The sequence below is a fragment of the Streptomyces sp. NPDC093261 genome (assembly GCF_044753645.1).
In the GTDB taxonomy this organism is placed as follows: Bacteria; Actinomycetota; Actinomycetes; order Streptomycetales; family Streptomycetaceae; genus Streptomyces.
In genome coordinates this window covers 803278-859788 of sequence record NZ_JBIVNO010000001.1, presented here as the reverse complement: position 1 = coordinate 859788, position 56511 = coordinate 803278, and the positions used below count along the sequence as shown (strand labels likewise).

51 protein-coding genes (2 of these 51 cut by a window edge) are annotated in these 56511 nt (G+C 72.2%); 28 read left to right on the top strand and 23 right to left on the bottom strand.

The features are described from left to right. The 7 genes in view from ACIP94_RS03950 to fabG are tightly spaced (at most 35 nt apart) and all read right to left on the bottom strand, a layout consistent with a single transcriptional unit that may run on beyond the window. Nucleotides 1-513, bottom strand: partial view of an FAD-dependent monooxygenase gene (locus ACIP94_RS03950; RefSeq protein ID WP_402419103.1) — the beginning only. 759 nt of this gene lie to the left of the window's left edge; only the first 513 of its 1272 coding nucleotides appear in the window; its start codon is at nucleotides 511-513; the stop codon falls past the left edge of the window. Next, on the bottom strand, nucleotides 510-1319 hold the full coding sequence (locus tag ACIP94_RS03945) for an SRPBCC family protein (RefSeq protein WP_402419100.1): 810 nt from the start codon (nucleotides 1317-1319) through the stop codon (nucleotides 510-512). The genes ACIP94_RS03950 and ACIP94_RS03945 overlap by 4 nt, the downstream gene beginning before the upstream one ends. After that, entirely contained in the window at nucleotides 1309-2358 is a 1050-nt protein-coding gene (locus ACIP94_RS03940) for an aldo/keto reductase (RefSeq protein WP_402419097.1), read from the bottom strand. The genes ACIP94_RS03945 and ACIP94_RS03940 overlap by 11 nt, the downstream gene beginning before the upstream one ends. A gap of 17 nt (nucleotides 2359-2375) precedes the next feature. After that, nucleotides 2376-2951, bottom strand: a complete 576-nt coding sequence (locus ACIP94_RS03935) for an antibiotic biosynthesis monooxygenase family protein (RefSeq protein WP_402419094.1) — start codon at nucleotides 2949-2951, stop codon at nucleotides 2376-2378. 19 nt (nucleotides 2952-2970) lie between these two features. Beyond that, nucleotides 2971-4470 (bottom strand): class I adenylate-forming enzyme family protein, encoded by a 1500-nt coding sequence (locus ACIP94_RS03930; protein ID WP_402419091.1) that lies wholly within the window; start codon nucleotides 4468-4470, stop codon nucleotides 2971-2973. Continuing rightward, nucleotides 4463-5410, bottom strand: coding sequence for an aromatase/cyclase (locus ACIP94_RS03925; protein ID WP_402419088.1), 948 nt, complete (start codon nucleotides 5408-5410; stop codon nucleotides 4463-4465). Before ACIP94_RS03925 ends, ACIP94_RS03930 begins: the two co-directional genes overlap by 8 nt. 35 nt (nucleotides 5411-5445) lie before the next feature. After that, complete coding sequence (gene fabG / locus ACIP94_RS03920) at nucleotides 5446-6237, bottom strand: 3-oxoacyl-ACP reductase FabG (protein ID WP_402419085.1); 792 nt, start codon at nucleotides 6235-6237, stop codon at nucleotides 5446-5448. 191 nt (nucleotides 6238-6428) lie between these two features. Between fabG and ACIP94_RS03915 the strand changes: the two genes are divergently transcribed. After that, the gene (locus ACIP94_RS03915) at nucleotides 6429-6869 is read left to right on the top strand and encodes a nuclear transport factor 2 family protein (protein ID WP_402419082.1); all 441 of its coding nucleotides are present in this window, start codon (nucleotides 6429-6431) and stop codon (nucleotides 6867-6869) included. A 235-nt stretch (nucleotides 6870-7104) separates the two neighbouring features. Here ACIP94_RS03915 and ACIP94_RS03910 read toward each other — a convergent pair whose 3' ends face one another. The 7 genes from ACIP94_RS03910 to ACIP94_RS03880 all read right to left on the bottom strand — a co-directional run bounded on the left by ACIP94_RS03910 (nucleotide 7105) and on the right by ACIP94_RS03880 (nucleotide 13039). Then, nucleotides 7105-7368 carry an acyl carrier protein gene (locus ACIP94_RS03910; protein ID WP_402419077.1) on the bottom strand — a complete coding sequence of 88 codons (264 nt, stop codon included), beginning with the start codon at nucleotides 7366-7368 and terminating at the stop codon, nucleotides 7105-7107. 9 nt (nucleotides 7369-7377) lie between these two features. Further along, nucleotides 7378-7890, bottom strand: coding sequence for a transposase (locus tag ACIP94_RS03905; RefSeq protein ID WP_402419074.1), 513 nt, complete (start codon nucleotides 7888-7890; stop codon nucleotides 7378-7380). Nucleotides 7891-7931: 41 nt separating this feature from the next. After that, nucleotides 7932-9167 (bottom strand): ketosynthase chain-length factor, encoded by a 1236-nt coding sequence (locus ACIP94_RS03900; protein WP_402419071.1) that lies wholly within the window; start codon nucleotides 9165-9167, stop codon nucleotides 7932-7934. Beyond that, nucleotides 9164-10438 carry a beta-ketoacyl-[acyl-carrier-protein] synthase family protein gene (locus ACIP94_RS03895; protein WP_402419068.1) on the bottom strand — a complete coding sequence of 425 codons (1275 nt, stop codon included), beginning with the start codon at nucleotides 10436-10438 and terminating at the stop codon, nucleotides 9164-9166. Before ACIP94_RS03895 ends, ACIP94_RS03900 begins: the two co-directional genes overlap by 4 nt. A gap of 60 nt (nucleotides 10439-10498) precedes the next feature. Further along, entirely contained in the window at nucleotides 10499-11284 is a 786-nt protein-coding gene (locus tag ACIP94_RS03890) for a thioesterase II family protein (protein ID WP_402419066.1), read from the bottom strand. Between the two features lie 20 nt (nucleotides 11285-11304). Beyond that, nucleotides 11305-12075, bottom strand: a complete 771-nt coding sequence (locus ACIP94_RS03885) for a cyclase family protein (protein ID WP_402419064.1) — start codon at nucleotides 12073-12075, stop codon at nucleotides 11305-11307. Between the two features lie 145 nt (nucleotides 12076-12220). Further along, nucleotides 12221-13039, bottom strand: coding sequence for a BTAD domain-containing putative transcriptional regulator (locus tag ACIP94_RS03880; protein WP_402419061.1), 819 nt, complete (start codon nucleotides 13037-13039; stop codon nucleotides 12221-12223). A gap of 289 nt (nucleotides 13040-13328) precedes the next feature. Here ACIP94_RS03880 and ACIP94_RS03875 point away from each other — a divergent pair, with 289 nt between their 5' ends. The 5 genes from ACIP94_RS03875 to ACIP94_RS03855 all read left to right on the top strand — a co-directional run bounded on the left by ACIP94_RS03875 (nucleotide 13329) and on the right by ACIP94_RS03855 (nucleotide 19502). Beyond that, nucleotides 13329-13478, top strand: coding sequence for a hypothetical protein (locus ACIP94_RS03875; protein ID WP_402419058.1), 150 nt, complete (start codon nucleotides 13329-13331; stop codon nucleotides 13476-13478). Beyond that, nucleotides 13478-15778: a TOMM precursor leader peptide-binding protein gene (locus ACIP94_RS03870; protein ID WP_402419055.1), complete on the top strand. Its 2301-nt coding sequence runs from the start codon at nucleotides 13478-13480 to the stop codon at nucleotides 15776-15778. The genes ACIP94_RS03875 and ACIP94_RS03870 overlap by 1 nt, the downstream gene beginning before the upstream one ends. Nucleotides 15779-15825: 47 nt before the next feature. Continuing rightward, nucleotides 15826-16479: a hypothetical protein gene (locus ACIP94_RS03865; RefSeq protein WP_402419052.1), complete on the top strand. Its 654-nt coding sequence runs from the start codon at nucleotides 15826-15828 to the stop codon at nucleotides 16477-16479. Nucleotides 16480-16559: 80 nt separating this feature from the next. After that, a complete protein-coding gene (locus tag ACIP94_RS03860; protein WP_402420374.1) occupies nucleotides 16560-18929 on the top strand; it encodes a sensor histidine kinase in 2370 nt (789 codons plus the stop codon). 21 nt (nucleotides 18930-18950) lie between these two features. Next, nucleotides 18951-19502: a hypothetical protein gene (locus tag ACIP94_RS03855; protein ID WP_402419049.1), complete on the top strand. Its 552-nt coding sequence runs from the start codon at nucleotides 18951-18953 to the stop codon at nucleotides 19500-19502. A gap of 131 nt (nucleotides 19503-19633) precedes the next feature. Here ACIP94_RS03855 and ACIP94_RS03850 read toward each other — a convergent pair whose 3' ends face one another. Further along, nucleotides 19634-20239 (bottom strand): DNA-binding response regulator, encoded by a 606-nt coding sequence (locus ACIP94_RS03850; protein WP_402420372.1) that lies wholly within the window; start codon nucleotides 20237-20239, stop codon nucleotides 19634-19636. 247 nt (nucleotides 20240-20486) lie between these two features. Here ACIP94_RS03850 and ACIP94_RS03845 point away from each other — a divergent pair, with 247 nt between their 5' ends. From ACIP94_RS03845 to ACIP94_RS03830, 4 genes are all read left to right on the top strand, one after another. Further along, nucleotides 20487-20780, top strand: coding sequence for a DUF6059 family protein (locus ACIP94_RS03845; RefSeq protein WP_402419046.1), 294 nt, complete (start codon nucleotides 20487-20489; stop codon nucleotides 20778-20780). A gap of 116 nt (nucleotides 20781-20896) precedes the next feature. Next, nucleotides 20897-22633, top strand: coding sequence for a fatty acyl-AMP ligase (locus ACIP94_RS03840; RefSeq protein ID WP_402419043.1), 1737 nt, complete (start codon nucleotides 20897-20899; stop codon nucleotides 22631-22633). After that, complete coding sequence (locus ACIP94_RS03835; protein WP_402419040.1) at nucleotides 22630-24396, top strand: acyl-CoA dehydrogenase; 1767 nt, start codon at nucleotides 22630-22632, stop codon at nucleotides 24394-24396. Before ACIP94_RS03840 ends, ACIP94_RS03835 begins: the two co-directional genes overlap by 4 nt. Nucleotides 24397-24467: 71 nt before the next feature. Continuing rightward, complete coding sequence (locus ACIP94_RS03830) at nucleotides 24468-25220, top strand: 4'-phosphopantetheinyl transferase family protein (protein WP_402419037.1); 753 nt, start codon at nucleotides 24468-24470, stop codon at nucleotides 25218-25220. A 233-nt stretch (nucleotides 25221-25453) separates the two neighbouring features. Here ACIP94_RS03830 and rpsT read toward each other — a convergent pair whose 3' ends face one another. Further along, on the bottom strand, nucleotides 25454-25720 hold the full coding sequence (rpsT, locus tag ACIP94_RS03825; RefSeq protein WP_234512684.1) for a 30S ribosomal protein S20: 267 nt from the start codon (nucleotides 25718-25720) through the stop codon (nucleotides 25454-25456). A gap of 399 nt (nucleotides 25721-26119) precedes the next feature. On the opposite strand from rpsT, the gene lepA reads away from it, so the two are divergent. The 4 genes from lepA to hemW all read left to right on the top strand — a co-directional run bounded on the left by lepA (nucleotide 26120) and on the right by hemW (nucleotide 33829). After that, nucleotides 26120-27988 carry a translation elongation factor 4 gene (lepA, locus tag ACIP94_RS03820; RefSeq protein ID WP_402419034.1) on the top strand — a complete coding sequence of 623 codons (1869 nt, stop codon included), beginning with the start codon at nucleotides 26120-26122 and terminating at the stop codon, nucleotides 27986-27988. 234 nt (nucleotides 27989-28222) lie between these two features. Beyond that, complete coding sequence (locus tag ACIP94_RS03815) at nucleotides 28223-30097, top strand: AMP-dependent synthetase/ligase (protein ID WP_402419031.1); 1875 nt, start codon at nucleotides 28223-28225, stop codon at nucleotides 30095-30097. A 513-nt stretch (nucleotides 30098-30610) separates the two neighbouring features. Next, nucleotides 30611-32548: a SpoIIE family protein phosphatase gene (locus tag ACIP94_RS03810; protein ID WP_402419028.1), complete on the top strand. Its 1938-nt coding sequence runs from the start codon at nucleotides 30611-30613 to the stop codon at nucleotides 32546-32548. Nucleotides 32549-32596: 48 nt separating this feature from the next. Beyond that, the gene (hemW, locus tag ACIP94_RS03805; RefSeq protein ID WP_402419025.1) at nucleotides 32597-33829 is read left to right on the top strand and encodes a radical SAM family heme chaperone HemW; all 1233 of its coding nucleotides are present in this window, start codon (nucleotides 32597-32599) and stop codon (nucleotides 33827-33829) included. Between the two features lie 171 nt (nucleotides 33830-34000). On the opposite strand, the gene ACIP94_RS03800 is transcribed toward hemW, so the two are convergent. Both ACIP94_RS03800 and ACIP94_RS03795 read right to left on the bottom strand, forming a co-directional pair. Continuing rightward, nucleotides 34001-34810 carry a DUF3097 domain-containing protein gene (locus ACIP94_RS03800; protein WP_402419022.1) on the bottom strand — a complete coding sequence of 270 codons (810 nt, stop codon included), beginning with the start codon at nucleotides 34808-34810 and terminating at the stop codon, nucleotides 34001-34003. A gap of 46 nt (nucleotides 34811-34856) precedes the next feature. Next, entirely contained in the window at nucleotides 34857-35591 is a 735-nt protein-coding gene (locus ACIP94_RS03795) for an MBL fold metallo-hydrolase (protein WP_402419019.1), read from the bottom strand. Between the two features lie 195 nt (nucleotides 35592-35786). Here ACIP94_RS03795 and hrcA point away from each other — a divergent pair, with 195 nt between their 5' ends. From hrcA to ACIP94_RS03745, 10 genes are all read left to right on the top strand, one after another. After that, nucleotides 35787-36803, top strand: coding sequence for a heat-inducible transcriptional repressor HrcA (gene hrcA, locus ACIP94_RS03790; RefSeq protein ID WP_402419015.1), 1017 nt, complete (start codon nucleotides 35787-35789; stop codon nucleotides 36801-36803). Next, nucleotides 36804-37940: a molecular chaperone DnaJ gene (gene dnaJ, locus ACIP94_RS03785; RefSeq protein WP_402419012.1), complete on the top strand. Its 1137-nt coding sequence runs from the start codon at nucleotides 36804-36806 to the stop codon at nucleotides 37938-37940. A gap of 240 nt (nucleotides 37941-38180) precedes the next feature. Beyond that, nucleotides 38181-39257 carry a nitronate monooxygenase gene (locus tag ACIP94_RS03780; protein ID WP_402419009.1) on the top strand — a complete coding sequence of 359 codons (1077 nt, stop codon included), beginning with the start codon at nucleotides 38181-38183 and terminating at the stop codon, nucleotides 39255-39257. Continuing rightward, nucleotides 39254-39991 (top strand): 16S rRNA (uracil(1498)-N(3))-methyltransferase, encoded by a 738-nt coding sequence (locus ACIP94_RS03775; protein WP_402419006.1) that lies wholly within the window; start codon nucleotides 39254-39256, stop codon nucleotides 39989-39991. Before ACIP94_RS03780 ends, ACIP94_RS03775 begins: the two co-directional genes overlap by 4 nt. Before the next feature lie 16 nt (nucleotides 39992-40007). After that, nucleotides 40008-40400: a VOC family protein gene (locus tag ACIP94_RS03770; RefSeq protein WP_402419003.1), complete on the top strand. Its 393-nt coding sequence runs from the start codon at nucleotides 40008-40010 to the stop codon at nucleotides 40398-40400. Between the two features lie 90 nt (nucleotides 40401-40490). Beyond that, entirely contained in the window at nucleotides 40491-41051 is a 561-nt protein-coding gene (locus ACIP94_RS03765) for a hypothetical protein (protein WP_402419000.1), read from the top strand. Nucleotides 41052-41132: 81 nt separating this feature from the next. Beyond that, nucleotides 41133-44354, top strand: a complete 3222-nt coding sequence (locus ACIP94_RS03760) for a S41 family peptidase (protein ID WP_402418998.1) — start codon at nucleotides 41133-41135, stop codon at nucleotides 44352-44354. A gap of 118 nt (nucleotides 44355-44472) precedes the next feature. Next, on the top strand, nucleotides 44473-44826 hold the full coding sequence (locus tag ACIP94_RS03755) for a histidine triad nucleotide-binding protein (protein ID WP_402418994.1): 354 nt from the start codon (nucleotides 44473-44475) through the stop codon (nucleotides 44824-44826). A gap of 6 nt (nucleotides 44827-44832) precedes the next feature. Then, nucleotides 44833-45738, top strand: coding sequence for a ribonuclease Z (locus ACIP94_RS03750; RefSeq protein ID WP_402418991.1), 906 nt, complete (start codon nucleotides 44833-44835; stop codon nucleotides 45736-45738). 20 nt (nucleotides 45739-45758) lie between these two features. Continuing rightward, nucleotides 45759-46757, top strand: coding sequence for an adenosine deaminase (locus ACIP94_RS03745; RefSeq protein WP_402418988.1), 999 nt, complete (start codon nucleotides 45759-45761; stop codon nucleotides 46755-46757). Between the two features lie 15 nt (nucleotides 46758-46772). Here ACIP94_RS03745 and ACIP94_RS03740 read toward each other — a convergent pair whose 3' ends face one another. Both ACIP94_RS03740 and ACIP94_RS03735 read right to left on the bottom strand, forming a co-directional pair. Then, the gene (locus ACIP94_RS03740) at nucleotides 46773-48152 is read right to left on the bottom strand and encodes an MFS transporter (RefSeq protein WP_402418985.1); all 1380 of its coding nucleotides are present in this window, start codon (nucleotides 48150-48152) and stop codon (nucleotides 46773-46775) included. Nucleotides 48153-48350: 198 nt separating this feature from the next. After that, entirely contained in the window at nucleotides 48351-49133 is a 783-nt protein-coding gene (locus ACIP94_RS03735; protein WP_402418982.1) for an IclR family transcriptional regulator, read from the bottom strand. Between the two features lie 188 nt (nucleotides 49134-49321). Between ACIP94_RS03735 and ACIP94_RS03730 the strand changes: the two genes are divergently transcribed. After that, the gene (locus ACIP94_RS03730) at nucleotides 49322-50629 is read left to right on the top strand and encodes a glucarate dehydratase family protein (protein ID WP_402418979.1); all 1308 of its coding nucleotides are present in this window, start codon (nucleotides 49322-49324) and stop codon (nucleotides 50627-50629) included. A gap of 156 nt (nucleotides 50630-50785) precedes the next feature. After that, nucleotides 50786-51886 (top strand): carbohydrate kinase family protein, encoded by a 1101-nt coding sequence (locus ACIP94_RS03725; RefSeq protein WP_402420369.1) that lies wholly within the window; start codon nucleotides 50786-50788, stop codon nucleotides 51884-51886. Nucleotides 51887-51941: 55 nt separating this feature from the next. Here ACIP94_RS03725 and era read toward each other — a convergent pair whose 3' ends face one another. Beyond that, nucleotides 51942-52901, bottom strand: a complete 960-nt coding sequence (gene era, locus ACIP94_RS03720; protein ID WP_365166031.1) for a GTPase Era — start codon at nucleotides 52899-52901, stop codon at nucleotides 51942-51944. A 173-nt stretch (nucleotides 52902-53074) separates the two neighbouring features. Between era and ACIP94_RS03715 the strand changes: the two genes are divergently transcribed. Beyond that, the gene (locus ACIP94_RS03715) at nucleotides 53075-54388 is read left to right on the top strand and encodes an ammonium transporter (protein WP_402420366.1); all 1314 of its coding nucleotides are present in this window, start codon (nucleotides 53075-53077) and stop codon (nucleotides 54386-54388) included. Next, on the top strand, nucleotides 54385-54723 hold the full coding sequence (locus tag ACIP94_RS03710) for a P-II family nitrogen regulator (protein ID WP_402418975.1): 339 nt from the start codon (nucleotides 54385-54387) through the stop codon (nucleotides 54721-54723). The genes ACIP94_RS03715 and ACIP94_RS03710 overlap by 4 nt, the downstream gene beginning before the upstream one ends. A gap of 41 nt (nucleotides 54724-54764) precedes the next feature. Here ACIP94_RS03710 and ACIP94_RS03705 read toward each other — a convergent pair whose 3' ends face one another. Beyond that, the gene (locus ACIP94_RS03705) at nucleotides 54765-55118 is read right to left on the bottom strand and encodes a cytidine deaminase (RefSeq protein WP_402418972.1); all 354 of its coding nucleotides are present in this window, start codon (nucleotides 55116-55118) and stop codon (nucleotides 54765-54767) included. 101 nt (nucleotides 55119-55219) lie between these two features. Continuing rightward, nucleotides 55220-56511 carry the 3' portion of a hemolysin family protein gene (locus ACIP94_RS03700; protein ID WP_402418969.1) on the bottom strand. 16 nt of this gene lie beyond the right edge of the window, so only the last 1292 of its 1308 coding nucleotides appear in the window; its start codon lies beyond the right edge, outside the window; the stop codon is at nucleotides 55220-55222.

Sequence of the window (56511 nt, the reverse complement as noted above, 5' to 3'; positions counted from 1 at the left end):
ATGGAAGGCGTGGTCGTCAGCGGTCACCCCGGTCACCCGCCCGCCGTCGTCACGCAGCAGCCCGCCGACGCGGCAGCCTTCGACATGGCGGAAACCGCTGAACCGGCCGCAGTGCAGCAGGAGTTCGCCCAGCAGATGGGACTGGGGGATGGACAGCAGATGGTTGTACGGGGCGGGCAGCGACCGGTAGTCGATGTCGAGCAGCACCCGGTCCTGCTCGACGAGACGGAACCGGGAGTGCTCGTGACAGCCGCGCGCCCGCGCGTCCTCCAGCACGCCCAGCTGGTCCAGGATCCTCATCGCCCCGGGCTGCAGGATCTCTCCGCGGAACTCCCGCTGGTGCGAACGCGACCGCTCCACCACGCTGACCCGCAGTCCCGACCGCAGCAGCAGCAGAGCCAGGGTGAGCCCGGCCGGCCCGGCGCCGACGATGCACACGTCCGACTCGACGACCTCGGTGTTCTCGGTGTTCTCGGCGTTTTCGGTGTTCTCGACGTCCGGCGCCTCGCTCATCGGGCACCTGCCAGGGCGAGCGCGTCGCGCACCTCGGTCTCGGCCAGCCGCCGCGCCCGGTCGTGCTCGCGCGGGGTGACGGCCAGCACATCGGCCGTCACCCGCACGCCGCCCGCCTCCTCGGCCAGCCGCCACCGCGTCCGGTACAGCTCCGTGGGTGAGGGCGGCGACAGCCGCTTCTGCACGAGGACGTCGCCACCGTGCGCGATCTGCACCGTCGGCCCGGCGTCCGTCTCGCCGAACCAGGCGTCCCCCTCGCCCGCGGGCAGCGCGGCCAGCAGCCGGCCGCGCACCTCGGCGAGGGACCCCGGCACCGGCGCCGAGTCCGAGACCCGGATGACGGCCGTGGTCAGAGCGGTGGCGCTCTCCGTCTGCGACTTGAGCGTCCGCATCTGGAGGGCGCCGTGCCGGTCGAGTTCGCCGGCCGTGAGGGCCGGGTCGGCGTCCGTGGTGAACCAGTGTCCGGACTCCACCCGGCAGCCGCCGTCCTCGCGCGGCAGGAAGTCCCAGGTGCCGCCGAGTTCCTTGATCGGACCGACCGAGCCCCGCTGCACGAACACCATGCGGCGGGCCTCCGGGTCGAGGGTGCGCCGCGACGTCCAGACGCGCAGCCCCCCTTCGGGCCGAACGGCCCAGAACTTCACCTCGTCGTCGGGACCCTCCTGGCCGAGGACCTCGGTGTGCGCGATCCACGGGTACAGCACCGGCCAGTCCGCGACGCCGGTCAGCGCCCGGTAGACGGCGTCGGCGGGGGCGTCGATGTCGACCTCGGCGCGGGTGCGGTGGACCTGGCGGTCAGCGGCCATGGTCATGGCGTTCCTCTCGGCTCACAGGGGATGGAGAAGCCTTGGCGCGGAGCATGCGGCTCAGCGTGAGGGCGGGGTCGCGGACCACGACCTGGGCGAGCGCCGCGTCCACGCGATGCAGCAGCTCCGGGTCGAGGGCGGTGTCCAGAGCCGCGAGATTGCGGGCGATCTGGTGGGGCGCGGAGGCGCCGATGACGGCCGTGGCGACCGACTCGCCGCGCAGCGTCCAGGCCAGTGCGAGCTGCGGCAGCGTGAGCCCCGCCTGTTCGGCGAGCTCCCCGGCGCGGGCGACGGCGGTCAGCACCTCCTCCGACAGGAAGTTCCAGCGCTGGAGGGAGACATCGCCGCCGCGCGCGGCCACCGCACGCGAACCGGCCGGCGGGCGGTGCCCCGGCCGGTACTTGCCGGTGAGTACGCCCCCGGCCAGCGGGGACCAGACCATCTGGCCGATGCCGAGGGCGGTGCACGCGGGCAGCACCTCGGTCTCGATCACCCGCCACAGCAGGTTGTACTGCGGCTGGTTGGCCACGAGCGGCACGCCCAGCTCACGTGCGAGCGCGGTGGCCTCCTCGATCTCGTCGGCGGCCCACTCGGAGACGCCGACGTAGCGGACCTTCCCGGCGCGCACGGCGTCGGCGAAGGCCCGCATGGTCTCCTCCAGCGGGGTCGAGTCGTCGTACAGATGGGCCTGGTACAGGTCGATGTGCCCGGTGCCGAGGCGGCGAAGCGACGCGTCCAGGCTCGCGGTGATCCGTGCGCGCGAGAGCGCGCCGGGACCGGGCCCGCCGCCCCTGCCCACTTTGGTGCAGACGACGACGGAGTCCCGGTCCACGCCGGCGAGAGCCCGGCCGAGCACGTCCTCGGCCCGGCCGTCCGCGTAGGCGTCCGCGGTGTCGAAGGTGGTGATGCCGGCGTCCAGGGCGGCGCGTACACAGGCGAGCGCGTCGTCGTCGGCGAGCTGGTTGCCCGCGGTCAGCGAGTTCCCGAACGCGACGCGGCTGACCACCGGCCCGTTCGCGCCGAGTCGGCGGTAGTGCATGCGGTCCTCCCCTCCGCTCAGGCCCCGGCGGGCGCGAGCTCCGCGCGGGTGCCGGCGATCGGGCGGGCGGGCTCGGCGCGCTCCACGATCGTGGCGCGGGCGGCGTCCGCCTGCGCGGCCGAGCGCCAGCGCGACAGGGCCGTGTAGCCGCCGGGGCGGGCGAACAGGGACTTGGCCAGGTCGACGGAGACGAGCCCGTCCGCGTCGGCGTAGCGGCCGTAGAGCGCGGCGATGTCGTCGCCCTCCCCGGCGGTGACGTACTCCACGACCAGGTGGTCGTCCTCCTGCGCGGCCGTGCCGTCCAGGCGCAGCACGCCGAAGGACGGGTCGGCGGTCACGTCCACGATTCTGTGGAACTCCTCGGCGTGCGCCTTGAAGGTGTCACTGGCGAGCACGGCCTGGAAGTCCTCCGGCCGCTGCCACCAGCCGAAGTTGACGTAGACCCCGGGCTGTTCGAGGGAGCGCACCGCCTGGTGCGCGACGAATCCGGGCCGGGCCCTCATCCACTCCACGTGGCTGAGGAAGCGGACCTCGAAGTCCGCCGCGTCCGCCGCGTCCTTGAGGGTGAAGGTGTTGATGACGGTGAAGTGCATGGGTGTTTCCTCCGCGGAGTCAGGCGGGTTGGTGTTGCGTCAGGTGTGCTGCCAGCAGGCGTCGCTGGACCTTTCCGTTGCCGGAGCGCGGGATGGTGTCGAGCGTCACCGCGTCCCGGATGTGCTGGTAGTACGGCAGTTGGTCGTTGACCGCGGCGACGATGTCCTCGAGCGCCGGTCCCAGGGCGTCCTTCAGCACGACCAGAGCCCCGGCCACCGCGCCGTGGCCGGCGTCCGGCAGCTCGACGACCACGGCGTCCGCGACCCTCGGGTCGCGTAGCAGGATCCGCTCCACGTCGGACGGCGCGACCAGGAAGTTGTCGCACTTGAAGACGTCCTTGAGCCGGTCCACGAGAAACAGCCGGCCGTCCTCGTCCACCCGGCCCACATCCCCGGTGCTCAGCCAGCCGTCCGGTTCCAGACCGGTGCCGTCGGGCCCGCCGAGGTAGCCCCGCATCACCTGTGGGCCGCGTACCTGGACCTCACCGGCCGTCCCGGCGGGAAGCACCGCCCGCGTGTCGATGTCCACGACCCGGCACTCCGTACCGGCGACGGGCGTGCCGACCGACCCGTGCACCGGGTTGTCGGGGTCGTCGCTGTGGGTCAGCGGAGACGTCTCGGCCAGCCCGTACCCCTGCAGCACGGGGACCGAGAACCGCTTCGTCAGACGGTGTGCCGCCGTCGCCGGCAGCCCCGAACCGCCGGACGCGATCCGCTTGAGCGTGCGCACCGGCATGCTGTCCAGGTCCGGGTCGGCCGCGAGCCGCGCCAGCCGCACCGGCAGGCTGTAGTAGATCGTCGCGCCGTGCCGATCGGCGGCCATCAGCGCCGCATACGGCTCCGGCGCGGCGCACAGCACCTGCGTGGCCCCGGCGGCGATCGCCGAGTTGAGGTGCATCGGGTGGTACGTCGGCAGGTGGTTGAGGGCGACGGTGTCCCCGTCGAGGAGGTGGGCGTGCGCGACCTGGGCCGCGTTGACCACGACATTGCGGTGGCTGAGCCGGACCGCCTTGGGCCGGCCCGTGGTGCCGCTGGTGAACTGCAGCACGGCGATGTCCTCGGCGCCGGTGCCTGGGTCGGCCAGGGCGCCCGTGCCCTCGGGAAGCTCGCCGATCCCGATCACCTCGCGCAGCGCGGGCAGCCTGTCCCGCACATGTCCCAGCCGCTCCTGAAGGGCCGTGTCCACGACGGCGAGCGTGGCCCCGCTCAGGGACAGCACGTGCAGCAGGTCCTCCTCGCGCAGCAGCGGATTGACCACGGCCGCGGTACGGCCCGCTCGCGCGGCGGCGTAGTAGGCGACGGCGAAGTCCGGGTGCAGCACGGACGCCACCGCGACCACGTCGCCCGCGCCGGTCATCTCCCGCATCGCCGCCGCCACGGAGCTGACCCGGGCGTCGAGCGTGGCGTAGTCCAGTTCGGTGTCGCCCGCGATGACCGCCCGGCGCTCCGGGTGCGCGGCGGCGGCACGGGAGAGCAACTCGTCCAGCCGCTCGGGCACGGAGAACGGCGACTCAGCCATGGAGCGCCTCCGCGTGCGCCTTGGCCAGCCTGAGGGTGTTGGTGCTGTTGGTGCTCAGCGCCTTGTGCACATACGCGCGGGCGTCGGCGACCGTCTTGCCCGCGCCGAGGATCGGCTCCACGGCGGACGGCTTGAGGGTGACCGTGTGGACGGAGGTGACGGCGACCCCGCCCTCGACGGGACGGATCGTCCAGCTGCCGGTGTGCGCGGTCATCAGGCCGGGCACGGTGGTCTGCTTGTAGACGATGCGGTCCGGGGCGAAGACCACACGCACCGATTCGGTGGTGTGGGTGGAGCCGTCACGGGCGCTGGTGTCCATCGCCATGAGCTGCACGCCCGGCTCGTCCTCGGTCAGGTCCAGGCGCGCCACGTGCGGCAGCCGCTCGGGCCACAGGTCGGCCCGGTTCAGGAAGTCGAAGACGTCGGCGCCGTCCGCGGCCATCTCCACGGTGTCCTCGAAGGAGAACACCAGCTCGTCCAGCTCGCGGTGGCTCTCGGCGAGTTCCTTGATGTTGTCCAGTTCGGCGGCACTGTTGCGGTCGACGGCCGAGGTGATCCACTCGACGCCGGCCGGGTCGTCGTCGACGGCCGCGAAGTCGTGGTGGAGTTCGAGCAGCGAGGAGTTCTCGTCGACGGGCGAGACCACCCAGGCGCCGCCCATCGCGGCCACCGGAGGCGCCGAGACCTCCTGCCGGAAGTCGACGCGCAGCCCCGCCGCGTCCAGGGTGCGGCGCGAAATCCAGCTCTTGACCTCGCCGTTCGAGAGCGCCCAGATCTTGATCCGCTCGCTTGCCTCGCCCTTCTCCAGGTGCTCGACGTGGGCGTTCGGGGCGAAGTACTGGGGCCACTTGGTGACATCGGCGACGATGCCGTAGACGACCTCGGCGGGCGCGGCGACGGCGACGCTGTGCAGGGTGCGGTGGGGCGTGGTCACGGACACGGGTGACTTCCTTTGCTGAAAAGGGCGTGGAGGGATCAGAAGTTGCCGAGGCCGCCGCAGACGTTGAGGGCCTGCGAGGTGATCGACGCGGCGGTGTCGGAGGCCAGGTAGCCGACCAGACCGGCCACCTCCTCGGGCGTGGAGTAGCGGCCGAGCGGGATCTTCGCCTGGAACTTCTGCAGGATGGCGTCCTCGGAGGTGTCGTACGCGGTGGCGTACCCGGCCCGCACGCGCTGCGCCATCGGTGTCTCGACGTAGCCGGGGCAGACCGCGTTGACGGTGATCCCGGTCGGCGCGAGCTCGTTGCCCAGCGCCTTGGTGAAGCCGACCACACCGTGCTTGGAGGCGGAGTAGGGGGCGCCGAGGACCACGCCCTGCTTGCCCGCGGTGGAGGCGATGTTGATGATCCGGCCCCAGCCGCGCTCGCGCATGCCGCCCTGGTTCAGGACCTCGCGGGTGGTGAGGAAGACGGAGTTGAGGTTGGTCGCGATGACGTCGTTCCACAGCTCGTCCGTGATGTCGGCGGTGACACCGCCGCCGCTGCGGCCGGCGTTGTTGACCAGCACGTCGACCCGGCCGTACGCGGCCACGGCGGCACCCACCAGCGCCGTCACCGACTCGGGGTCACGCACGTCGGCGACGGTCCCGTCGGCCTCGTACCCCTCCTCACGCAGCTGCTTCAGAGTCAGCCGCACGGAGTCCTCGGTGCGGGCACAGATGAACACGGCGTACCCGGCCTCGGCCAGGGTGCGGGCGGCTGCCAGGCCGATGCCGCTGGTGGCGCCGGTGATCAGCGCGGCCTTGCGGTCCTTGGGCTGCTGAGCCATGGGGTAACTCCTCGGACGTTCGATGTCGGTGCGGCCAAAGTGCCGAGCCCCGCTCGAACCGGTGTCGAGCACCGGTGGATGACCGCCGCTCCAGAACTGCCCGACCGCCCTTCGAGCCGCGACGCCGAGGGTGGACGGCGCCAGGAGGCCCGCACCGGGACCACCCAGGACCACCGCAGGAGAGGACCCGTATGACCGTCACCGAGCTGCCGCAGACCACCACGGCCGGGCTGTACCAGGAGATCCAGCAGTTCTACGCCCAGCAGATGCACCTGCTCGACGACGGCCGGGTCGAGGAGTGGGCCCGGACCTTCACCGAGGACGGCGTCTTCGCGGCCAACGCCCAGCCCGTCCCGGCCGTCGGCCGAGCCGCCATCACCAAGGCCGCCGCCGACGCCACCGCGGCCTACGCGGCGGCCGGCGTCCAGCGCCGCCACTGGCTCGGCATGGTCTCGGTCGAGTCCGCCACCGAGCAGGCCGTCACCGCCCGCTGCTACGCCCTGGTCATCGAGACCCCGCGCGGTGGCCGTCCCGAGATCAAGGCCAGCACCCTGTGCGAGGACCGCATCGTGCGCCAGGACGGCACCTGGCAGATCGAGGACCGTCGCATCACCCGCGACGACCTGATCTGACGGGACCACCTGAACCGAAACGGGCCCTCGGCCATCGGGCCGAAGCCCTTTCCAGACCCTCCTCATCGGGCCGGCTCCCCCTCGTGCCGGCCCACCACGTCAGTGCCCGCACGCGAAATCCCCCCGGCGTGCGGGCACTGTCGTGTGCGCCGCGCCAAACGGGACCCGGAACACGCCGAAGGCCGCCGCACCCGCGAGGGTGGGCGGCCTTCGGCGTGCGGGCCGGACGTGCGGCTCAGGCGGCCTGCGTGGCCGGTACCGCGTTCAGCTGGTGGTTGATGAACTCCAGCAGCAGCCGTGGCGTGGTGGCCTCGGCGACCGTGTCGTCGGAGAGCTGGATGTCGTAGTCGCGCTCGATGACACCCGTCACCTGGAGCACGGCGAGCGAGTCGTAGCCGAGCTCGTCGAAGGGGACGTCGAGGACGTCGCCGTCCAGGTCGACGCCCTCGTCGACACCGGCACAGTCGCGCAGCAGCGTGGTCAGTTCCTTGAGGTTCATGTAAGTCACCTATCTGATCGATGAGTTGTGGGGAACAGGAGTCGAGAGGCCGAGGTGTGCCCCGTATCGAGGCGGTGCGCCGGACAGGCCCCGGCACGAGGAGCCTGTGTGGGGACGAGCGGCCCCGGGGCCGCTCGTGCGGATCACCGGGAACGTCCGAGGCCTGGGTTGCGAAGCCCCCTTTTCGGGCCCCGGCGGCGTGCTGGTGGGCGCGGACGATGGTGGAGTCGACCGACACCAGCCAGCCGATGTCGCCGACCGCGTCCGCCCGCGCGCCTGGGCGGCCATGAGCATCCGCTCGAAGGTGCCGCCTGCCGCCCACCGGCGGAAGCGGGTGTACAGCGTGGCCCACGGCCCGTATCGCTCGGGCACATCCCGCCGGGCCGTCCCGGTCCGGAAGTTCCACACGATTCCGTCGAGGACCCTTCGGTCGTCCAACCGCTCCCGTCCCCGCGAGGACGAGGGCGGCGGCGGCCTGACGAACTCCCCCTCGGCCTCGGGCGGTTCATGGCGACGTGTCATCCAACCGTGATCCACTGTCCGGGATCATGTGAAGACACGGCCTAGTCGTCGGCGGTGACCACGGCCGCGGCGTTGAAGCCGCCCCGGCCGCGGGCGAGGATGAGCGCGGCACGGACGGGTCCGCGCCGGGCCTCGGTGACCAGGTCCAGTGCGTACCCGTCGGCCGGCGCCGTGACGTTCACCGTCGGCGGGATCACCGCGTCCCGCACGGACAGCAGCGCCGCCGCCAAGTCGAGCGAGGCACCGCCGGCGCCCAGCCGCCCCGTCATGGTCTTGGGCGCGGTCACCGGCACTCCGCGCGGGCCGAACAGCGCGGTGAGGGCCTCGGCCTCCTGCCGGTCGAGCTCCGGCACGCCGGCCGCGTCGGCGAACACCACGTCGATCGCGGAGGGCACCAACGAGGCCTCTCCCAGAGCGAGTTCGGCGGCACGGCGCAGACCCGGCTCCCCGCCCAGGCCGGGGGCCGGGTCGAAGGTCGCCGCGTAACCGGCGAGCCGCCCGTACACACGCGCCCCGCGGGCCCGAGCCGCCTCCGCGTCCTCCAGGACGAGGATCGCGCCGCCCTCGCCGGCGACATGGCCGGAGGCGTTCGCGCTGAAGGGCACATACGCCCGCGCGGGGTCATCGACCGAGGTCATCCGGCCGCCCGCGAGCTGCGCCGTCCAGCCCCAGGGGCAGATCGCGCCGTCCACCCCGCCCGTGACGATCAGCGAGCTGCCCTTGCGCAGCTGCCGCCGTGCCTGCGCCACCGCGTCCAGACCTCCGGCCTGCTCGGTGACGAGGACCCCGCTGGGCCCCTTCATCCCGTGCCGGATGGAGATCTGGCCGGTGTTGACGGCGTAGAACCACGCGTACGACTGGTACGCGCTGACGTAGTGGCCGCCCTTGCTCCACAACGCCTGCAGTTCGCGCTGGCCGTACTCGAACCCGCCGGCCGAGGCGGCGGTCACCACGCCGGCCGAGTACGGCGGCAGTTCGGCCGGATCGGCGCCGCTGTTCTCGATGGCCTCCTTGGCCGCGGTCAGCGCCAGCCGGGTCATGTGGTCGGTGGCCGGCATCAGCCGGTTGGGAATGTGCTCGGCCGGATCGAAGCCCGGCACCTCACCGGCCAGGGTCGACGGGTAGCCGCTCGCATCGAAACGGGCGACCGGACGGATGCCGCTCTCGCCGGCCAGGGTTGCCCGCCACCAGGCCTCGGTGCCCAGGCCGTTGGGGGCGGCGACACCGATGCCGGTGAAGACGGCGGTCGTCGTACGGGTCAGGAGTTCGGTGGTCATGCGGCGCTGCTCCTCCGCTCGGGCTTGGTGAGCACGATCGCGCTCTGGAAGCCGCCGAAGCCGCTGCCCACGCTGAGCACGGTGTCGACCTTCTTCTCGCGCGCCTTGATCGGCGTGTAGTCGAGGTCGCACTTCGGGTCGGCCTCGTGCAGGTTGGCGGTGGGCGGCACGGTGTCGTGCTCGATGGCGAGAGCGGAGGCGGCGATCTCCAGCGAACCGATGGCGCCCAGCGAGTGCCCGATCATCGACTTGATCGACGACACGGGCGTGTCATAGGCGTGCTCGCCCAGGCTGCGCTTGAACGCGGCCGTCTCGTGCCGGTCGTTCTGCAGCGTGCCCGAGCCGTGTGCGTTGATGTAGTCGACGTCGGTGCCGGGGATGCCCGCCTCCGCGAGGGCGACCGTGATGGCTTCCGCCATCTCGGCTCCGTCGGCCCGAAGCCCCGTCATGTGGTAGGCGTTGGAACGCGAGGCGAACCCGGCGACCTCGGCGTAGACGTGCGCGCCACGGGCGAGGGCCCGGTCGTACTCCTCCAGCACGAACACGGCGGAGCCCTCGCCGAGAACGAAGCCGTTGCGCGACTTGTCGAAGGGCCGGGAGGCGGTCTCCGGCTCGTCGTTGCGGTTGGAGGTGGCCTTGATGGCGTCGAAGCAGGCCACCGAGATCGGCGAGATCGGCGCCTCGGTGGCGCCGGCGATCATCACGTCGGCGCTGCCTTCGCGGATCAGCTCCACGGCGTGCCCGACCGAGTCGAGGCCGGAGGTGCAGCCCGTGGAGACCACGGCGGTGGGGCCCTGGGCACCGAACTCCCAGGCCACCTCCGCGGCGAACGAGCTCGGCACGAAGTACTCGTACAGGTGTGGAACGGCCCGCTCGTGGTCGACGAGCCAGCCGGCACCGTTGTCGCTGACCGCGGCGTACTCGTAGTCCAGGCCGGTGGTGGCGCCGACCGCGCTGCCGATGGTGACACCGGTGCGGAACGGGTCCAGGCTTTCGGTGTCCACCCCGCTGTCGGCGACCGCCTCGCGTGCGGCGACCAGCGCGAACTGGGCGGCCCGGTCGAGCCGTTGGCCCTGCTCCTCGGTCAGCCCCTCGAGGACCGGGTCGAAGTCGACCTCGGCGGCGATGCGGGACCGGAAGGCCGAGGCGTCGAAGAGCGAGATCGCCCGGGTCGCGGTGCGGCCCTCGGTCAGCAGGGACCAGTACTCCTTGGTGCCTACGCCCCCGGGGGCGACCACACCGATTCCGGTAATGACGACGCGGCGGCTCATCGGGCCTCCTCGGTTCGCGGGTCGCGGGGGTTCGCCCCGGGAGAATGCAGCACGGCTGCGTCACCTCTCTGATCGGTCAGCTGTTGAGACGAGTCTCGGCGCGGTCTCTCGATCCGCGCTCGACTCGCCTTGGAACGGCTCCCGCAGTTCCTCGGCCACCTCACGCAGCAGCCGCGGCACGGACCGTTCCCGTACGAAGAAGTGGCCGCCCGCCAGGGTCTGGAGCCGGAACCCGGCATCCGTGTAGTCCGCCCACTCGGCCATGTCCGCCAGCGGTGAGATCGGGTCGTCCCGCCCGGCGAGCGCGATCAGCGGAGTGCGCAGCCGCGCCCCCGCCCCCCACTGGCACAGCGACTCGCCGAGCCGCAGATCGTCCCGCAGGGCCGGCACCACCCGGCGCTGCCACAGCGCGGTGTCGCGGCCCGCGGCCTCCTCGGGTATCGCGTCCAGGTCGACCAGGAGTTCAAGCAGCTGCTGGTCGGTCAGACCGATGCTGCGCAGCAGGAGATTGCGCAGGTGCGGCGGCGGCACGGCCCCGATGATGACCCGCGCGGGCGGGTGCAGCCCGTCCTCCTGCAGAGCGAGGGTCAGCGCGTGCGCGACGAGACCGCCGAGGCTGTGTCCGTAGAGCAGATACGGCCGGTCCAGCAGCGGCAGGATCAGGTCCCGCAGTTCCGCCATGAGTTCGACGGCATCCGTGATCCGGGGTTCCCTGGAGCGTGGTCCGCGTCCGGGCAGCAGCACCGGCACCACCTCGGCGGCGTCGCCGAGGTCCCGCTGCCAGCGGGCGAAGGAGGACACGCCGGCACCCGCATGGTGGAAGCAGAACAACCAGGGTGCCGCCATCTCCGTACTCGTGCGGAGCCTCATTCCCCGATCAGGGCCACGGCCCGGGTCCAGCCCGCTCCCGCACCTGCGATCTTCACCGGGAAGCAGGACACCTCGAAACCGCACACGGGCAGGGTGTCGAGCTGGGCGAGCCGTTCCACCTGGCAGTACTCGCGGCGTCTGCCCGCGAAGTGCGCCGGCCACAGCACCGAGGGCTCACCGGTCTCCTGGAAGGCGCGGATCATGTGTCCGAAGGGGGCGTCCAGGCTCCAGGCGTCGGTGCCGATGACGCGTACGCCGAGGTCCAGGAGATGGTCGGTGGCCGGTCCGTCGAGTCCGGCGAAGTCGGTGAAGTACCGCGGGGTGCCGGCGTACCGGGAGGCGCCCGTGTGCAGCAGCACGATGTCCAGCGGCTGCGGCACGTACCCCGCTTCGGCGATCGCCTTCTCGAGCCGGTCGACGCCGATCACACCGGTGCCGACGTCGCTGACGTCGAGGACCACGGCCGGGCGCAGGAACCAGTCGAGCGGCATCTCGTCGATGTTTCGCGGACGCCCGTAGGAGCCGGTCGAGCCGTAGTGCGAGGGCGCGTCCACATGGGTGCCGGTGTGGCTGGTCAAGGTGAGCGTGTCCAGCGAGAGCAGTTCACCGCCCGGCAGATCGGCGGGGTCGAAGTCGAGGCCGAAGTGCTCCTTCATCTCCGCCGCCATGTGCCGGGCTCCCTCGGCCGGCGTCATGATCTCGTGGACGATCGGGTCCGGCTCCCACCCCGACGCGTCCACGGCGGACGACAGGTCGATGACTCGCAAGGTGAACCCCCAGGTTCGATAGGAGAGCTACGGGGGGCACCGTGCGACCGCGCGCTGGAGGACCGGTCGAGCCCGGCACGCGCCGGGCCCCCCTTCCTCGGGGAAGGGCGGGGCCCGACAGGGCGCCGGACGGCCGGGTGAGCGCTCAGGCGGCGAACAGGTCCAGGGTGCGGCGCCCCGCGGACGTCGCCGCGTCCAGGGACGGGTCCCCGGCGAGCACCGCGTGGTGGAGCTGCCGCAGCCGTGCGGAAGGGTCCAGGCCCAGTTCGTCGGCGAGGCCCCGGCGCAGGTTCTGGTAGACGTCCAGGGCCTGCCACTGCCGTCCCGAGCGGTACAGCGCCACCATGCACTGGGCGTGCAGCCCCTCGTGCAACGGGTGACGTGCCGTCAGGGAGGTGAGCTCCGCGAGCAGTTGCATATGGCGTCCCAGACGCAGGTCGCAGTCGATGCGCTGTTCCAGCACCTCCAGCCGGCTCTCCTCCAGCCGCACCAGCTCGATCTCCAGAAGCGGGCCGAGGCGCACGTCGACCAGGGCAGGCCCGCGCCACATGGCGAGCGCCTCGCGGTACAGCGCCGCGGCCGTGATGTCGTCGCCCCGGTCCGCCTCGGCACGGGCGGTGGCCACCAGCCGGTCGTACTCGTGTACATCGACCGCGCCCGGCTGCACCTCGAGCAGGTAGCCGCCGTGCCTGGTGACCAGCACGTCCCGGGCTTCGTAGGGGCTGTCGGGGCCGAGCGCCTTACCGATCAGGCGGCGCAGCTGCAGGATGTAGGTCTGCAGCGTGGTCAGGGCGCTGCGAGGCATGTCGGTGCCCCAGATCTCCTCCATCAGGGTCGGCACGGGCACGACCTGGTTCGCGTACACGGACAGCAGGGCCAGGATCTGCCGGGGCTTGCCGGCGCTCGGGACGATCGATGTGCCGCCCGTTTCGGCCATGAGTGGGCCGAGCACCTTGATCTCCATCGTGGGTACCTCCGGGGTTGGGTCCGCCGGACCTCCCCGTCGTATCGGGCCCGGCTGCAACACCTTCCGAAGCTCTCATCGAACCTGGTCGGCGGCCAGTGCGAGGCTCCTCAACCCGGCATGTGGCTTTCCCTGTGACGGATGTGAAACTTTCATGCGCATCGCGTGACCGTGGCACTGGGGAGTGCCGGGTTCCGGCGGCAGGGTTCTCCATGACGGCACGACCGGAAACCGAGTGCCGACGGGGGATTCCCCCCAACGTCAGCTCACTGACCAAGGGATGGATGTCATGCAGGGGAACACGATTGTTGCGGGTGTCGGACAGGACGATCTGGTCATCGAGGAGTTCGGGGCCTTCCCGGCATTCCAACTCCGCCAGAGCTTCTGCATCATGAGCGAGCTGCCTGGCGCAACTGACGCCGCCGCGTACAACGCCTGATGAGAGCTGCCGGGACCGCTGCCCCCCTGGTGGGGTTCAAGCCGCATCTGCAGGTCGAGCAGGTGCCCGGTGAAGCGGTGTACCTGATCTTCGACCAGCGGGTGACCGCCTTGCACGGTGAGCAGATCGCCCGGCTCGCGCCCCTCCTGGACGGCACCCGTCCGCTGGAGCGGATCGCCCGCGACGCCGCGGGCGCTCTGCCTGACGGGCAGGCCGCCCACCTCCTGAGCCGTCTGGACGGAGCGGGGCTGCTTGCAGCCCGTGACCGGGTGCCGGCACCCGGGGAGGCCGCCGAGCAGGCGTTCTGGGAGGCGGCCGGGCTCGACGGCGCTTCGGCGGCGTCCGGCCGTGCCACCGGAACCGTCCGTGCGGTCTCGGTCGGCAGCGTGGACGTGAGGGAGTTGGCAGCCGCCCTGCGGGTGGCCGGTCTGACCGTCCTGGACGCCGATACGCGGGGTCAGACGGCGGAGGACACGCTCACGGTCGTCGCCTGTGACGACTACCTCGACCCCGCGCTCGCCGTGGTGGACGCGGAGCACCGTGCCGCCGGCCGCCGCTGGCTGCCGGTGCGGACCGAGGGCACCGAGCAATGGGTCGGTCCGTTCTTCGGCGACCCGGAGGGCCCCTGCTGGGCCTGCCTGGCCGAACGGCTGTGGCGCACCCGCTCGGTGGAGGCCCACATCCAGCGCATGCTGGGCCGCTCGGGCCCGGTGCCCCGGCCCTCCTGCGCCCTGCCCGCCGCCCGTCTGGCCGCACTCCAGACGGCGGCGCTGGAGGCCGCCAAGTGGCTCTCCGGATTCCGTCATTCGAGTCAACTGGCCCTGCGCACCCTGGACGGGCTCGGCCTGGGCGCCGGACTCCACCCGGTCCGCCGCCGTCCACAGTGCGTGACCTGCGGCGAGCCCGGCATGGCCGCCGCCCAGGTGCAGGCTCCAGTCGTGCTGAACTCCCGTATCAAGCACGACACCGGGGGCGGAGGTCACCGCAGTCTCACGCCCCGGCAGCTCCTGGACCGCTACGGCCACCACATCGACTCGGTGACCGGACTGGTCCGCGAGATCCGCCGCGACATGCGGGGGCCCGAGTTCTTCCACTCCTACGGTGCCGGCACGAACCCGGCAGCGGGCTCCCACGGGCTCGGCGCCATTCGCAACGGGCTGCGCAGCACCTGCGGTGGCAAGGGCACCTCCGCGCTGCAGGCCGAGGTCGGCGCGTTCGCTGAAGCCCTCGAGCGGCACTGCGGCCATTTCGAGGGCGGCGAGTCGGTGGTGACCGGCAGCTACCGCGGCCTCGCCCCCGCCGCCGTGCACCCGGACGCGGTCCAGCTCTACGACCCGCGGCAGTTCGCGGACCGAGCGGACTGGAATGCCCGGCACGGCTCCTTCCAGTACGTCTGCCACCCCTTCGACGAGGATGCCGAGATCGGCTGGACCCCGGTGTGGTCCGTGACCGAGGAGCGCCACAAGCTGCTTCCCTCGACGCTGCTCTACTACGGCGTCGCGCAGCCGCAGGACAGGGTCTTCTGCCTGGCCAACTCGAACGGCACGGCCGCGGGCGGCACTCTGGAGGACGCCGTGCTCCAGGGCTTCCTGGAACTGGTCGAGCGTGACGCGCTCGCCCTGTGGTGGTACAACCGCACTCGCCACCCCGGGGTGGACCTGGACGCCTTCGACGACCCGTGGATCACCGAACTGCGCCGCGTACACGCCTCGTTGGACCGCGAGGTGTGGGTGCTCGACATCACGGCGGATCTCGGCATCCCGGTGATGGTCGCACTCTCGCGGCGCACCGACCGGAGTCCGGACGAGGCCGAGCAGATCATGCTCGGCTTCGGCGCTCACCTCGACCCGCACGTGGCCCTGCGCCGCGCCCTGACCGAGCTCAACCAGATGATGCCGCATGTGGTCGAGGGGGTCCCGAAGTCCGAGAAGACCGCTGCCGACGACCCCGACGTCACCCATTGGCTGCGCACCGCCACCACGGCCGCCCACCCGTACCTGCTGCCTGACGGCTCGACCCCCACCGGGCCCGGCACGCACGCGTACACCCCGCGCGACGATCTGCGCGAGGACATCGAGGCCGCCGTAGCGCTGTTGCGCGAGCACGGAATGGAACTCCTCGTGCTGGACCAGACCCGTCCCGACGTGGGCCTGCCCGTGGTCCGGGTCGTCGTGCCGGGCCTGCGCCCGCACTGGGCCCGGTTCGCCGCGGGCCGCCTCTTCGACGTGCCGGTCAAGCTCGGCAGACGTGCCGAACCGACCCGGTTCGAGGACCTCAACCCCGTACCGCTGTTCCTGTAGTCCCATCACCACCCCATCCCCCCACACCACACGCGGAAGGACCTCCTATGCGCATCGACCGGCTCGCGGCCCCCGAACTCTCGGAGCTGTGGTCGCTGCGCGAGGACGTCACGATCCGGTTCGACGGCGACGGCGCACTGCTGCGCACGCCGTGGGGCCGACGTGTCGTCCCGCGGCCCGCACCCACTGTCCGCGAGGCGCTGCGCCGGATGCTCCTCGGCCCGATCTCCCTCGCCAACGTGATTCCCGGATTCCCCGGATACGAGGTGCCCGAGGAGCACTGGGACGACGCGTCCCGGAGTCTCCTCGCCGTCCTCGACGTGCACCAGGACGTGGTCGTACGGCACTTGGCGGTCGGCGCGGCTCTGTGTCTGAGCGTGGTGCCTGTGGAGCCCGGGGCCGGCTTCCGCCCGACGGCCGTCGAGCCGGACGGCCGGGCGCGGCTGCGGGACGACGTCCTGGTCCGGCGCGAGGGGCGCACCACGGTCCTGCACTCCCCGAGGCTGCACCACCACCTCGAACTGCACGGCCCCGAGGCCGACCGCCTCCTGGACCGGCTGCGTGGCCACGACGAGGGTGCCCCGGCACATCCCCCGCCCGCTGTCGCACGCGCCGCACGCTGCTACGCGGCCGCCGCCGGACTGCTCGCCGAACGCGTCGCACCGGGCGGCGAAATCACAGGGACCGTCAGGGGCTACTGACCGGAGACGAAGATTCCTTATGATTTCGGGCTGGGACTGTGCTGTGACCAAGCGCTGTGGACCATGGGGGGATTTTGAGCATGTTCAGAGACGGCTACGCGGACGGGGAACCCGTCCCGGTCGGCAGTCAGGAACTGCCGCCGCGTAAGGCGATAGCCATCACGGCGGTGGTTCTCGTCGGGTTCTTCGTCATCGACGGCTCGTACGTCTGGGCGGAGGACCCACCCACGTGGCAGCTGGCCGCCGCCCTTCTGGGCTTCGTCTTGATCCTTGTTCTCCAGCTCGGGCACTCCTTCGCGAGGCTGTTTCCCCATCTGACTCGTTATCGGTACGCGACCTGGCTCCTGCAGGGCCTGCTTGCTTATCTGCCGATGATGCAGTTCGGCGTGGCCTGGTGTGGCATGACGGTGTTTCTCACGGCCTCGGCGGTGCTGGTGTTCCCGGCCGCGGTCGGCTGGCTGCTGTTCGGCCTGTGCGTGGCCGGGGACTTCGTGCTCTTCAAGCACTTCGGGCTCAACTGGTTCGACACCGTTTACGGCGTGGTGGAGGCGGTGCTGATCCCGCTCGTCGTGATCGGTCTGTCGCGGATGTCGAGCATGATCGTGCAGTTGCACCGCTCTCGTGCCGAACTGGCCCACTTGGCCGTCGACGGTGAGCGACTGCGTTTTGCGCGGGATCTGCACGATGTGCTCGGTTACAGCCTCTCGGCCGTTTCCCTCAAGTGTGAACTGGCCTACCGCTTGCTGACGGATGCCCCGTCCAAGGCGCGGGAGGAGCTGGTCGAGGTGCTCGGCACCTCCCGGAAGGCTCTGGCTGATGTGCGGTCGGTCAGCAGGGGGTACCGGGAGATGTCGCTCTCCGGTGAGGCGGACGCGGCCGTGTCGATGCTGGCCGCGGCAGGAATCAGGGCCGATGTGCGCTACGACTGCGGGCAGTTGCCGGGTCCGGTGGACACCGCCCTCGCGGCGGTGTTGCGCGAGGGACTGACGAACATGCTGCGGCACAGCAAGGCCGAGCACTGTGTGATCAGGGCCGAAGTCCAGGACGCCACCGTACGCCTCAGCCTCGCCAATGACGGTGTCGGGCGCACATCCCGGACCGCCCGCTCGGTCGCCGACGGGGGACTCGCCGTGCTACAGCGACAGATCGGCGCGTTCGGCGGCACTCTTCGCCACCTGCCGGATGCCGACGCCTGGTTCCGCGTCGAGGCCGTGGTCCCGCTGAGCGAGCCGGCCCGGGCCGCGTCCGCTTCCCGATCAGCCAGACGCGTCGCGCCCGACGGCGATGCCGCGGCCGGGCAGGTCTGTGAGTCCCGGCAGGCGGACATGGTGCCGAGGGCCGCCGCGGCAATCGCCTTCGCGGTGCTCGTCGGTTACTTCGTGGCCATGTCCGTCAAAGCCCTCCCCTACGAGCCCGGGCCCGCGCGGTTCGCGGCGGTGGAAGTCTGGTTCCTGGGCGCTCTCGGGCTTCAGCTGGCTCAGTCGTTCCACTGGCGTCTGCCCTGGTCGGCGTGGTGGGCAGGGACGCCAGGGTGCGTCGCGCTAGGACTGCAGGTGGTGTTGCAGTTCGTTCCGTTCCTGCTGTTCGGAAAAGACTGGCTGGGGCTGTCCGGCTTCGTGGCGGGCTCCGCTCTTCTCGTGCTGCCCGCTGCCGCCGCCTGGCCGGTGTTCGCCGCCGTGATTGCGAGCGACACGGTCGCGCTGTATGCGGTGGGCACCGTCACGCAGGAGATCATCTACGACTCCGCGTATGACGTGATCTGTGCCCTGGTCGTCTTCGGTCTGACCCGCATGGCTCAGCTCGCCAACGAACTGCACTGGTCGCGCGCCGAGATCGCCCGGCTCGCTGTGATCACCGAGAGGCTCCGTTTCGCGCGTGATCTGCACGATCTGCTGGGCTTCAGTCTTTCCGCGATCACCCTCAAGTGCGAGCTGGTGCGCAGGCTGGCCGAGGACAAGCCGGTGCAGGCGCAGGAGGAGCTGACCGAGGTGCTCCGGATCACGCGGCAGGCGCTGGCCGACGTACGGAGCGTGGCGGGCGGCACGCATCGGATGAGCCTGAGCGCGGAGGCGGAGAGCGCGACCGCCATGCTCGCCGGTGTGGGGATAGCGGCGAGCGTGCGGCTGGAGTGTGGGGAACTGCCCGCAGACGTCGACACCGTGCTGGCCACGCTGCTGCGCGAGGGGTTGACCAACGTGCTGCGGCACAGCAAGGCGAAACAGTGCACGATCACCGCCGAGCGGGCGGGCGACGCGGTGCGTCTGCAACTGGTCAACGACGGCGTTGACGGCACCGACACCTCCGTACTCGACTCCAGCGGCGGCGGCAGCGGCATCGGGAATCTGCACACCCGCGTCGCGGCCGTCGGCGGCCACCTCACTGCCGGCGCGTGTGCCGACGGCTGGTTCGAGCTGTCCGCCGAGGTCGGACTGGAGCCGGCGGCGGCCTAGGGCACGCGCCGTGACGGGGGAATGGTGAGCACACTCGCGGCCGACCGCGCGGACGCGGAGTCCGCGTCGGTCGGCAGTCGGGAACTGCTGCCGCGTAAGGCGTGCGAGCTGGTGCGCAGGCCGGCCGAGGACAAGCCGGTGCAGGCGCAGGAGGAGCTGACCGAGGTGCTCCGGATCACGCGGCAGGCGCTGGCCGACGTACGGAGGGTGGCGGGCGGCACGCACCGGATGAGCCTGAGCGCGGAGGCGGAGAGCGCGACCGCCATGCTCGCCGGTGTGGGCATCCGGGCCCAGGTCCGGCTCGACTGCGGGGAACTGCCCCGTGACGTCGACTCCGTCCTCGCGACCCTGCTGCGCGAGGGGCGGACCAACGTGCTGCGGCACAGCAAGGCGAAACAGTGCACGATCACCGCCGAGCGGGCGGGCGACGCGGTGCGTCTGCAACTGGTCAACGACGGTGTGGACGGCACCGACACGACCATCCTCGACTCCGGTGACGGCGGCAGCGGCATCCGCAACCTGTCGACGCGTGTGACGGCGGCAGCGGCATCCGCAACCCGTCGACGCGTGTGACGGCGGTCGGCGGCCGTCTTACGGCGGGAGCACGCACGGACGGCTGGTTCGAACTGGCGGCAGAAGTGGCGCTGGAGCCGGCGGGATAGCGACGCGGAAGGGCGCCGGACCCACCAGCGCCTTCACGGCGTCTACAGCCAGCCCGCCTCCCGGGCGATGCGGATCGCGTCCACGCGGTTGCGGGCGTTGAGCTTGGTGACGGCGGACGTCAGATAGTTGCGCACGGTGCCCGAGGACAGGTGGAGCCGGGCGGCGATGTGCGTCGGTTCGTGGCCCTCGGCGGCCAGATGCAGCACCTCCTGCTCACGCTCGGTGAGCGGTGAGGGTCCGGAGTCGAGGGTGGCGAGGGCCAGTTGGGGGTCGATGACCCGCTGACCCGAGGCGACCTTGCGGATCGCGTCGCACAGCGCGTCCGGGTCGGAGTCCTTCGGCAGGAAACCCGAGACGTGCGCGGCCAGTGCCCGTCTCAGGTTGCCGGGTCTGCCGAGGCTGGTCAGGATCAGCGTCCGGCATTCCGGAAGGCTGGTGTGCAGGTCGGCCGCCGCGGTGATGCCGTCCGTGCCGGGCAGGTCGATGTCCAGAATGGCGACATCAGGACGCAAGGCCACCGCGGTGGGCACGATGTCGGCACCCGAGGACAGCTCCGCCACGATCTCCAGGCCCGGCTCCAGCTGGATCAGCTGCACCAGCGCCTTGCGCAGCATGTGCATGTCCTCGGCTATCAGAACCCGTACCACATTCTCCCCCGTCGAGCCCACGTCACAAAGCGGTCTCGGCCATTATGCAGGAGGGCAGTGGCCAGAGCCGGTGGCGTGAAGTCGATCCGACCCGCGCGGGCCCGCCCCCGGGCACTCCACCGAAACTCCAGAATTCCTCCAGTACACCTTTCCATCCTCCCTTCGCCCCACTGCCGGACGGCATCGGGGCGAAGGGAGACAGGACCGGAGATGAACTCACCCCGCGGCTTGAAAGATGTGCTCTGACATGGCGAGGCCCAAGCGTCCCGGCCGCTGGCGCCGTCTGCTGGGACGCTGTCTGCGCCCGGTCGGTGAGGCGCTCATGATCCACGGCGGTGTCGACCTGTACCTCAAGGCGGCGGGCGGCCCCCGTGCCCGGCTGCATGGCCTCGACAACGGCTTCCGGCTCATGCTCGCCACCGACGCGGACGGCCCGCCGCCGGGCCATCCGGAGCGGCTGCGCCCCGATGTCCCGCTCACCGCACTGGAGTTGGCGCTGCTGCGGGACCTGCTGGACGGCGTACCGGGATTTCCCAGGTGAGCGGGGTGCCCGCAGACACAGTCGGTCTTCGAGTGTCCGTGTAGGGCGGACCCGCACAGTGGGATGGACCGACGTCCGTGCCGACGACGTCCGTGCCGAGCGGGGGAGTACGAGAGATGACAGCAGCGAGGAGCTTCACACACGCCCTGGTCGAGCGATTCGCCGAGCGCGCAGGTCACACCGCCCTGCTCTGCCTGGCGGAGACGGACGAGCCGGGCGGCGCCGTCGCCCACCCCTACCGGGAACTCGACGCCCGCGCCCGTACGGTGGCCGCCGCGCTGCACCGCCACCGCCTCACCGGCGCACCGGTGCTGGTCGCCACCGAGGGCGGCGTGCACACGGTGGCGGCGCTGCTCGGCTGCCTCTACGCGGGCGCCGTCGCCGTCCCGGTGCCCCCGCCGGACGGCTCGCGCGCCGCCGCCGAACGCACCGCCCTCATCGCCGCCGAGACCGGCGCCCCGCTGCTGCTCACCCACTCCACGTACGCCCCCGAGTTCTCGCGGAGGCTCGCCGACGCGGGCCGTCCGGCGGTGATGTGCCTGGCCGTCGACGGGCTTGTGGACGACGGCGACGCCGACGTGCCGCTCCCGTCCGTGGCAGGCAGCGACACCGCCCTCATCCAGTACACCTCCGGCACCACCGCCGCCCCGCGCGGCGTCCAGGTCACCCATGCCAACCTGCTCGCCACCATGGAGGACCTCCGTCGGGCTCTGCGCACCGACGCCGGCGCGCGCATCGGCGGCTGGTTGCCGCTCCATCACGACCTCGGTCTGGTGGGCCAGTTGCTGCACCCGCTGTGGCTGGGAGCGACCGCCGTGCTCATGCCCGGACGGCTGTTCGCCGCCCAGCCGCTGCGCTGGCTGCGTGAGGTCGCCCGGCACGGCGTCACCGTCACCGCCGCGCCCGACTCCGCCTACGACCGTTGCCTGGCCGCCGTCACCGACGCCGACCTCGCCGAGCTGGACCTCGGCCGGCTGGTCACCGCCGTCAACGCCGCCGAACCCGTCTCCGCCGTCACCCAGACCGCCTTCGCCCGGCGCTTCGCCGCCGCCGGTCTCACCCCGGGGGCCCTCGTCACCGGCTACGGTCTGGCAGAGGCGACCCTGCTCGTCACCGTCGGCGGCTCCGGTCCCGCCGCGACGATCACCGTCGGCGCCGGCGAACTGGAGCGCGGCCGGCTCTCTCCACCGGAGCCGGGCCGCCCGGTGCGCACGCTCGTCAGCTCCGGACGCCCGGCTTCCGTCACCGTCCGCATCGTCGACCCGGCCTCCGCCGAGATACTGCCGGGGGGCACGGTGGGGGAGATCTGGGTCCGCGGCGAGGCCGTCACCACGGGCTACTGGCACAGGCCGCTGGAGACCGCCGCCTCCTTCGGCGCCGTCACCGCGTGCGGCGAGAGCGGCTACCTGCGCACCGGCGACCTGGGTGCCCTGTACGACGGGGAGCTGTATGTGACGGGCCGTATCAAGGACGCCCTGCTGGTCGACGGCCGCACTCTGCATCCACAGGAGGCGGAGCGTCAACTGTCCCGCCGCGGCACTCCGTTCGGCTCGGCGGTGGTGCTGGCCGAGCCCGGCGGCCACGAGGAGATTGTCGCCATCCAGGAGGTGCACGGCGCCCTCTGGAGCCCGAGCCAGCTCGCCGGTCTCGCCGACCGCGTCCGTGACTGTCTGCACGGCGAGTTCGGCGCCGAGCCCGGCCGGGTCGTGCTGGTGCGCCCCGGCACCGTACGCCGCACCACCAGCGGCAAGGTCCGCCGCTCCCTCATGCGCGACCTGTATCTGCGCGGTGAACTCCGCCCCCTGTACGACCGGCCGGGCACCCCGGCCGCGGAAGAGGAGCTCAGCACATGACCACCCACGCGCCGACACGGACAGGGGCGTCCCCGGCACCCGTACCGCACGGTGAAGCCCGGGCTCCGGACTGCGTAGAGCGGCGCGCGGCCCGCCTGGAGCAGCGCTTCGGCGACCCGGGCGACCGCGCCAACCCGCTGGGGTTCCGTGCTCTGCTGACCGCCGACGAGGAGCGCGAACTGCTGCCCGCCGCCGAGGACGTGCTGGACGACGAGGGCTTCGGGGCCGAACTGGTGCCTGAGGCCCTCGGCGGGCGGCTGCACGACGCGGAGGGCCTCGCCCGGATGCTCCGCCCGGTCTTCCGCCGTGATGTCGCCCTCGGCTTCGGGTACGGCATCACCTCGCTGTTCGCCGCCGCCCCCGTCTTCGCCGCGGGTTCCGAGGACCAGCGCGCCCACACCGCCCGCCTGCTGGCCTCCGGCGGCCGGGCCGCCATCGTGCACCGCTCCCTCGCGCACGGCACCGCGATGCTCCGCGGCGAGGTCGAGGCCATGCCGTACGGCGTCGACGGCTATGTGCTGCGCGGCCGGAAGGACGTGGTGATCAACGCGGAACGGGCGGGTGCGGTCGTCGCCTACGTCCGCACCGACCCGGCCCCCGGCCCCGCCGCTCATTCGGTGTTCCTGCTCGACCCCGACCCGCTGCGCCGTGAAGGGCTACGGCTGCTGCCCCGGCGTCCCGCCACCGGCCTGCGCGGCTGCCGCTTCGCCGGATACGAGTTCGACGACTGCCGGATACCGGGCACCGCACTGGTCGGCGACGAGGGCACCGGCGTCCGGCTCGCGCTGCGCACCTTCCAGCTCAACCGCACGCTGATCACCGGAGCGGTGATCGCCTCCGTGGACACGGTGCTGCGGGCGGCCGTGCGCGCCGCGGGCACCCCAGGACGGCGCCAGCGCTCCGTCCTCGCCGGAGTGTTCGCCGATCTCCTGGCGGCCGACGGGTTCGCCACCGCCGTGCTGCGCGGCCTGTCCCTGCTGCCCACCAGCGCGCATCTGGCCGCCGCCGGGCTCAAGTACCTGGTTCCGGACCTGCTCCGGGACGACCTGGAGGAGCTGGCCACCGTGCTCGGGGCCGGCGGCTACAGCCGGGACACGGACCAGGGCATGCTCTCCAAGCTGCTGCGCGATCTGCCGGCCGCCGGCCTCGGCCACGCCGGCACCGCCTCCTGCCAGGCCGTCCTCGTCCCGCAGCTCCCCCTGCTGGCGCGCGGCTCGTGGGGCCGTGAATCGGCGCCCCCGCCCGCGCTGTTCCTCCCCGGTGCCACGGTCCCCGCCCTCGACATCTCCGCCCTCCAGGTGGCGGGCGGCGGCGACTTCCTCGTGGCGGCGCTCGACGCGGGCATCGCCCGCCTCACCGGACCGGGCGCGCCGGGCGACCCGTACGGCGATGTTCTGCGCACCATGGCCGGGGCCTTCCGCGGCGCCCTGCTCGACCTGAGGGAGAGCTGCCTGGCCGTGGAGCCCGGCGACCGGGCGGCGCTCTCCGGCTCCGCCCTGCCCGCGCTCGCGGACCGGCACGCGGTGTTGTGTGCCGCGGGCGCCGTCCTCGGCACCTGGGAGCACCACACCGAGGGCTTTCCGGCCGACCCGGCCTGGCCTGTGCTCGCCCTGCACCGGCTGGGCCGCCGCCTCGGCCTCACTCTGCCGTCCCTCCCCGCGGACTGCGTCGACCGTGTGGCCGAGGAGCTGCTGGCGCGCTTCGCCGCCGGCCGCGGGTTCGATCTCCACGACGCACCCCTGGCGGAAGCAGGTACCCCGTGAAAAGGACCGCCGTAGCCGAACCCCTCGCAATGCCGGGACCCGACGCCCCCTGGAGCCGGGTCAGACAGTCCATGGCCTGGCACGGACACGTGGTGGTGTACGCCGACTGGCACGACTGGCTGCCGGCCACCCTCGCCGATCCGCAGCTTCGCCTGCTGCTCGGCGCCCGGGACTGGCAGCGACTGCACGCCCTGGCCCAGCCGCAGGCACGGGACCGCTTCGCGGCCTCCCGGCTGCTGCTGAAGCACGCCGCGGGAGCCGCCCTGCAGACCACGCCCGACGCCGTGGAACTCGCCTCCAAGGCGGGCGGGCGCCCGTATCTGCGCGGCTGCGACCAGATCGAGGTGAGCCTGAGCCACACCGGGGATCTGCTGGTGGTGGGGCTCAACCGGCGCGGCCGGATCGGTGTCGACACCGAGCCGGCCGGGCGCCGCATCCAGTACTCGGCGGTGGAGCGGCACCTGTGCACCCCCGCCGAACGCCGCACGCTCGCCGGGCTGCCGCCCGAGGAGCAGCGCGAGGCCCTGCTGCGCACCTGGACGCTGAAGGAGGCCTACACCAAGGCGCTCGGACAGGGCATGCGGATGGGCTTCACCCAGTTCGGCTTCGACGCGGGGCACACCACCCTCCTCACCCCGCAGGGCGCTCCCGCCTCGCACGGCGAGTGGACCTTCGGCACCTTCGAACTGCCCGGCGGCTATCTGGCGGGCGTGGCCTGCCACGACGCGGGATACGGCGACGAGGGGGACACGGCGGTGTCGACCATGCTCGACGAGGGGTTCCTCGCGGAGGTGGTGGACCTGGTGGGCCGCGCGACGCAGTGACCGGCCGAGGCTTCACCGGGTTGTGCGCGGTGACAGGCCGGTGAGCGCGCCGAGTCGCCGGAACACACCGAAGGCCCCGCCGCCCGTCCTGGGGAAGGTCGGGAGGCGGGGCCTTCGGTCAAGCTCTTGGGTCCGTACCCGCGTGGCGAACGCAGGCCGCGTACGGACCCGGGTGCCGGGTGGGAGCGGATGAGAGAGGGCCCGCTCGGTTCCCTCCGGCGTCAAATCAAGTGTCAGCCCTTGAGGGCACCGACCTTGGAAGCCAGTGCCGACTTCTTGTTGGCAGCCGCGTTCTTGTGGATGACGCCCTTCGAGACAGCCTTGTCGAGCTGACGCGCGGCAGCGCGCTGGAGCTCGGTGGCCTTCTCGACGTCACCCGCGGCGGCGGCCTCACGGGCCTTGCGGATCGCGGTGCGAAGCGAGGACTTGACGGCCTTGTTGCGCAGGCGCGCCTTCTCGTTCGTCTTGTTCCGCTTGATCTGGGACTTGATGTTCGCCACGAATGAGCCTTTACAGGTTCAGGCACGCGAGACGGGCTGTCCCACGCGCCGGTGATTTCTTGAAGACGTGTCTCGCGCTGAGAGGGCAGGAAACACAGCCACCCAGACTACCAGCCGCCTTCCGACCCGCCCAAACCGGTCTCGCCGGGCCCCGTCCGAGCCCTCGGACACCCGCCCGGCCCCCGCGTATGCGCCGCTCCGCCCGGGCTTCGGCGCGCCCCGAAACGGTGGCAAACCGCCTGAAACACCCCTCGCGCCCGCCCCCGCGCACGCCGCCGCGACCGGTCTCGGCACAGCCCACACCGGTCACAACCTCCCGCGCGTGGGACGATGGAGGCTACGTATCGATCCGACCCGAGACCGCAGACGCTGCGGACGCCTCAAGAATCAGGACCCTGCGTGCCCGCGACCCCTACCCATGTGCCCGAGCCGAGCCGTACCGCCCCGGCTCTGATCCGCAATTTCTGCATCATCGCGCACATCGACCACGGCAAGTCCACGCTCGCCGACCGGATGCTCCAGCTGACCGGCGTCGTCGAGCAGCGGCAGATGCGCGCCCAGTACCTCGACCGCATGGACATCGAGCGCGAGCGCGGCATCACGATCAAGTCCCAGGCGGTGCGTCTGCCGTGGGCCCCGACCCACGATCCGGGCAACACGCACATCCTGAACATGATCGACACCCCGGGTCACGTCGACTTCACCTACGAGGTCTCGCGGTCGCTCGCCGCGTGCGAGGGGACCATCCTCCTCGTCGACGCCGCCCAGGGCATCGAGGCCCAGACCCTCGCCAACCTCTACCTGGCGATGGAGAACGACCTCACGATCATCCCCGTGCTGAACAAGATCGACCTGCCGGCCGCGCAGCCCGAGAAGTTCGCCGAGGAGCTCGCGAACCTCATCGGGTGCGAGCCGGCCGACGTGCTCAAGGTCTCCGCCAAGACCGGCCTCGGCGTCGAGGCCCTGCTCGACAAGGTCGTCGAGCAGATCCCGGCGCCGGTCGGTGTCGCGGACGCGCCGGCCCGTGCGATGATCTTCGACTCGGTGTACGACTCCTACCGCGGCGTGGTGACGTATGTCCGTGTTGTCGACGGACAGCTCAACAAGCGTGAGCGCATCAGGATGATGTCGACCGGCGCCACCCACGAGCTGCTGGAGATCGGCGTCAACTCGCCCGAGATGCTCCCGGCCGACGGGCTCGGGGTCGGCGAGGTCGGCTATCTGATCACCGGTGTGAAGGACGTCCGCCAGTCCAAGGTCGGTGACACCATCACCAGCCAGGCCAAGGGGGCCGAGAAGCCCCTCGGCGGTTACAAGGACCCCAAGCCGATGGTCTTCTCGGGTCTGTATCCGCTCGACGGCTCCGACTACCCGGACCTGCGCGAGGCCCTCGACAAGCTCCAGCTCAACGACGCCGCGCTCGTCTACGAGCCGGAGACCTCCGCCGCCCTCGGCTTCGGTTTCCGCGTCGGCTTCCTCGGCCTGCTCCACCTCGACGTGATCCGTGAGCGTCTGGAGCGCGAGTTCGGGCTCGACCTGATCGCCACCGCGCCCAACGTGGTGTACCGCGCGATCATGGAGGACGGCACCGAGCATGTCGTCACCAACCCGAGCGAGTTCCCCGAGGGCAAGCTCGCCGAGGTCTACGAGCCGGTCGTACGGGCGACGATCCTCGCGCCCACCGAGTTCATCGGCGCGATCATGGAGCTGTGCCAGACCCGCCGCGGCACGCTGCTCGGCATGGACTACCTGTCCGAGGACCGCGTCGAGATCCGCTACACCCTCCCGCTCGCGGAGATCGTCTTCGACTTCTTCGACCAGCTGAAGTCCAAGACCCGCGGCTATGCGTCGCTGGACTACGAGCCCACCGGCGAGCAGAGCAGCTCCCTGGTCAAGGTGGACATCCTGCTGCACGGCGACAAGGTGGACGCCTTCTCGGCGATCACCCACAAGGACCAGGCGTACGCGTACGGCGTCCGGCTCGTCGCCAAGCTGAAGGAACTGATCCCGCGGCAGAACTTCGAGGTGCCGGTGCAGGCCGCCATCGGCTCCCGGGTGATCGCCCGCGAGACCATCCGCGCCATCCGCAAGGACGTACTCGCCAAGTGTTACGGCGGTGACATCTCCCGTAAGCGGAAGCTGCTGGAGAAGCAGAAGGAGGGCAAGAAGCGGATGAAGATGGTGGGTTCAGTGGAAGTTCCGCAGGAGGCCTTCATCGCGGTGCTCTCCAGCGATGACGGCGCGAGCTCGGCCAAGAGCAAAAAGTAGCCACCGCTGTAGGGCAAATCGGGGGAAAGGGGCCCGTCGCGTGAGGCGCGGCGGGCCCCCGTGTCTGTGCGCGATGGCTCGGCGGAGGAAGCGAGTGACGTCCGCCTCTTACAAACCGGCTGGTCGGGCTCTACCCTGATGGCTGCCCGATGGGTTACTCGCGAGTTAAACAACGCCCGCGAGTGGAAACAGCAGAAATGAGCCAGCCGCACCGTCGCGGGCCCGGAGGATGTCGTGAGCCACACACAGACTTTGATCGAGAACCGTCCGCCGTCTGTCGCGGCCCTCTTCCTGGAGCGTGTGGCGGCCACGCCCGACGCCGAGGCCTACCGCTACCCCGTACCGTCGTCCACCGGTGAAGGCCCCGACGAGTGGAGGTCGCTGAGCTGGGGGCAGGCCGCCGAGCGGGTCCACGCGATCGCCGCCGGACTGATCGAGCTGGGCGTACGCCCCGAGGAACGCGTCGCGCTCGCCTCCTCCACCCGTCTCGAATGGATCCTCGCCGACCTCGGCATCATGTGCGCCGGCGCGGCCACGACCACCGTCTATCCGCAGACCAACGCCGACGAGTCGGCCTTCATCCTCTCCGACTCCGAGAGCAAGGTCCTGGTCGCGGAGAACGCCGGCCAGCTCGCCAAGGTGCTCGAGAAGCGCTCCGAACTGCCCGGCCTCCACCATGTCGTCGTCATCGACCCGGCGGGCGTCGAGTCCGGGGACTGGATCCTCACCCTCGCCGAGCTGGAGGCCCGTGGCACGGCCTATCTGGCGAAGCACCCCGGGCTGATCAAGGAGCGGGTCGGCGCGATCACCAAGGACCAGCTCGCCACCCTCATCTACACCTCCGGCACCACCGGCCGCCCCAAGGGCGTGCGCCTGCCGCACGACAACTGGTCGTACATGGCCAAGGCCATCGCCGCGACCGGACTGCTAGGCGCCGACGACGTGCAGTACCTGTGGCTGCCGCTCGCCCATGTCTTCGGCAAGGTGCTCACCTCCGGGCAGATCGAGATCGGGCACGTCACCGCGGTCGACGGCCGGGTCGACAAGATCATCGAGAACCTTCCGGTGGTGCAGCCGACGTACATGGCGGCCGTGCCGCGCATCTTCGAGAAGGTCTACAACGGCGTGGCCGCCAAGGCCCGCGCGGGCGGGGCCGCCAAGTACAGGATCTTCCAGTGGGCCGCCGAGGTCGCCCGCGAGTACGCCAAGGTCACCCAGGACACCTTCCGGCGCACCGGCACCCAGTCCGCGCCCTTCGCCCTCGCGGCCAAGCACAAGGTCGCCGACACACTCGTCTACGCCAAGATCCGCGAGGCGTTCGGCGGCCGGCTGCGGGCCTGTGTCTCCGGCTCCGCGGCCCTCGCGCCCGAGATCGGCTACTTCTTCGCCGGTGCCGGCATCCACATCCTGGAGGGTTACGGCCTCACCGAGTCCTCCGCGGCCTCGTTCGTGAACCCGGGGGAGGCCTACCGCACGGGCACGGTCGGCAAGCCGCTGCCCGGCACCGAGGTGCGCATCGCGGACGACGGCGAGATCCTGCTGCGCGGCCCCGGCATCATGGAGGGCTACCACGGGCTGCCGGAGAAGACCGCCGAGGTGCTGGAGGCGGACGGCTGGTTCCACACCGGAGACATCGGCGAGCTGTCCCCGGACGGCTATCTGCGCATCACCGACCGCAAGAAGGACCTCATCAAGACCTCCGGCGGCAAGTACATCGCGCCCGCCGAGGTCGAGGGACAGTTCAAGGCGGTGTGCCCGTATGTCTCCAACATCCTGGTGCACGGCGCCGACCGTAACTTCTGCACCGCGCTCATCGCCCTGGACGAGGCCGCGATCCTCGAGTGGGCGAAGGAGAACGGCCTCGAGGGCAGGTCGTACGCCGAGGTCGTCGCCGCTCCCGCCACGGTCGGGATGGTCGACGGCTATGTCCGGGAACTCAACGCCGGGCTCCAGCGCTGGCAGACCATCAAGAAGTTCCGGCTGCTGCCGCGGGACCTCGATGTGGAGCACGGTGAGATCACACCGAGCCTGAAGCTGAAGCGGCCGGTGGTGGAGCGGGAGTACAAGGATCTCATCGACGGGATGTACGCGGGGACGCGCGAGGCGTAGGCCCGCTCGCGGCCCGGGGGCGCGGCCTCCGGGCCGCGACCTGCGCCAACTCCCGCACCCGCCCGCATAGTTCCGGCTTCGGTGCCTCAAGGGGCGTATCCGGCCGAGGCCACCACCAGGAGCCCGCGTGAGCCGTCGCGGACGAGCGTGGGCCGTCACGAGCCGCCACCGGCCGGCGTGTGCGACCGCGAACCACCATGAGTCGCCACGAGCCCGCGTGAGCCGCCGCGGGCCGGCCGGAGTCAAGCCGTACCGGCCGGAGTCGGCCATGAGTCGCCACGACCCGCGAGAGTCGGTGCAAGCCGGCCGGAGCCGCCATGATCCCCGGCGAGCAGAGGACGTAGATCCGTTGCTCGAATCCGACCGTCTTCGCGCACATCCGTAGCACTGTTCTCACCCTCGACGGCCCACTTCGGTAACTCGGTGTTTATGGACGGGTCCGGTCTGTCACTCTGTCCGCATCGCCGGAGGCGTATTCGTCGGAGTTCGTCGGAACTGCTCGGGGAGCCGTCCATGGGGGCCATTCCCACGCAACGGGAGACCGTCTTCCGTGCCCCTGACACGCCCGCGCACGGGGGCGCGGCGCTGCACACGGTGGTGCGTACGACGCTGCCCGGCGGCCCGCTCGCGCCGGGCGCCGCCCGCCGTTTCGTGCGCGCCGCCCTCTCCGCGTGGGCCGAGGCGGCCGAACCCGACACCTTCACCGAGCGGCTGGCCGACGACGTCCTGGTCGTGGTCAGCGAACTGGTCACCAACGCGGTCGTGCACGCGGGCACCGACGTCGACATCGTCTGCCGCCTCCACGAGGGAGAGGACGAACCGCCCGGCTTCCTCGTCGAGGTCTCCGACCACCACCCCTCGCGCCCGGTGCGGGAGGACGCGACCGAGCGCACCTACGGCATACCCGAGTACGGCCGCGGTCTGCGCCTCGTCGGCGCGCTCTCCAGGGCCTGGGGGATCACCTACCGCACCGCGACCAAGACCGTCTGGGCGCAGCTGCCCCTCGACGGCGCGCCGGCCGCCGAGGACGGCATCGAGGCCTGCGCCGCTGAGGGCACCCTGGAGTGCGGTCCGAGCCCGGCCGAGATCCTCGGGCCCGACTCCACCCCCTACACCGAGCCCGGACGGGGGGTGCCCGACCGGGACTGGCGGGGCAGGGGCGCGCTCTCCTTCCTCGCCGAGGCGTCCGACCTGCTCGCCGGACAGCTCGACGAGGACCTGGTCGCCGCGCTCACCGGGCAGCTCCTCGTGCCGCGGCTCGCCGACTGGTGCGCGGTGTGGCTCGAGGACGAGGCGACCGGCTGGCACGGTCCCGAGACGGCGGTCGCCACCGGGCCGCGTCTGGCCCGCGTCTGGCATGGCAGCGAGAACCGCATCGAGGAGCTGCGCCGGGTGCTGGAGAAGGATCCGCCGCGCCTGCCGGAGTCGGTGCGTTCCCGGGCGGTGCCCGTGCCCTGGCCCGGGGAGGCGCTCGGCCCGCGAGGCGCGACCGGGGCCGCGCTGGCCTACCGGCTGATCGCCGGCGGCAGGCCGCTCGGCACGCTGGTCATCGGGCGGGCGGGGCTGCTGCGCTTCCCCGACGAGGTCACCGGGCTCGTGGAGGATCTCAGCCGCCGGGTGGCTCTCGCCATCGGGGCGGCCCGGCAGTACGCGCGCCAGGCCACCATCAGCAGGGTGCTCCAGCGGGGACTGCTGCCGGGAGCCGTCGCCGAGATCCCCGGGGTGAGCAGCGCGCTCGTGTACGAACCATGCGACAAGGGCGGCCCCAGCGGCGACTTCTACGACCTCTTCCCGGCGGGTCACGGACGGTGGTGCTTCGCGCTCGGCGACGTCCAGGGCAAGGGCCCGGAGGCGGCGGTCGTGATCGGGCTGGCCCGCCCCTGGCTGCGGCTGCTGGCCCGCGAGGGATATGCGGTACCCGACGTCCTGGACCGCCTCAACCAGCTCCTCCTCGACGACGCCACGGAGGCGGCGGACGCGGCGGCGCGGGCGCTGGTGGCGGCGGGCGCCCCCGTGCCGGTCGCCGACGGCGGCCCCCACGCGCGTTTCCTCTCCCTGCTCTACGGCGAGCTGATCCCCTTCGAAGGCGGGGTGCGCTGCACGCTCGCCTCCGCGGGGCATCCGCTGCCGCTGCTGCTGGGCCCGGACGGCGACGTACGGGTCGTGGCCCAGCCGCAGACCCTCCTCGGGGTCGTCGAGGACGTCACCTACGGATGCGAGACCTTCGAGCTGCGCTCCGGCGACACCCTGCTGTGCGTCACGGACGGGGTGACCGAGCGGCGCAGCGGGTCCCGCCAGTTCGACGACGGGGACGGGCTGGCGGCGGCGCTCGCCGGCTGCGCCGGGCTGAGCGCCCAGCTGATCGCGGAGCGGATCCGGACCCTGGTGCACGAGTTCGGCGCGAAGCCGCCGGAGGACGATCTGGCGCTGCTGGTGCTGCGGGCGGAGTGACGTGCCGCACCGAAACGGTCAGGTCCCCGGTGCTGGACAATGGAGGACATGCCTTCCGCACTCCCCGACGGCGAGCCCGTCCCCGACGACGGCACACTGCCCGCGCACGCGCTCGCCGGGGCCGCCGAGCGCCCCCTCGGGTTCTATCTCCATGTGCCGTACTGCGCGACGCGCTGCGGCTACTGCGACTTCAACACCTACACGGCGACGGAGCTGCGCGGCACGGGCGGGGTGCTGGCGTCACGCGACAACTACGCGCAGACGCTGATCGAGGAGATCCGGCTGTCCCGCAAGGTGCTGGGCGACGATCCGCGCGAGGTCCGCACGGTCTTCGTCGGAGGCGGCACACCGACTCTGCTGGCCGCCGAGGACCTCGTACGGATGCTGGGGGCGATCCGCGAGGAGTTCGGGCTGGCGGACGACGCCGAGGTGACGACGGAGGCGAACCCGGAGTCGGTCGACCCGGCGTATCTGGGGACCCTCCGCGAGGGCGGCTTCAACCGCATCTCCTTCGGCATGCAGAGCGCCCGCCCGCACGTACTGAGGATCCTGGACCGCACCCACACCCCGGGCCGTCCCGAGGCCTGTGTGGCCGAGGCACGGGCGGCGGGCTTCGCGCATGTGAACCTGGACCTGATCTACGGCACGCCGGGCGAGTCGGACGACGACTGGCGGGCCTCGCTGGACGCGGCGCTGGGCGCGGGCCCCGACCACATCTCGGCATACGCGCTGATCGTCGAGGAGGGCACCCAGCTCGCCCGCCGCATCCGCCGGGGCGAGATACCGATGACGGACGACGACGTCCACGCGGACCGCTATCTGATCGCGGACGAGGTGCTCGGCTCGGCGGGCTACGACTGGTACGAGGTCTCCAACTGGGCCACGTCGGAGTCCGGCCGCTGTCTGCACAACGAGCTGTACTGGCGCGGCGCCGACTGGTGGGGCGCGGGCCCCGGCGCGCACAGCCATGTGGGCGGGGTGCGCTGGTGGAACGTGAAGCACCCGGGGGCGTACGCGGCGGCGCTCACTTCGGGCCGCTCCCCGGGGGCCGGACGGGAGGTCCTGTCGGAGGAGGACCGCCGGGTGGAGCGCATCCTGCTGGAACTGCGCCTGAGGGAGGGCGTCCCGCTGTCGCTGCTCCGGCAGGAGGGGCTCGCGGCCGCACGCCGGGCCCTGACGGACGGACTCCTGGAGAAGGAACCGTACGACGAGGGCCGGGCGGTCCTCACCCTGAGGGGACGGCTGCTGGCGGACGCGGTGGTGCGGGACCTCGTGGACTGATCACTCCGGCGGGTGAATCGGTGCGGAACGCCGCTTCGGTCCCCCACCTGATTCGTCTGCCGCCGACAGGACGCGGACAAACGCGGCACGTGACGAAGTCCGGCGCCGGCCTGCCGCTGGCGATCCTGGGAATCGAGCTGGACACCGGCGAATACGGGACGTTTCCCGGAGTCAAGCCCCACCGCTACCGGTGACGAAGTCGATCAGTTCCTCCACCCGCCCCAGCAACTCCGGCTCCAGGTCCTTGTAGGACCGCACCCGCGACAGGATCCGCTGCCAAGCCGCCCCCGTGTTCGCCGGCCACCCCAGCGCCCGGCACACCCCGGTCTTCCAGTCCTGCCCGCGTGGCACCCGGGGCCAGCCGGCAATCCCCAGGGCCGCCGGCTTCACCGCCTCCCAGATGTCGATGTAGGGGTGGCCGACGACCAGCGCGTGTTCGCTGGTCACCGACTCGGCGATACGCCACTCCTTCGTACCCGGCACCAAGTGGTCCACGAGCACGCCCAGCCGCGCGTCCGGACCCGGCGCGAAGGACGACACGATCGACGGCAGATCGTCCACGCCCTCCAGGTACTCCACGACCACGCCCTCGATGCGCAGATCGTCGCCCCACACCTTCTCGACCAGCTCCGCGTCGTGGCGGCCCTCCACATAGATACGGCCGGCGCGGGCCACCCTGGCACGCGCCCCCGGGACGGCCACCGATCCCGACGCCGTACGCGTGGGACGCACCGGCGCCCTCGAGGGGCGCACCAGCGTCACCACCCGCCCCTCCAGCAGGAACCCCCGCGGCTCCAGCGGGAACACCCGGTGCTTGCCGAAGCGGTCCTCCAGGGTCACCGTGCCCGCCTCGCAGCGGATCACCGCGCCGCAGAAACCGGTGCGCGGCTCCTCGACCACGAGACCGGGGTCCGCCGGGACCTCCGGCACGGGCTGGGGCTTCTTCCACGGCGGGGTCAGGTCCGGCGAGTACTGGCGCATTCGGATGACGATAGGAGAAGCCCGGCCGCGGCGGACGCGGAAGGCGTCACGACACGCCGAAACGGGCCGCCAGTGCGTCGCGCTGCGCCCGGACGAACGCCGCGTCCACCACGGCACCGTGCCCCGGCACGTACACCGCGTCCCCGCCGCCGAGTTCGAGCAGCCGGTCCAGGGCCGCCGGCCAGTGCGAGGGGACCGCGTCCGGTCCCGCCTGCGGCTCGCCGGACTCCTCCACCAGGTCCCCGCAGAACACCACCTCCCGCTCGCCGGGGACGAGGACCACCAGGTCGTGCGCCGTGTGGGCCGGCCCCACGTTCGCCAGCAGCACCTGCACCCCGCCCAGGTCCAGCGTCCATTCGCCCGAGACCTGGTGGCGCGGGCGGACCAGCACATCCCCGGCCTCGGCCGCCACGGCCGCGTCCAGGCCGTGCCGCACCGCGTCCGCGACCAGCGCGTCACGCTCGTGGACGAACACCGCGTCGATGCCCACCGCCCCGAACACCTCCGCGCCCGCGAACGCCGCCGCCCCGAGGACATGGTCGAAGTGGGGGTGCGTCAGCGCGAGATGTGTCACACGCCGGTCCCCGCCGAGCGGCGCGAGCAGCCGCCGCGTCTCGGTGCGCAGCCGCGCGCCCTCGGCGAGACTCGATCCGGCGTCGATCATGAGCGCCCCTCGCTCGCCGACCACCAGGCCCGCCGTGCAGTCCCAGCCCGGAAGCCGCGTGCGCCCCGCCCGGGCGCTGAGCGCCTCCCACCCGGACTCTTCCCACCACACCGTCATGGGGGTGACGCTATCCGCAGACGCCCGGCCGGGCGGGACACCGTGGGACAGGTCGGTACACCTCGGCACGGCACGGGAGCCCGCCCTTGCCGGGGGCGTACCCGACGGCCGTACACTTGGCCCGGGGATGCTGGCACTCACCTGCGCAGAGTGCCAGGGGAAGCGTCAAGGGCACAGATCGCTGGAGGTGTGCGCATGCTGAGTGAACGCAGGCTCGAAGTGCTGCGCGCCATCGTCCAGGACTATGTGGGCACCGAGGAGCCGGTGGGCTCCAAGGCACTCACCGAGCGGCACAACCTCGGCGTCTCCCCGGCCACCGTCCGCAACGACATGGCCGCGCTGGAGGACGAGGGCTACATCGCCCAGCCGCACACCAGCGCCGGACGCATCCCCACGGACAAGGGCTACCGCCTCTTCGTCGACAAGCTCGCGGCCGTCAAGCCGATGACCGCGCCCGAGCGCCGCGCGATCCAGAACTTCCTGGAGGGCGCCGTCGACCTCGACGACGTCGTGGCGCGCACGGTACGACTGCTCGCGCAGCTCACCCGGCAGGTCGCCGTCGTGCAGTACCCGTCGCTGACCCGCTCGACGGTGCGGCACGTGGAACTGCTGGCGATGGCGCCCGCGCGGGTGATGCTCGTGCTGATCACCGACACCGGCCGGGTCGAACAGCGCATGATCGACTGCCCCGCGCCGTTTGGAGAAACGTCACTCGCGGATCTGCGGGCGCGGCTCAACAGCAGGATCGCCGGCCGCCGTTTCGCGGACGTCCCGCAGCTCGTGCAGGACCTGCCCGAGGCCTTCGAACCGGAGGACCGGGGCACGGTCTCCACGGTGCTCTCCACCCTTCTGGAGACCCTCGTGGAGGAGACCGAGGAGCGGCTGATCATCGGCGGCACCGCCAATCTCACCCGCTTCGTGCATGACTTCCCTCTCACCATCCGCCCCGTCCTGGAGGCGCTGGAGGAGCAGGTCGTCCTTCTCAAGCTGCTGGGCGAGGCGAAGGATCCGGCCATGCGGGTGCGTATCGGCCACGAGAACGCTCACGAGGGACTCAACTCCACGTCGGTGGTCTCCGTGGGCTACGGTTCGGGCGGCGAGGCAGTAGCGAAACTCGGCGTGGTCGGACCGACCCGCATGGATTACCCGGGAACGATGGGAGCGGTACGAGCGGTGGCACGGTACGTCGGACAGATCCTGGCGGAGTCGTAAGTGGCCACGGACTACTACGCCGTACTCGGCGTGCGCCGCGACGCGTCGCAGGAAGAGATCAAGAAGGCGTTCCGCCGGCTCGCCCGCGAGCTGCACCCGGACGTCAACCCCGATCCCAAGACGCAAGAGCGGTTCAAGGAGATCAACGCCGCGTACGAGGTGCTCTCGGACCCGCAGAAGAAGCAGGTCTACGACCTCGGCGGCGACCCCCTGTCCCAGGCGGGCGGCGCGGGCGCGGGCGGCTTCGGCGCGGGCGGCTTCGGGAACTTCTCGGACATCATGGACGCGTTCTTCGGCACGGCGTCGCAGCGCGGACCGCGCTCGCGCACCCGCCGGGGCCAGGACGCCATGATCAGGCTGGAGATCGAGCTCGACGAGGCGGCCTTCGGCACCACGAAGGACATCCAGGTCGACACGGCCGTCGTCTGCAACACCTGCAACGGCGAGGGCGCCGCGCCCGGCACGTCCGTGCAGACCTGTGACATGTGCCGCGGTCGCGGCGAGGTCTCGCAGGTCACGCGGTCCTTCCTGGGCCAGGTCATGACCTCCCGACCCTGCCCCCAGTGCCAGGGCTTCGGCACGATCGTCCCGAACCCGTGCCCGGAGTGCGCGGGCGACGGCCGGGTGCGCTCCCGCCGGACGCTCACCGTCAAGATCCCCGCGGGCGTCGACAACGGCACCCGGATCCAGCTGGCGGGCGAGGGCGAGGTCGGCCCCGGCGGCGGCCCCGCCGGCGATCTGTACGTGGAGATCCACGAGCTGCCGCACACGACCTTCCAGCGCCGCGGCGACGACCTGCACTGCACGGTCACCATCCCGATGACGGCGGCGGCCCTCGGCACCAAGGTGCCGCTGGAGACGCTGGACGGCATGGAGGAGGTCGACATCCGTCCCGGCACGCAGTCCGGGCAGTCGATCCCGCTGCACGGCCGCGGCGTCACGCATCTGCGCGGCGGTGGCCGGGGCGACCTGATCGTGCACGTCGAGGTGCAGACGCCGTCGAAGCTGGACCCCGAGCAGGAGCGCCTGCTGAGGGAACTGGCGAAGCTGCGCGGTGAGGAACGGCCGCAGGGCCAGTTCCAGCCGGGGCAGCAGGGACTGTTCTCGCGCCTGAAGGACGCGTTCAACGGACGCTGACCTTGAGCGGACCTCCGGCGCCGGCCCCTGTGCCCGGCGCCGGACGTGCTTCAAGGGGGCCGCCGCTTCCCGGCCCGGCTTCCTCCTGCCCCGGCGTCCTCCTGCCCCGGCGTCCTCCCGGCCCCGCTCGGCCCACGCGAGTACACCCTCCGCCGCCCCTGACCCACGGATGTCTCCCGGGGTATATGCCGGCGGAAGCCCGGATTCGGACTTGTTCAAAGGACGTGACAACATGCCGTCATGTCCTCCGTGCTGACCGATCTCCTCAGTCACCCGATCGTGCAGGCCCCCATGGCGGGCGGCGCCTCCGTGCCGCAGCTCGCCGCCGCCGTGTCCGAGGCGGGCGGCCTGGGGTTCCTCGCCGCCGGATACAAGACCGCCGACGGCATGTACCAGGAGATCAAGCAGCTCCGCGGGCTCACGGCACGGCCCTTCGGCGTGAACGTGTTCATCCCGCAGTCCGACCAGGCCGACCCCGCCGCCGTCGAGGTCTACGCCGAACAGCTCGCCGGCGAGGCCGCCTGGTACAAGGCCGAGCTGGGCGACCCCGACCGCGGCCGCGACGACGGCTACGACGCCAAGCTCGCCGTCCTCCTCGACAACCCGGTGCCGGCGGTCTCCTTCCACTTCGGGGTGCCCGCCCCGTCGGTTCTTGAGTCCCTGCGCCGCGCGGGCACCTTCACCCTGGTCACCGCGACCAGCGCCGAGGAGGCCCTCGCCGTACAGGAGGCGGGCGCCGACGCCGTGATCGCACAGGGCGTGGAGGCCGGCGGCCATCAGGGCACCCACCGCGACAGCGCCGAGAACGACGGCTCCGGCACCGGGCTGCTCTCCCTCGTCCCACAGATCCGCGAGGCCGTACGGATCCCGATCGTGGCGGCCGGCGGCATCATGCGCGGCAGCCAGATCGCCGCGGTGCTCGCGGCGGGCGCGAGCGCCGCCCAACTCGGCACCGCGTTCCTCGCCACCCCCGAGTCCGGCGCCCACCCCCTGCACAAGCGGGCGCTGACCGACCCCCTGTTCGTCCGGACGGAGTTGACGCGCGCGTTCTCCGGGCGCCCGGCACGGGCTCTGGTCAACCGGTTCATGCGGGAGCACGGACCGTACGCGCCCGCCGCCTACCCCGAGATCAACCACCTCACCTCGCCGCTGCGCAAGGCGGCCGCCAAGTCCAACGACCCGCAGGGCATGTCGCTGTACGCCGGCCAGGGCCACCGCCTGGCCCGTGACCTGCCCGCCGGACGCCTGGTGGAGGTACTGGCGGCGGAGCTCCGGGAGGCGGCGACAGCGTTGTCCACGGGCGGTGCCGGGCGATGACGGCGCCCGTGTTCGTCGTGGACCGGCTCGACGGCGTCGGGCCCGAGTTCGTGCTCGACGGCCCCGAGGGGCGGCACGCGGTCTCGGTGAAGCGGCTGCGGCCGGGGGAGGCCGTCGTGCTGACCGACGGCGCCGGGCACCGGGCGGAGTGCGAGGTCGTCGGCATCGAGGGCAAGGACCGGCTGGTCGTCCATGTGACCTCGGTGTCCGAGGAGGCGCCGCAGACACCCCGGATCACCGTCGTCCAGGCCCTCCCCAAGGGCGACCGGGGCGAGCTGGCCGTGGAGACCATGACCGAGGTCGGCGTCGACGCGATCGTCCCCTGGCAGGCCTCCCGCTGCATCACCCAGTGGAAGGGCGACCGGGGACTGAAGGCCCTCGGCAAGTGGCGGGCCACCGCCCGCGAGGCGGGCAAGCAGTCCCGCCGGGTGCGCTTCCCCGAGGTCGCGGACGCGGCGACGACCAGGCAGGTGGCGGCACTTCTGGCCGGGGCCGACTTCGCCGCGGTCCTGCACGAGAGCGGCGAGGAACCGCTCGCGACCGTGGACCTCCCCGCCGAGGGCGAGATCGTGCTGGTCGTCGGGCCCGAAGGAGGCGTCGCCCCCGAGGAGCTGACCCTGTTCGAGGAGGCGGGTGCGCGGGCCTTCCGGCTGGGACGCACCGTCCTGCGCACCTCGACCGCCGGCACCGCGGCGGCCGCGCTGCTGCTCGGCCGCACCGGACGCTGGTCCTGACCTTCGGGGGTACACCATGGAACTCGCCCAGGTGCGGCTGCTGGTCTCGGACTTCGCCGCCTGCTACCGGTTCTACGCCGACGTCCTCGGCCTCAAGCCCCAGTCGGGAGCGGTGGACGGGCCGTACGAGAAGTTCTCCCCCGCCGTCGGCTCGGCGGGCATCGCGCTCCAGGAACGGGCGATGATGGCCCGGGTCCTGGGCGAACTGGGCGACACGGCGACCGGCCACCGCTCGCTGGTGGTGCTGCGCGTGGAAGACCTGGACGCCTGCTGCGAGCGGATCACGTCCCGCGGCGTGACGCTCCTGCACGGTCCGGCCCCCATGACCGACCGTATGCGCGTCGCCCACCTCAAGGACCCCGAGGGCAACCTGGTCGAACTCCAGGAGTGGCTGCTGTTGCGCGGCTGACGGCGCGTCGGGAGACGGGGCCGCGCGCGGGCGCCCGTGTGGCCGTATGCGCTCTACCGCCGACGGCGGGGGAGTGGCAGGCTGCCCTCCATGGGGGTGTTGAGGCGGATTCGGCGGCGGGGATGGCGGGCCGTGGCGGCGACCGGACTCGTGGCGGTCGCCGTGGGCGGAGCCGTGGCGTGCCAACCCGGTGACCTGAGCACCGCGGCGGCGGCGTACACCACCGACCAGACCGCGACCAGGGAACTCCAGCGGCACCATGTGACCGTGCGCTGGCTCAGCTGCACGGGCGGCTACGGCACGGGCGGCACCGCCACCCGGTCCGGCAGGACGCCCGCGCCGACCGAGACCACCGTCGTCAGCGTCGACTGCCGGGGGAAGACCGACGACGACAAGGACATCACCGTCAAGGGCAGGATCACCCGCGTCGTCGACGGCAGGTGCGTGCGCGGCGACCTGCGGGCCACCGTGGGCGGCCGGCAGTGGTTCCATGTGAGCGGCCTCGGCAACTGCGACGCCGCCCCGACACCGACGTACCAGCCGCCCGTCTCCTACCGGCCGACCCCCGGGGTGCCCGGTCCCACCGTCACCGTGACAAGGACCATCTGGTGCCAGGGCGACCCCACCTGCTGGCCCGTCCAGGGCAAGTGATCCGCAGGACTCCGCACGACGAACCGGGGGCGACCGGCAAAACCCCTGTCCGTGAACACACTTGCTGCTTAGGGTGACCTGGTGACTCAGTCCATATCGCCCGCGTATCTCCGCTTCCCGCATCTGCACGGCGAGTTGGTCGCCTTCACCGCCGAGGACGACGTCTGGGTCGCCCCGCTCGACGGCGGCCGTGCCTGGCGGGCCAGCGCCGACAACGTCCCGGTCAACCACCCCCGGATATCCCCGGACGGCCATACCGTGGCCTGGACCTCCACCCGCGACGGCGCACCCGAGGTGCACGCCGCGCCGATCGACGGTGGCTCCGCCCAGCGCCTGACCCACTGGGGCAGTGGGAAGACCCAGGTGCGCGGCTGGACCCCCGACGGACGGGTGCTCGCCCTCAGCACGGTCGGCCAGGCCTCGCTGCGCCGCACCTGGGCGCACGCCGTACCGCTCGACGGCGGCCCGTCCACCCTCCTGCCGTACGGGCCCGTCGGCGAGGTCGCCCACGGCCCGGCCACCGTGCTGCTGTCCGCGCCCATGGGCCGCGAGGCCGCCTGGTGGAAGCGGTACCGCGGCGGCACGGCGGGCAAGCTGTGGATCGACCGGTCCGGCCACGACGGCGAGGGGGCCGGGGAGTTCGTGCGGCTGCACGAGGACCTCGACGGCAACATCGAGTACCCCTTCTGGGTCGGGGAACGCCTCGCCTTCCTCTGCGACCACGAGGGCGTCGGGGCCCTGTACTCGTCGCTCGCCGACGGCTCGGACCTGCGTCGCCACACCCCGCTCGACAGCTTCTACGCCCGGCACGCGGCCACCGACGGAACCCGGGTCGTCTACTCCTCCGCCGGTGAACTCTGGCTCCTGGAGGGCCTGGACGGGGCCGAGCCCCGGCGGCTCGACATCCGGCTCGGCGGACAGCGCGTGAATCTCCAGCCCCATCCCGTGAGCGCGGGCCGCTGGTTCGGGGCCGCCTCGCCCGACCGCACCGGACGCGGCAGCGCGGTCTCGGTGCGCGGCGCCGTCCACTGGGTCACCCACCGCTCGGGGCCCGCCCGCGCGCTCGCCGCCGAGCACGGCGTACGGGCCCGGCTGCCGCGCGCCTTCCGCGTGGACGGCGAGGAGTGGGTGGTGTGGGTGACGGACGCGGAGGGCGAGGACGCGCTGGAGTTCGCGCCCGCCACCGGGCTCGCGCCCGGCGCCACCCCGCGGCGGCTTGCCGCCGGGCGCCTCGGCCGGGTGCTCGGGCTCGCGGTGGCCCCCGACGGCAGCCGGGTCGCGGTCGCCGCGCACGACGGGCGGGTGCTGCTCGTCGAACGGGACAGCGGCGAGGTGCGCGAGGTCGACCGCAGCGAGGACGGCGAGGCCGAGGGGCTCGTCTTCTCCCCGGACTCGGCCTGGCTGGCCTGGTCCCACCCCGGCCCGCGTCCGCTGCGCCACCTCAAGCTCGCCAACACGGCCGACCTGTCGGTCACGGAGGCGACCCCGCTCCGCTTCCGGGACTACGCGCCCGCCTTCACACTGGACGGCAAGCACCTGGCGTTCCTCTCGGCACGCTCCTTCGACCCGGTCTACGACGAGCACGTCTTCGACCTGGCCTTCGTGGGCGGCTCCCGGCCCCACCTGATCACCCTCTCCGCGACCACCCCGTCCCCCTTCGGGCCCCAGCGGCACGGCCGTCCGTTCGAGGCGCCCGACAAGGACGAGACACCCGACAGCGAGGGCGCGCCCACGACCCGTGTCGACCTCGAGGGCCTCGCCGACCGGATCGTGCCCTTCCCGGTCGAGGCCGCGCGCTACTCCGGGCTGAGAGCAGCCAAGGACGGGGTGCTCTGGCTGCGGCACCCGGTGCGCGGTGTCCTCGGCACCTCCCGTGCCACGCCCGACGACCCCGACCCCAAGACCGAGCTGGAGCGCTACGACCTGGTCCAGCAGCGCATCGAGCATCTCGCGTCGGACGCCGAGCACTTCGCGGTCAGCGGCGACGGCAAACGGGTGCTGCTGTGGACCGACGGCAAGCTCAAGGTCGTGCCGAGCGACCGTCGCGCCCCGAACGACGACGACAGCGACGCCAACATCACCGTGGACCTGTCCCGGATACGGCAGACCGTCGACCCGGCGGCCGAGTGGCGGCAGATGTACGAGGAGACCGGCCGCCTCATGCGCGACAACTTCTGGCGGCCCGACCTGGGCGGGGTCGACTGGGACGGCGTACTGGACCGGTACCGGCCCGTTCTGGAACGCATCGCCACGCACGACGACCTGGTGGACCTCCTGTGGGAGGTGCAGGGCGAACTGGGCACCTCGCACGCGTATGTCACGCCGAACGGCCACGGGCCCGGCGCGGACCGCCGGCAGGGGCTGCTCGGGGCCGACATCTCCCGGCACCCGGACGGAAGCTGGCGCATCGACCGGGTGCTGCCGTCGGAGACCTCCGACCCGGACGCCCGGGCGCCGCTTGCCGCGCCCGGGGTGGCGGTACGGGCCGGGGACGCGATCGTGGCGATCGGCGGGCGGCCGGTGGATCCGGTGACCGGGCCGGGGCCGCTGCTGGTCGGGACGGCGGGCAAACCGGTGGAGCTGACCGTCTCGCCCGCGGGCGGGGGCGATCCGCGGCATGTCGTCGTCGTGCCGATCGCGGACGAGGAGCCGCTCAGGTACCACGCGTGGGTGGCGGACCGGCGGGCGTATGTGCACGAGAAGTCCGGCGGGCGGCTCGGGTATCTGCATGTGCCGGACATGGTGGGCTCCGGATGGGCGCAGCTCCACCGCGACCTGCGGATCGAGGTCGCCCGGGAGGGGCTGGTCGTGGACGTCCGGGAGAACCGGGGCGGCCACACCTCCCAGTTGGTCGTGGAGAAGCTGGCGCGGCGGATCGTGGGCTGGGACCTGCCGCGCGGGCTGCGGGCGTACAGCTACCCGGAGGACGCCCCGCGCGGTCCGGTCGTCGCCGTCGCCAACGAGTTCTCCGGCTCGGACGGTGACATCGTCAACGCGGCGGTCAAGGCGCTCGGCATCGGACCGGTGGTCGGAACGCGGACCTGGGGCGGCGTCGTCGGGATCGACAGCAGGTACCGGCTGGTCGACGGGACGCTGGTGACCCAGCCGAAGTACGCGTTCTGGCTGGAGGGCTATGGGTGGGGCGTGGAGAACCACGGCGTCGATCCCGACGTCGAGGTGGTCCAGGCACCGCAGGACCACGCCGCCGGGCGGGACGTCCAGCTCGACGAGGCGGTACGGCTGGCGCTGGCCGCGCTGGAGGAGCGCCCGGCGAAGCGTCCCCCGGAGCTGCCGACCCAGTGATCACCCCACCGCGGGCGATGTTCCCGGCCTGCCCGCCCACCGGCCCTTTCCGGTCCGGTGGGCGGGCCGGGCCGATACGATGCCGTCGTAGTGATCAGTCTGTGTGAGGAGGACGCACATGGCGGGAGAGCCGCAGGACGACTGTCTGTTCTGCAAGATCGTCGCGGGGCACATTCCGGCGACGATCGTCCGGGAGACCGACACCACCGTCGCCTTTCAGGACATCAACCCCCAGGCACCCACCCACATACTGGTCATCCCGAGGCTCCACCACCGGGACATCGCGACCCTGGCCGCCGCCGCACCCTCCGTGGCCGCCGATGTGCTCCGCGAGGCCGGCGAGGTCGCCGCGCAGGAAAAGCTGGAGAGTTACCGCGTCGTCTTCAACACCGGCAGCGGCGCCGGGCAGACCGTCTGGCACGCGCACGCCCATGTGCTGGGCGGCCGCGGTCTGCAGTGGCCCCCCGGATAGCACGCCATGTCCGTCCGTGAACTGGTGGTGCTCGGCACCGCCAGCCAGGTCCCGACCCGGCAGCGCAACCACAACGGCTATCTGCTGCGCTGGGACGGCGAGGGAATCCTCTTCGACCCCGGCGAGGGCACCCAGCGGCAGATGCTGCGTGCCGGGGTCGCCGCCCACGACCTGCACCGGATCTGTGTCACGCACTTCCACGGGGACCACTCGCTGGGACTGGCCGGGGTCATCCAGCGGATCAACCTGGACAAGGTGCCGCACGAGATCACCGCGCACTACCCGCGGTCGGGGCAGCGCTTCTTCGAGCGGCTGCGGTATGCCACCGCGTACCGCGAGACCGTTCCGCTGACCGAGGCACCGGTGCGCGAGGACGGGGTGCTCGCGACGACCGGCGCGTACACGCTCGAGGCGCGCCGGCTCTCCCATCCCGTGGAGTCGTTCGGCTACCGGCTGACCGAGCCCGACGGACGGCGGATGCTGCCCGAGCGGCTCGCCGCGCACGGGATCACGGGCCCGGACGTGGGCCGTCTCCAGCGGGAGGGCTCCCTCGGCGGTGTCCTGCTGGAAGCCGTGAGCGAGGTGCGGCGCGGACAGCGGTTCGCCTTCGTCATGGACACCCGGCTGTGCGAGGGGGCGTACGCCCTGGCCGAGGGCTGCGACCTGCTCGTCATCGAGTCGACCTTCCTCGACGAGGACGAGCAGCTCGCGGTCGAGTACGGCCATCTGACGGCCAGTCAGGCGGCTCGGGTGGCCCGGGACGCCGGGGTGCGGCATCTGGTGCTCACCCACTTCAGCCAGCGCTACTCGGAGCCGGAGGAGTTCGAGCGGCAGGCGCGGGATGCCGGGTTCGAGGGGGAGCTGACCGTGGCGCACGACCTGCTCAGGGTGCCGGTCCCAAAACGGCTGTGACCAGGCCTTACGATGTTTTGATGCCCCTCCCCAAAGCTGAACTGCATCTGCACATCGAAGGCACCCTGGAGCCGGAGCTGGCCTTCGGGTTGGCCGCCCGCAACGCCGTGGAACTGCCCTACGCCGACAGCGACGACCTGCGCAAGGCCTACGCCTTCGAGGACCTCCAGTCCTTTCTGAACCTGTACTACGAGCTGATGGCCGTGCTGCGGACCGAGCGGGACTTCGAGGACCTCGCGAACGCGTATCTGGAGCGGGCCGCCGCACAGGGCGTGCGCCACGCCGAGATCTTCTTCGACCCGCAGGCCCATATCGCCCGGGGCGTGTCCATGGGCACGGTCGTCGAGGGCCTGTGGCGCGCGCTCGGCCGCAGCGAGGAGAACCACGGTGTCTCCACCCGGCTGATCATGTGCTTCCTGCGGGACGAGTCCGCCGAGTCGGCCATGGAGACGCTGCGGGCCGCGGAGCCGTATCTCGACCGGATCGTGGGCGTCGGCCTCGACTCCGCCGAAGTCGGCCACCCGCCCGCCAAGTTCCGCGAGGTGTACGAGGCCGCCGCCGCCCTCGGGCTGCGCCGGGTCGCGCACGCCGGTGAGGAGGGACCGCCGGAGTACATCACGGAGGCCCTCGATGTGCTCGGCATCGAGCGTGTCGACCACGGGCTGCGGTGCCTGGAGGACCCGGCGCTGGTCGAGCGGCTCGTGCGCGAGCGGGTGCCGCTCACGCTGTGCCCGCTGTCCAACGTCCGGCTGCGCGCGGTCGACGCCCTGGCGGACCACCCGCTGCCCGCGATGCTGGACGCCGGGCTGCTGTGCACCGTCAACTCCGACGACCCGGCCTACTTCGGCGGATACGTGGCGGACAACTTCCACGCCGTGCGCGAGGCCCTCGGGCTGAGCACGGAGCGGATGCGCGAACTGGCCCGCAACTCGTTCCTCGCCTCGTTCCTGGAGCACGACGAGGAGCGGCGGGCCCGCTACCTCGCCGAGGTGGACGCGTACGAGTTCACCGGTGACTGAGGGTTCGCAGCCCGGCTAAGGGGTGCCGGGTCCGGGCGCGGCGCTCGCCTGCCGGGGCCCGGCCGTGCCGTAGGCCCCCCGGTCCTGGGCCGCCGGTGCGTCGAACGGAATCTCCACGACCGGCTGTTCGGGTGCGCCGGCCGGCGGGACCGCGCCCATGGCGCCGCCCGTCGACACGGCGACCACGGCGGCCGGAGCGCCTCCGCGGCGGCGCACGGCGCCCGGCAGGAGCGCACGGCCGCCGGTGTGCCGGGCGACGGCGGCCAGCGGGAGGGCGACCACCAGCAGACCGGCCGCGAGGATCGCGCCCATCGCCGGGAAGCCCGCCCGCGCGGCCAGCACACTGCCGATGAGGGGGCCCGCCGCGGTGCCGAGCGAGGACGCCGAGCCGACGAGGACGGCCCAGCGGCCCCGCCCGTCGAGGGAGGCGGCGAGGCCGATCAGATACGACAGCACGATCGGGTAGAGCGCGTTCCAGGCGATCTCGCCGGTCGCGAAGGTGCCGAGGCCGGTGGCGCAGGCGCTGAGCGCGATACAGCCGGCGATGAGCACGGTGCCCACGCCGACGGGCAGCGCGCGGCCGAGGCGCGGTCCCAGCATGCCCGCGCCGACCACCCCGAGCAGTCCGGCGCCGAGCGCGATCGCGAAGACCAGACCGACGGTGACCTCGCTCAGGTGCGCCTGGGTGAGGCCGATGCGTCCGCTGACGCCCCACAGGGAGTTCTGGGCGAGGGACCAGCACAGGATTCCGGCGGCCAGCACGAGCCCGGGGCCGCGATGAGGCAGCCGACCCGTCCCGCGGGGAGCCGTGGCGGCGGCCGCGGGGGAGGAGAGGCGGCCGGTCGCGGGCCACACCAGCAGGGCGGTGAGCGCGATCGCGGCGAGCGGGAGGCCGTGGCCCGGGCCGAGGTGGGGGACCGTCAGATAGACCGCGCCGGCAAGCGCGGAGACACCCAACAGGCCCAGTGTGGAGGCCCGGTGCGGATCTCTCCCCCACGCTCTCCACTCCGTTCGAGCGGGGGACGCCCCCAGGGCGGCGATGCCGGTCGCGGCGACCGTGGTGGCCGTCCCCGACCCGAAGCCGCCGGCGACCGCCCCCGCGACGACCACGGGGATGCTGTGGCTGACGGCGGCCGTGCCGTATCCGGCGGCGGCGAGCAGCAGGCCGGCGCGGGCCAGCCGCCGGGGGCCGACGCGCTGGACGTGGGAGGCGAGCAGAAAGCCCGCGGACGCCGAACTCAGCAGCAGGGCACTGCCGATGGAGCCGGCCTCGGTGGCGGACAGCGGCAGACCCGCGTCGAGTCTGCCGACGGTGGTGGGCAGGAGGTACGCGGCGAGGTACCCGGCCGTGAACAGGGCGACGAGGGGCCAGAGCGGGGCGGTGCGCGAGGACACGGGCGTTCCAGGGCGTGCGAAAGGACGGCTCGGGAAAAGGGGGTGGGGCGCCGTCCGTCGACCGACAGGAACGCGCGGGCAATTTGTATCAAGCACGCGGTTCGAGAAGAAGCGCGGGGTGTGTGATGTGAGTCACCTTGGGGTTTGTGGCTGGTGAGCCCGGGTATACGACGCGCCCTTCCGGTGGTTGAGTCCGGCTCAACGCCAGTGCGGCGCCCCCGCGGTGCCCGGCGCGGCCCCCTCGATCCCGGCCCGCACCTCCCGCATGACCGCCACGATCCGCTCCTCGTGCTCCGGTGTCAGCCGGGCCACCGGCACCGAGCAACTGATCGCGTCCTGCGCCGGGGTGTCGTAGCGCAGGGCGAAACCGAAGCCGACGATGCCGATGACGCTCTCCTCGCGGTCGACAGCGTGGCCGCGCTCGCGGGTCGCGGCCAGGTCCGCCGACAGGGACGCCCGGGTCGTGTGCGTGTTCGGGGTGAGGGCCGCGTACGGGCCCTCGGGCAGTGCGTCGTCGGGCCGTTCGGCCAGCAGTGCCTTGCCGAGTGCGCCCGCGTGGGCGGGCAGGCGCCGGCCGACCCGGCTGATCGTGCGCAGATAGGCGTGCGACTCGCGGGTCGCCAGATACGCCACGTCCATACCGTCGAGGCGGCCCAGATGGATCGTCTCGCCCAGCGCCTCGGACGCCTCGTCCAGGAACGGGCGCACGGCGCGGACGCGCGGGTCGGAGTCCAGATAGCCCGTGCCCGTCAGCAGGGCGCTGATGCCGATGCCGTAGAGCGAGCCCGTGACGTCCGTGCGGACCCAGCCCCGCGAGATCAGGGTCTGCAGCAGGGCGTACATCGAGCTGCGCGGCACCGAGAGCTGGTCGGCCAGCTCCTGAAGCCGCGCCGGACGGTCGCCGCGGGCCGCGAGCGCCTCGAGCAGTTCGACCGTGCGCGCGGCCGACTTCACCTCCCTGACGCCCCCGGTGTCTGACATGTGCCGATCGTAATCCCGGCGTGGGAGGGCGCCGCCCGGCGCGCGCGGAAGCCATGGGAGAGCCATGCGGCAGCCATTGACGGGCCTCGTTCACCTACCTAGGCTTCATCTGCATACATAGACAGCGTCTCCATAGGGAGACAATACGCCCTGCTCGCCGCCGGACCCCATCTCCCAGGAGCCGCCCCGTGACCGCCGCGACCCGCCCCGGCCTCACCATCGACGAGGTGCGTCTGACGCCGATCCTGGTCGCCGACCCGCCGCTGCTCAACACGCAGGGCGTCCATCAGCCGTACACGCCCCGGCTGATCGTGGAGGTGGTGACCGCCAACGGGACCACGGGGGTCGGCGAGACCTACGGCGACACGAGGTACCTCGATTTCGCCCGGTCCTTCGCCCATCGGCTGATAGGTCATCAGGTAACCGACTCCACCGGCCTGTTCGCCGTAGCCGACGAGATCGCCGTCGACGGCTCCCCGGCCGGCGACCGGCTCGACGTGGGCGGGCTGCGCGGAGTCCAGACCGCCGACAAGCTCCGGCTGTCCGTCGTCTCCGCCTTCGAGGTCGCCTGCCTCGACGCCCTCGGCAAGGCGCTCGGGCTGCCCGTGCACGCCCTGCTCGGCGGCAAGGTGCGGGACGAGGTCGAGTACAGCGCGTACCTCTTCTACCGGTGGGCCGCCCACCCCGAGGGCGTGGCCTGTGAGCAGGACGACTGGGGCGCCGCCCTCGACCCCGCAGGAGTGGTCGCACAGGCCCGCGCCTTCAAGGAGCGTTACGGCTTCGGTTCCTTCAAGCTCAAGGGCGGGGTCTTCCCGCCCGACGAGGAGACGGCCGCGATCCGCGCCCTCGCCGAGGCGTTCCCCGGGCATCCGCTGCGCCTGGACCCCAACGGCGCCTGGACGGTCGAGACCTCGCTGAAGGTGGCCCGGGAGCTGGCCGGCCTCCTCGAGTACCTGGAGGACCCCGCCCTCGGTACGGACGCGATGGCCGAGGTGGCCGCGGGGACCGACCTGCCGCTCGCCACCAATATGTGCGTGACCACCTTCCCGGAGATCAAGGAGGCGTTCACCCGCGGCGCGGTCCAGGTCCTGCTGTCCGACCACCACTACTGGGGCGGGCTGCGCAACACCCGGGAACTGGCCGCCGTCTGCCGGACGTTCGGGGTCGCGCTGTCCATGCACTCCAACACCCACCTCGGCATCTCCCTCGCCGCGATGACCCATGTCGCCTCGACCGTGCCCGACCTCCACCACGCCTGCGACACCCACTACCCCTGGCAGTCCGAGGACGTCATCACCGAGCGCCTCACCTTCCGGGGCGGCAGGATCGCCGTACCGGACGCACCCGGCCTCGGCGTCACACTGGACCGCGACCGGCTGGCGGCCCTGCACGCGCGCTGGCTCGCCGACGACGGCACCCTGCGCGACCGCGACGACGATGCGGCGATGCGCGTCGCGGATCCCGCGTGGGTCACCCCGGTGGTGCCCCGCTGGTAGGGAGGCGGCTGCGGCCGACCACCGCCGCGCCCCGTGACGATTGGTGCACACTGACTGGATCCGCACCACGTCAGGGAGCCCACCGTGACCGCCACCACCGGAGAGGGACCGCACCGCCACCCCGGCACGCAGGAGGGACCGCACCCTCATCCCCACATCGGGGACGGGCCGCACCACCACTCCCGACTCGACCCCCTGGCCGCGTTGCGCGCGCCGGGGGACCCGCCCCGGGACGTGTACCTCACGGGGACGGTCTTCCTCGACATCATCTTCACCGGACTCGCATCCGCCCCCGCGCGCGGCACCGAGTCCTGGGCGCGCGGGATGGGGTCGAGCCCCGGCGGTGTCGCCAACATGGCCACCGCGCTGGCCCGTCTCGGCCTCAAGACCTCCCTGGCCGCGGCGTTCGGCGACGACCACTACGGCGAGTACTGCTGGGACGAGCTGGAACAGGGCGAGGGCATCGACCTCTCGCCGTCCCGGCGGGTTCCCGGGTGGCACTCCCCGGTCACCGTCTCCATGGCCTACGAGGGTGAGCGGACCATGGTCTCCCACGGCCACGAGCCGCCGCCGGAGGAGCCCGTCCCCGTCTGCCCGCCCCGCGCCCGGGCCGCCGTCGCCTCGCTGACCCCGGGCCGGCGCGCCCCCTGGATCGCCGAGGCCGCGAAGCGGGGGACCCGTATCTTCGCCGACGTCGGCTGGGACGGCACCGGGGCCTGGGATCTCGCGGGCCTCGCCGACCTCGAGCACTGCGAGGCGTTTCTGCCCAACGCCGAGGAGGCCATGCGGTACACGGGCACCGACTGCCCCCGCGCCGCCGCGCACGCGCTGAGCGAGCGTGTGCCGCTGGCCGTGGTCACCCTCGGCGCGGAGGGCGCCTACGCCGTGGACGGGCGCACCGGGGAGACCGCCGCCGTGCCCGCGATCGCCGTCGAGGCGCTGGACCCGACGGGCGCGGGCGATGTCTTCGTGGCGGGCTTCGTGACCGGCACGCTGGCCGCGTGGCCGCTCGCCGACCGCCTCGCCTTCGCGGGCCTGACGGCCGCGCTCTCGGTGCAGGAGTTCGGCGGGTCGCTGTCGGCGCCCGGATGGTCGGAGGTCGCGGCGTGGTGGCGCCGGGTCCAGTCCTACGAGAGCCAGGACCCGGCGGCCCTCAGCCGATACGCGTTCCTTGACCGGCTGGTCCCCGAGGAGTGCGTGGAGCCCTGGCCGCGGCGGCGCGCCGTACCGACGATCGGGTTCCGCGGATCGGCCTGAGCGCGACCCGCCCCGACGGCCGGAAGCGGCCTCCGCACCGGCCGGTCGACGACGCTCAGAAGCCCAGGCGGCGCAGCTGCTTCGGGTCCCGCTGCCAGTCCTTGGCCACCTTCACATGGAGGTCCAGGAAGACCGGGGTCCCGAGCAGCGCCTCGATGTGCTTGCGGGACTTGATGCCGACCTCCTTCAGCCGCTTGCCCTTGGGGCCGATGATGATCCCCTTCTGGCTGGGACGCTCGATGTAGACGTTCGCATGGATGTCGAGGAGCGGCTTGTCCGCCGGACGGTCCTCGCGCGGCAGCATCTCCTCCACCACCACCGCGATGGAGTGCGGCAGTTCGTCGCGCACGCCCTCCAGCGCCGCCTCCCGGATCAGCTCGGCCACCATGACCTGCTCCGGCTCGTCCGTGAGATCGCCCTCCGGGTAGAGCGCGGGCCCCTCGGGCAGCAGCGGGATCAGCAGATCGGCCAGCAGCTCCACCTGCTTGTCCCCGACCGCCGACACGGGCACGATCTCCGCCCACTCGATCCCCAGCTCCTTGCCGAGCTGATCGATGGCGATCAGCTGCTCGGCCAGGGCCTTGGAGTCCACGAGGTCCGTCTTGGTGACGATCGCGACCTTCGGGGTCTTCCTGATCCCCGCCAGCTCCTTGGCGATGAAGCGGTCACCGGGACCGATCTTCTGGTCGGCGGGCAGACAGAAGCCGATCACGTCCACCTCCGCCCAGGTCGTCCGCACCACGTCGTTGAGCCGCTCGCCGAGCAGCGTCCGCGGCTTGTGCAGACCGGGGGTGTCGACCAGGATGAGCTGCGCGTCCGGCCGGTGCACGATGCCCCGCACCGTGTGCCGGGTCGTCTGCGGCCGGTTCGAGGTGATCGCCACCTTCTGCCCGACCAGAGCGTTCGTAAGGGTGGACTTGCCCGCGTTGGGACGACCCACGAAACAGGCGAAGCCCGCCCGGTGGACGGCCTCGGTCGGCTCGGATGACTGACTGCGCACGCTCATGGCGCCCATTCTCCCTGATCCACGGAGCCACACCGCACGGTCGCCCGCCGGCCTTGGCCCGGTGAGGTTCCGGAAACGCCGACGCAACACGAAACGTCACGGAAACACACCCGTACGCGACCGGAAACGCGCGACGGTGACCCTCGGACGAGCCCGCACACCGAGGAGACCCGCCCGTGGAGATCGCCCACCTGGCCGCCGGAAATTCCCCCGTCCTCGACACCGGCGACACCGCCTGGCTGCTCGCCGCCACCGCCCTCGTCCTGCTGATGACCCCGGGCCTGGCCCTGTTCTACGGCGGCATGGTCCGCACGAAGAGCGTCCTCAACATGCTGATGATGAGCTTCGTGTCGATCGCCCTGGTCACGGTGGTGTGGCTGGCCGCCGGATACTCCCTGGCCTTCGGCGGCGACAGCGCGGGCGGGCTGATCGGCGGGCTGAAGCACGCCGGTATGGCGGGCCTCGGCCCCGGCAGCCTCCACGGCACCGTCCCCACCCTGCTCTTCGCCACCTTCCAGCTCACCTTCGCGATCATCACGGCGGCGCTCGTCAGCGGCGCGGTCGCGGACCGGGCGAAGTTCGGGGCGTGGCTGGTGTTCGTACCGGTGTGGGCCCTGCTCGTATACGTCCCGGTCGTGCACTGGGTGTGGGGCCCGGGCGGCTGGATCCTCCACCGCCTGGGGGCCCTCGACTTCGCCGGCGGCCTGCCCGTGGAGATCACCTCCGGTGCCTCCGGGCTCGCCCTGTGTCTGGTCCTCGGTCCCCGGCTCGGCTTCAAGAAGGAGGCCATGCGCCCGCACAACCTGCCGATGGTGGTGCTCGGAGCCGGGCTTCTGTGGTTCGGCTGGTTCGGCTTCAACGCGGGCTCGGCGCTCGGCGCGAGCGGCCTCGCGGCGGCCGCCTTCCTCAACACCCTCGCCGCCGGCTGCACCGGCCTGCTCGGCTGGCTCTTCGTCGAGCAGAAGCGCGACGGCCACCCCACCACGCTCGGCGCGGCCTCCGGCGCGGTCGCGGGCCTGGTCGCCATCACCCCGTCCTGCGGCACCGTCTCCCTGCTCGGCGCGCTGATCGTGGGCCTCGCCGCCGGGGTCGTCTGCTCGTATGCCGTGAGCTGGAAGTTCAAGCTGAACTACGACGACTCGCTCGACGTCGTCGGCGTCCACCTGGTCGGCGGTGTCATCGGCACGCTGCTCATCGGCCTGTTCGCGGCCCGGGAGATGACCGGCGGGACGAAGGGCCTGCTGTACGGGGGCGGTCCCGCCCTGCTCGGCAGGCAGCTGCTGGCCGTGGTCGTGGTGGCCGGCTACGCCTTCGCCGTCACGTACGCCCTCGGCAAGGCGATCGACAAGGTGATGGGCTTCCGTGCGAGCGAGGAGCAGGAGCACACCGGCCTGGACCTTACGGTGCACGCCGAGACCGCCTACGATCACGGAGTCCTGGGGCATGGCGCCCCGGTCGCCCACTCCGCCGCGCAGAAGGTCAGCACCCAGGCATGAAGCTCATCACCGCGGTCATCAAGCCCTTCCGCCTCGACGCGGTCAAGACGGCCCTCCAGGAACTCGGCGTGCACGGTCTGACCGTCACCGAGGCCAGTGGCTACGGCCGTCAGCGGGGCCACACCGAGGTCTACCGGGGCGCCGAGTACCGGGTCGACCTCGCGCCCAAGGTCCGCATCGAGGTGGTGGTCGAGGACGCCGACACCGAAGCGGTGATCGACGCGGTGGTGAGCGCCGCGCAGACCGGGAAGATCGGCGACGGCAAGGTCTGGGCGGTGCCCGTCGAGACCGTCGTACGGGTGCGGACGGGAGAGCGCGGCCCCGACGCCCTGTGACCCGAAGGGCCGCGCCCACCCGGGGGAACGGCCCTTCGGTCTCAGCCCGCCGTCACGTTCGCGCGGACCGTGCCGTCCGGGCCCGCCACCAGCACCGGCGTGTCGGGGCCGCCGAGGTCCCGCACCGCCGCCCGGTCCTCCGCGGACGCGGACCCGGCCTCCGTGACCACGGCCGCCGCCTCCAGCGATGTCGCGCCCGACGCCACCGCCATCGCCACCGCCGTCTGAAGGGCGCTCAGCTTCAGCGACTCCAGGGCGACGGTTCCGGCCACATACGTACGCCCGGTCTCGTCGCGCACGGCGGCACCCTCCGGCACGCCGTTGCGGGCCCGCGCCGAGCGGGCCAGGGTGACGATCTTGCGGTCCTCGGGGTCGAGCGCGCTGTTGTCGGTCATGGTCCGAGCATACGGAGCCGCCCGGATCAGGCCGTTCCCAGGGGCGCACGTCCCGTGCGCCGGGAAGGGGGCCCGTGTCCCGCTCGCCCGCCGCCCGGGGCTCACTCCGCCTGCGGCTCCTGCGGCGCGGGCTCGGCTGCGCCCACCGGCTCCACCAGCACGGTCAGGATCTTGTTCCTGCGGCCCGCCGCGGCCTCCGCGGTCAGCCGCAGTTCGCGGCCGTCGGGGAGTTCGACCACGGACGACGCCCCGGCGATCGGCACCCGGCCGAGCGCCTTCGCGAGCAGTCCGCCGACCGTCTCCACATCCTCGTCGTCGTACGCCTCCAGGCCGTACAGCTCGCCGAGGTCGCCGATGTCGAGGCGGGCGGTGACGCGGTAGCGGTCGTCGCCCAGGCTCTCCACCGGCGGCAGCTCGCGGTCGTACTCGTCGGTGATCTCGCCGACGATCTCCTCCAGGATGTCCTCGATGGTGACGATCCCGGCCGTGCCGCCGTACTCGTCGATGACGACGGCGACGTGGTTGCGCTCCTTCTGCATCTCCCGCAGCAGGTCGCCCGCGTTCTTGGTGTCGGGCACGAAGGTGGCCGGCCGCATGGCGGTGGACACCAGCTCCGACTCGGCGTCCCGGCTGATGTGCGTCTTGCGGGCCAGGTCCTTCAGATACACGATCCCGACGATGTCGTCCTCGCTCTCCCCGGTGACCGGGATGCGCGAGAAACCCGACCGCAGGGCCAGGGTCAGCGCCTGGCGGATGGTCTTGTGGCGCTCGATGACCACCAGGTCCGTCCGCGGGACCATCACCTCCCGCACCAGGGTGTCGCCCAGCTCGAACACGGAGTGCACCATGCGGCGCTCCTCGGCCTCGATGAGCGACTCCTTCTCCGCCAGGTCGACCAGGGCGCGCAGCTCCGCCTCGGAGGCGAAGGGGCCGTGGCGGAAGCCCCTGCCAGGGGTGAGGGCGTTGCCGATGAGGATCAGGAGGGAGGGGATCGGGCCCATGATCCGGGCCAGAGGCACGAGCACGTACGCCGCCGCCGTCGCCGTGTTCAGCGGGTGCTGGCGGCCGATCGTGCGCGGCGAGACGCCGACGGCGACGTACGACACGAGGACCATGACCGCGATGGCGACGAGCAGGGCCTCGGCTCTCCCGGAGAACTCCCGCAGGCAGGCGTAGGTGACGAGCGCGGCGGCGGCCATCTCGCAGGTGACCCGGACAAGCAGTGCCACATTGAGATAGCGGGTCGGGTCCGCGGCGATCTGGGCGAGCCTGGCGCTGCCGCGCCGGCCGCTGCGGACGGCCTCCTCGGCGCGGAAGCTGGAGACCCGCGCGAGGCCCGCCTCCGCGCAGGCGGCGAGCCAGGCGACGACGACCAGTGCGACGGCGCCGACGA

What these genes read in the sequence shown, in the direction of transcription:
- ACIP94_RS03945 (WP_402419100.1), bottom strand. Translation starts at nt 1,319, where the DNA reads ATGGCCGCTGACCGCCAGGTCCACCGCACCCGCGCCGAGGTCGACATC.
- ACIP94_RS03940 (WP_402419097.1), bottom strand. Translation starts at nt 2,358, where the DNA reads ATGCACTACCGCCGACTCGGCGCGAACGGGCCGGTGGTCAGCCGCGTC.
- ACIP94_RS03935 (WP_402419094.1), bottom strand. Translation starts at nt 2,951, where the DNA reads ATGCACTTCACCGTCATCAACACCTTCACCCTCAAGGACGCGGCGGAC.
- ACIP94_RS03930 (WP_402419091.1), bottom strand. Translation starts at nt 4,470, where the DNA reads ATGGCTGAGTCGCCGTTCTCCGTGCCCGAGCGGCTGGACGAGTTGCTC.
- fabG (WP_402419085.1), bottom strand. Translation starts at nt 6,237, where the DNA reads ATGGCTCAGCAGCCCAAGGACCGCAAGGCCGCGCTGATCACCGGCGCC.
- ACIP94_RS03915 (WP_402419082.1), top strand. Translation starts at nt 6,429, where the DNA reads ATGACCGTCACCGAGCTGCCGCAGACCACCACGGCCGGGCTGTACCAG.
- ACIP94_RS03910 (WP_402419077.1), bottom strand. Translation starts at nt 7,368, where the DNA reads ATGAACCTCAAGGAACTGACCACGCTGCTGCGCGACTGTGCCGGTGTC.
- ACIP94_RS03905 (WP_402419074.1), bottom strand. Translation starts at nt 7,890, where the DNA reads ATGACACGTCGCCATGAACCGCCCGAGGCCGAGGGGGAGTTCGTCAGG.
- ACIP94_RS03900 (WP_402419071.1), bottom strand. Translation starts at nt 9,167, where the DNA reads ATGACCACCGAACTCCTGACCCGTACGACGACCGCCGTCTTCACCGGC.
- ACIP94_RS03895 (WP_402419068.1), bottom strand. Translation starts at nt 10,438, where the DNA reads ATGAGCCGCCGCGTCGTCATTACCGGAATCGGTGTGGTCGCCCCCGGG.
- ACIP94_RS03890 (WP_402419066.1), bottom strand. Translation starts at nt 11,284, where the DNA reads ATGGCGGCACCCTGGTTGTTCTGCTTCCACCATGCGGGTGCCGGCGTG.
- ACIP94_RS03880 (WP_402419061.1), bottom strand. Translation starts at nt 13,039, where the DNA reads ATGGAGATCAAGGTGCTCGGCCCACTCATGGCCGAAACGGGCGGCACA.
- ACIP94_RS03875 (WP_402419058.1), top strand. Translation starts at nt 13,329, where the DNA reads ATGCAGGGGAACACGATTGTTGCGGGTGTCGGACAGGACGATCTGGTC.
- ACIP94_RS03870 (WP_402419055.1), top strand. Translation starts at nt 13,478, where the DNA reads ATGAGAGCTGCCGGGACCGCTGCCCCCCTGGTGGGGTTCAAGCCGCAT.
- ACIP94_RS03865 (WP_402419052.1), top strand. Translation starts at nt 15,826, where the DNA reads ATGCGCATCGACCGGCTCGCGGCCCCCGAACTCTCGGAGCTGTGGTCG.
- ACIP94_RS03860 (WP_402420374.1), top strand. Translation starts at nt 16,560, where the DNA reads ATGTTCAGAGACGGCTACGCGGACGGGGAACCCGTCCCGGTCGGCAGT.
- ACIP94_RS03855 (WP_402419049.1), top strand. Translation starts at nt 18,951, where the DNA reads ATGGTGAGCACACTCGCGGCCGACCGCGCGGACGCGGAGTCCGCGTCG.
- ACIP94_RS03845 (WP_402419046.1), top strand. Translation starts at nt 20,487, where the DNA reads ATGGCGAGGCCCAAGCGTCCCGGCCGCTGGCGCCGTCTGCTGGGACGC.
- ACIP94_RS03840 (WP_402419043.1), top strand. Translation starts at nt 20,897, where the DNA reads ATGACAGCAGCGAGGAGCTTCACACACGCCCTGGTCGAGCGATTCGCC.
- ACIP94_RS03835 (WP_402419040.1), top strand. Translation starts at nt 22,630, where the DNA reads ATGACCACCCACGCGCCGACACGGACAGGGGCGTCCCCGGCACCCGTA.
- ACIP94_RS03830 (WP_402419037.1), top strand. Translation starts at nt 24,468, where the DNA reads ATGGCCTGGCACGGACACGTGGTGGTGTACGCCGACTGGCACGACTGG.
- ACIP94_RS03810 (WP_402419028.1), top strand. Translation starts at nt 30,611, where the DNA reads ATGGGGGCCATTCCCACGCAACGGGAGACCGTCTTCCGTGCCCCTGAC.
- hemW (WP_402419025.1), top strand. Translation starts at nt 32,597, where the DNA reads ATGCCTTCCGCACTCCCCGACGGCGAGCCCGTCCCCGACGACGGCACA.
- ACIP94_RS03800 (WP_402419022.1), bottom strand. Translation starts at nt 34,810, where the DNA reads ATGCGCCAGTACTCGCCGGACCTGACCCCGCCGTGGAAGAAGCCCCAG.
- ACIP94_RS03795 (WP_402419019.1), bottom strand. Translation starts at nt 35,591, where the DNA reads ATGACGGTGTGGTGGGAAGAGTCCGGGTGGGAGGCGCTCAGCGCCCGG.
- hrcA (WP_402419015.1), top strand. Translation starts at nt 35,787, where the DNA reads ATGCTGAGTGAACGCAGGCTCGAAGTGCTGCGCGCCATCGTCCAGGAC.
- ACIP94_RS03780 (WP_402419009.1), top strand. Translation starts at nt 38,181, where the DNA reads ATGTCCTCCGTGCTGACCGATCTCCTCAGTCACCCGATCGTGCAGGCC.
- ACIP94_RS03775 (WP_402419006.1), top strand. Translation starts at nt 39,254, where the DNA reads ATGACGGCGCCCGTGTTCGTCGTGGACCGGCTCGACGGCGTCGGGCCC.
- ACIP94_RS03770 (WP_402419003.1), top strand. Translation starts at nt 40,008, where the DNA reads ATGGAACTCGCCCAGGTGCGGCTGCTGGTCTCGGACTTCGCCGCCTGC.
- ACIP94_RS03765 (WP_402419000.1), top strand. Translation starts at nt 40,491, where the DNA reads ATGGGGGTGTTGAGGCGGATTCGGCGGCGGGGATGGCGGGCCGTGGCG.
- ACIP94_RS03755 (WP_402418994.1), top strand. Translation starts at nt 44,473, where the DNA reads ATGGCGGGAGAGCCGCAGGACGACTGTCTGTTCTGCAAGATCGTCGCG.
- ACIP94_RS03750 (WP_402418991.1), top strand. Translation starts at nt 44,833, where the DNA reads ATGTCCGTCCGTGAACTGGTGGTGCTCGGCACCGCCAGCCAGGTCCCG.
- ACIP94_RS03745 (WP_402418988.1), top strand. Translation starts at nt 45,759, where the DNA reads ATGCCCCTCCCCAAAGCTGAACTGCATCTGCACATCGAAGGCACCCTG.
- ACIP94_RS03735 (WP_402418982.1), bottom strand. Translation starts at nt 49,133, where the DNA reads ATGTCAGACACCGGGGGCGTCAGGGAGGTGAAGTCGGCCGCGCGCACG.
- era (WP_365166031.1), bottom strand. Translation starts at nt 52,901, where the DNA reads ATGGGCGCCATGAGCGTGCGCAGTCAGTCATCCGAGCCGACCGAGGCC.
- ACIP94_RS03710 (WP_402418975.1), top strand. Translation starts at nt 54,385, where the DNA reads ATGAAGCTCATCACCGCGGTCATCAAGCCCTTCCGCCTCGACGCGGTC.
- ACIP94_RS03705 (WP_402418972.1), bottom strand. Translation starts at nt 55,118, where the DNA reads ATGACCGACAACAGCGCGCTCGACCCCGAGGACCGCAAGATCGTCACC.